This is a genomic window from Thioalkalivibrio sp. ALR17-21, assembly GCF_000420185.1.
GTDB classification, from domain to species: Bacteria; Pseudomonadota; Gammaproteobacteria; order Ectothiorhodospirales; family Ectothiorhodospiraceae; genus Thioalkalivibrio; species Thioalkalivibrio halophilus.
Genome location: NZ_ATUL01000024.1, coordinates 1 through 47937 on the forward strand (window position 1 = coordinate 1; position 47937 = coordinate 47937).

At 65.7% G+C, this 47937-nt stretch carries 46 protein-coding genes, 1 pseudogene and 1 riboswitch; of the genes and pseudogenes, 18 read left to right on the forward strand and 29 right to left on the reverse strand.

Features of this window, described 5'->3' with window-relative positions; genetic code table 11:
- On the reverse strand, positions 1-1219 hold a 1219-nt coding region (locus tag G020_RS0111620; protein WP_024329682.1), incomplete at its 3' end, for a FimV/HubP family polar landmark protein.
- Positions 1220-1381: 162 nt separating this feature from the next.
- Here G020_RS0111620 and G020_RS0111625 point away from each other — a divergent pair.
- Positions 1382-2035, forward strand: a complete 654-nt coding sequence (locus G020_RS0111625; RefSeq protein ID WP_018947884.1) for a rhodanese-like domain-containing protein — start codon at positions 1382-1384, stop codon at positions 2033-2035.
- 192 nt (positions 2036-2227) lie between these two features.
- On the opposite strand, the gene G020_RS0111630 is transcribed toward G020_RS0111625, so the two are convergent.
- On the reverse strand, positions 2228-4342 hold the full coding sequence (locus tag G020_RS0111630) for a diguanylate cyclase (protein ID WP_231363082.1): 2115 nt from the start codon (positions 4340-4342) through the stop codon (positions 2228-2230).
- A gap of 136 nt (positions 4343-4478) precedes the next feature.
- On the opposite strand from G020_RS0111630, the gene G020_RS0111635 reads away from it, so the two are divergent.
- Positions 4479-5519 (forward strand): lecithin--cholesterol acyltransferase, encoded by a 1041-nt coding sequence (locus tag G020_RS0111635; protein WP_024329685.1) that lies wholly within the window; start codon positions 4479-4481, stop codon positions 5517-5519.
- Positions 5520-5548: 29 nt separating this feature from the next.
- On the opposite strand, the gene G020_RS0111640 is transcribed toward G020_RS0111635, so the two are convergent.
- Both G020_RS0111640 and G020_RS0111645 read right to left on the reverse strand, forming a co-directional pair.
- A complete protein-coding gene (locus tag G020_RS0111640; RefSeq protein ID WP_024329686.1) occupies positions 5549-6478 on the reverse strand; it encodes a sulfurtransferase in 930 nt (309 codons plus the stop codon).
- 85 nt (positions 6479-6563) lie between these two features.
- Positions 6564-8729: a hypothetical protein gene (locus G020_RS0111645; RefSeq protein WP_024329687.1), complete on the reverse strand. Its 2166-nt coding sequence runs from the start codon at positions 8727-8729 to the stop codon at positions 6564-6566.
- Between the two features lie 129 nt (positions 8730-8858).
- Between G020_RS0111645 and G020_RS0111650 the strand changes: the two genes are divergently transcribed.
- Together G020_RS0111650 and G020_RS0111655 are read left to right on the forward strand one after the other, a co-directional pair.
- A complete protein-coding gene (locus G020_RS0111650; RefSeq protein WP_018871011.1) occupies positions 8859-9278 on the forward strand; it encodes a universal stress protein in 420 nt (139 codons plus the stop codon).
- Positions 9278-9616, forward strand: coding sequence for a DUF3634 family protein (locus G020_RS0111655; RefSeq protein WP_018871012.1), 339 nt, complete (start codon positions 9278-9280; stop codon positions 9614-9616). The genes G020_RS0111650 and G020_RS0111655 overlap by 1 nt, the downstream gene beginning before the upstream one ends.
- A 42-nt stretch (positions 9617-9658) precedes the next feature.
- On the opposite strand, the gene G020_RS0111660 is transcribed toward G020_RS0111655, so the two are convergent.
- Positions 9659-10162 carry a heme-binding protein gene (locus G020_RS0111660; protein ID WP_024329689.1) on the reverse strand — a complete coding sequence of 168 codons (504 nt, stop codon included), beginning with the start codon at positions 10160-10162 and terminating at the stop codon, positions 9659-9661.
- 134 nt (positions 10163-10296) lie between these two features.
- Complete coding sequence (locus G020_RS0111665; RefSeq protein WP_051130344.1) at positions 10297-10788, reverse strand: hypothetical protein; 492 nt, start codon at positions 10786-10788, stop codon at positions 10297-10299.
- Positions 10789-11287: 499 nt separating this feature from the next.
- Positions 11288-11542, forward strand: a riboswitch (cobalamin riboswitch).
- Between the two features lie 137 nt (positions 11543-11679).
- Here G020_RS0111665 and G020_RS0111670 point away from each other — a divergent pair.
- Positions 11680-13818: a TonB-dependent siderophore receptor gene (locus G020_RS0111670; RefSeq protein ID WP_024329691.1), complete on the forward strand. Its 2139-nt coding sequence runs from the start codon at positions 11680-11682 to the stop codon at positions 13816-13818.
- Between the two features lie 95 nt (positions 13819-13913).
- Here G020_RS0111670 and G020_RS0111675 read toward each other — a convergent pair whose 3' ends face one another.
- Entirely contained in the window at positions 13914-14285 is a 372-nt protein-coding gene (locus G020_RS0111675) for a rhodanese-like domain-containing protein (RefSeq protein ID WP_024329692.1), read from the reverse strand.
- A 98-nt stretch (positions 14286-14383) separates the two neighbouring features.
- On the opposite strand from G020_RS0111675, the gene G020_RS0111680 reads away from it, so the two are divergent.
- The 3 genes from G020_RS0111680 (at position 14384) to G020_RS0111690 (ending at position 16912) form a co-directional block, all read left to right on the forward strand.
- A complete protein-coding gene (locus G020_RS0111680; protein ID WP_024329693.1) occupies positions 14384-15622 on the forward strand; it encodes an MFS transporter in 1239 nt (412 codons plus the stop codon).
- Positions 15623-15721: 99 nt separating this feature from the next.
- On the forward strand, positions 15722-15955 hold the full coding sequence (locus G020_RS0111685; RefSeq protein ID WP_024329694.1) for a hypothetical protein: 234 nt from the start codon (positions 15722-15724) through the stop codon (positions 15953-15955).
- Positions 15956-16009: 54 nt separating this feature from the next.
- Positions 16010-16912: a complex I NDUFA9 subunit family protein gene (locus G020_RS0111690; RefSeq protein WP_024329695.1), complete on the forward strand. Its 903-nt coding sequence runs from the start codon at positions 16010-16012 to the stop codon at positions 16910-16912.
- On the opposite strand, the gene G020_RS0111695 is transcribed toward G020_RS0111690, so the two are convergent.
- From G020_RS0111695 to G020_RS0111705, 3 genes are all read right to left on the reverse strand, one after another.
- The gene (locus tag G020_RS0111695; RefSeq protein ID WP_024329696.1) at positions 16909-17463 is read right to left on the reverse strand and encodes an SPOR domain-containing protein; all 555 of its coding nucleotides are present in this window, start codon (positions 17461-17463) and stop codon (positions 16909-16911) included. The genes G020_RS0111690 and G020_RS0111695 overlap by 4 nt on opposite strands.
- Positions 17464-17610: 147 nt before the next feature.
- Positions 17611-18810, reverse strand: a complete 1200-nt coding sequence (locus G020_RS0111700; RefSeq protein ID WP_024329697.1) for a methionine adenosyltransferase — start codon at positions 18808-18810, stop codon at positions 17611-17613.
- A gap of 103 nt (positions 18811-18913) precedes the next feature.
- Entirely contained in the window at positions 18914-19867 is a 954-nt protein-coding gene (locus G020_RS0111705) for a DMT family transporter (protein ID WP_024329698.1), read from the reverse strand.
- A 414-nt stretch (positions 19868-20281) separates the two neighbouring features.
- Between G020_RS0111705 and G020_RS14685 the strand changes: the two genes are divergently transcribed.
- From G020_RS14685 to G020_RS0111720, 3 genes are all read left to right on the forward strand, one after another.
- Complete coding sequence (locus G020_RS14685) at positions 20282-20620, forward strand: hypothetical protein (protein WP_156002753.1); 339 nt, start codon at positions 20282-20284, stop codon at positions 20618-20620.
- A gap of 140 nt (positions 20621-20760) precedes the next feature.
- On the forward strand, positions 20761-21159 hold the full coding sequence (locus tag G020_RS0111715; RefSeq protein WP_024329699.1) for a globin: 399 nt from the start codon (positions 20761-20763) through the stop codon (positions 21157-21159).
- A gap of 30 nt (positions 21160-21189) precedes the next feature.
- A complete protein-coding gene (locus G020_RS0111720; protein ID WP_024329700.1) occupies positions 21190-22119 on the forward strand; it encodes a patatin-like phospholipase family protein in 930 nt (309 codons plus the stop codon).
- A 27-nt stretch (positions 22120-22146) separates the two neighbouring features.
- Here G020_RS0111720 and G020_RS0111725 read toward each other — a convergent pair whose 3' ends face one another.
- Positions 22147-22617 (reverse strand): aminoacyl-tRNA deacylase, encoded by a 471-nt coding sequence (locus G020_RS0111725; RefSeq protein ID WP_024329701.1) that lies wholly within the window; start codon positions 22615-22617, stop codon positions 22147-22149.
- A 192-nt stretch (positions 22618-22809) separates the two neighbouring features.
- Between G020_RS0111725 and G020_RS0111730 the strand changes: the two genes are divergently transcribed.
- The 3 genes from G020_RS0111730 (at position 22810) to G020_RS0111740 (ending at position 26128) form a co-directional block, all read left to right on the forward strand.
- The gene (locus G020_RS0111730) at positions 22810-23979 is read left to right on the forward strand and encodes an RNA methyltransferase (protein ID WP_024329702.1); all 1170 of its coding nucleotides are present in this window, start codon (positions 22810-22812) and stop codon (positions 23977-23979) included.
- Entirely contained in the window at positions 23976-24527 is a 552-nt protein-coding gene (locus tag G020_RS0111735; protein ID WP_024329703.1) for a hypothetical protein, read from the forward strand. Before G020_RS0111730 ends, G020_RS0111735 begins: the two co-directional genes overlap by 4 nt.
- A 95-nt stretch (positions 24528-24622) precedes the next feature.
- Positions 24623-26128, forward strand: a complete 1506-nt coding sequence (locus tag G020_RS0111740; RefSeq protein WP_024329704.1) for a hypothetical protein — start codon at positions 24623-24625, stop codon at positions 26126-26128.
- Between the two features lie 37 nt (positions 26129-26165).
- Here the strand turns inward: G020_RS0111740 and G020_RS0111745 are convergent, their stop codons facing one another.
- From G020_RS0111745 to G020_RS0111760, 4 genes are all read right to left on the reverse strand, one after another.
- Complete coding sequence (locus tag G020_RS0111745; RefSeq protein WP_018947855.1) at positions 26166-26630, reverse strand: DUF2269 domain-containing protein; 465 nt, start codon at positions 26628-26630, stop codon at positions 26166-26168.
- A complete protein-coding gene (locus tag G020_RS0111750; protein ID WP_024329705.1) occupies positions 26612-27886 on the reverse strand; it encodes an SDR family oxidoreductase in 1275 nt (424 codons plus the stop codon). Before G020_RS0111750 ends, G020_RS0111745 begins: the two co-directional genes overlap by 19 nt.
- A gap of 19 nt (positions 27887-27905) precedes the next feature.
- Positions 27906-28262 carry a hypothetical protein gene (locus tag G020_RS0111755; RefSeq protein ID WP_018947854.1) on the reverse strand — a complete coding sequence of 119 codons (357 nt, stop codon included), beginning with the start codon at positions 28260-28262 and terminating at the stop codon, positions 27906-27908.
- Between the two features lie 65 nt (positions 28263-28327).
- Positions 28328-28852 carry a GbsR/MarR family transcriptional regulator gene (locus G020_RS0111760; RefSeq protein ID WP_018947853.1) on the reverse strand — a complete coding sequence of 175 codons (525 nt, stop codon included), beginning with the start codon at positions 28850-28852 and terminating at the stop codon, positions 28328-28330.
- Between the two features lie 132 nt (positions 28853-28984).
- Between G020_RS0111760 and G020_RS0111765 the strand changes: the two genes are divergently transcribed.
- Positions 28985-29422 carry an Sbal_3080 family lipoprotein gene (locus tag G020_RS0111765; protein ID WP_024329706.1) on the forward strand — a complete coding sequence of 146 codons (438 nt, stop codon included), beginning with the start codon at positions 28985-28987 and terminating at the stop codon, positions 29420-29422.
- A 59-nt stretch (positions 29423-29481) separates the two neighbouring features.
- Here the strand turns inward: G020_RS0111765 and G020_RS0111770 are convergent, their stop codons facing one another.
- From G020_RS0111770 to G020_RS15080, 12 genes and pseudogenes are all read right to left on the reverse strand, one after another.
- Positions 29482-30198, reverse strand: coding sequence for a nuclease-related domain-containing protein (locus G020_RS0111770; RefSeq protein WP_024329707.1), 717 nt, complete (start codon positions 30196-30198; stop codon positions 29482-29484).
- A gap of 255 nt (positions 30199-30453) precedes the next feature.
- Entirely contained in the window at positions 30454-31005 is a 552-nt protein-coding gene (locus tag G020_RS0111775; RefSeq protein ID WP_024329708.1) for a hypothetical protein, read from the reverse strand.
- A gap of 296 nt (positions 31006-31301) precedes the next feature.
- Entirely contained in the window at positions 31302-31844 is a 543-nt protein-coding gene (locus tag G020_RS0111780) for a GNAT family N-acetyltransferase (protein ID WP_051130346.1), read from the reverse strand.
- Between the two features lie 106 nt (positions 31845-31950).
- A complete protein-coding gene (locus G020_RS0111785) occupies positions 31951-32730 on the reverse strand; it encodes a nuclease-related domain-containing protein (RefSeq protein WP_024329710.1) in 780 nt (259 codons plus the stop codon).
- A gap of 72 nt (positions 32731-32802) precedes the next feature.
- Positions 32803-32946 (reverse strand): annotated as a pseudogene (locus G020_RS15320) (CopG family antitoxin); the annotation flags it as partial.
- Positions 32947-33168: 222 nt separating this feature from the next.
- Positions 33169-34182, reverse strand: coding sequence for a virulence RhuM family protein (locus G020_RS0111795; RefSeq protein ID WP_024329711.1), 1014 nt, complete (start codon positions 34180-34182; stop codon positions 33169-33171).
- 412 nt (positions 34183-34594) lie between these two features.
- Entirely contained in the window at positions 34595-34897 is a 303-nt protein-coding gene (locus G020_RS15060) for a type II toxin-antitoxin system RelE/ParE family toxin (RefSeq protein WP_081647423.1), read from the reverse strand.
- Complete coding sequence (locus G020_RS15065) at positions 34894-35205, reverse strand: type II toxin-antitoxin system Phd/YefM family antitoxin (RefSeq protein ID WP_231363083.1); 312 nt, start codon at positions 35203-35205, stop codon at positions 34894-34896. The genes G020_RS15060 and G020_RS15065 overlap by 4 nt, the downstream gene beginning before the upstream one ends.
- An 80-nt stretch (positions 35206-35285) precedes the next feature.
- Positions 35286-36359: a lipase family protein gene (locus G020_RS0111810; protein WP_024329714.1), complete on the reverse strand. Its 1074-nt coding sequence runs from the start codon at positions 36357-36359 to the stop codon at positions 35286-35288.
- Between the two features lie 110 nt (positions 36360-36469).
- Positions 36470-38038, reverse strand: coding sequence for a DUF262 domain-containing protein (locus G020_RS15070; RefSeq protein ID WP_081647424.1), 1569 nt, complete (start codon positions 38036-38038; stop codon positions 36470-36472).
- A 136-nt stretch (positions 38039-38174) separates the two neighbouring features.
- Positions 38175-38639 (reverse strand): hypothetical protein, encoded by a 465-nt coding sequence (locus G020_RS15075; protein WP_081647425.1) that lies wholly within the window; start codon positions 38637-38639, stop codon positions 38175-38177.
- A gap of 93 nt (positions 38640-38732) precedes the next feature.
- Positions 38733-39143 carry a VOC family protein gene (locus G020_RS15080; RefSeq protein ID WP_081647426.1) on the reverse strand — a complete coding sequence of 137 codons (411 nt, stop codon included), beginning with the start codon at positions 39141-39143 and terminating at the stop codon, positions 38733-38735.
- Positions 39144-39419: 276 nt separating this feature from the next.
- On the opposite strand from G020_RS15080, the gene G020_RS0111820 reads away from it, so the two are divergent.
- Positions 39420-40706: an integron integrase gene (locus G020_RS0111820; RefSeq protein ID WP_024329715.1), complete on the forward strand. Its 1287-nt coding sequence runs from the start codon at positions 39420-39422 to the stop codon at positions 40704-40706.
- A 96-nt stretch (positions 40707-40802) separates the two neighbouring features.
- Here the strand turns inward: G020_RS0111820 and G020_RS0111825 are convergent, their stop codons facing one another.
- Together G020_RS0111825 and G020_RS0111830 are read right to left on the reverse strand one after the other, a co-directional pair.
- Entirely contained in the window at positions 40803-42041 is a 1239-nt protein-coding gene (locus G020_RS0111825) for a ribonucleotide-diphosphate reductase subunit beta (RefSeq protein ID WP_018947842.1), read from the reverse strand.
- Positions 42042-42104: 63 nt separating this feature from the next.
- Positions 42105-45005: a ribonucleoside-diphosphate reductase subunit alpha gene (locus tag G020_RS0111830; protein ID WP_024329716.1), complete on the reverse strand. Its 2901-nt coding sequence runs from the start codon at positions 45003-45005 to the stop codon at positions 42105-42107.
- 377 nt (positions 45006-45382) lie between these two features.
- On the opposite strand from G020_RS0111830, the gene trxB reads away from it, so the two are divergent.
- Positions 45383-46423: a thioredoxin-disulfide reductase gene (gene trxB / locus G020_RS0111835; protein WP_024329717.1), complete on the forward strand. Its 1041-nt coding sequence runs from the start codon at positions 45383-45385 to the stop codon at positions 46421-46423.
- Positions 46424-46436: 13 nt separating this feature from the next.
- Positions 46437-47726 carry a GNAT family N-acetyltransferase gene (locus tag G020_RS0111840; RefSeq protein ID WP_024329718.1) on the forward strand — a complete coding sequence of 430 codons (1290 nt, stop codon included), beginning with the start codon at positions 46437-46439 and terminating at the stop codon, positions 47724-47726.
- Positions 47727-47937 lie beyond the last annotated feature (211 nt).

The following is a 47937-nucleotide window of genomic DNA, read 5'->3' on the forward strand; positions in this document are numbered from 1 at the left end:
CGGGCTCAGGCTCAGGCTCAGGCTCCGGTTCGGGTTCGGGCTCAGGCTCAGGCTCAGGCTCAGGCTCCGGTTCGGGTTCGGGCTCCGGTTCGGGTTCGGGCTCAGGCTCAGGCTCAGGCTCAGGCTCAGGCTCAGGCTCAGGCTCAGGCTCAGGCTTGGGCTCCGGTTCGGGCTCCGGTTCGGGCTCCGGTTCGGGCTCCGGTTCGGGCTCCGGTTCGGGCTCCGGTTCGGGCTCGGGCTCGGGCTCGGCGCCCGCAGCCACACCCGCTGCAGCTGCGGCGCCGCCGGCGGCTCCGGCGGCCGCGGCGCCGGAGCCTTCTTCAGCCGGAATTTGCGGTTCGGCTTCGTCCCCGCGGGGCGACCGGCCCTTGCCGGACTTCGCCTTCGCGCCTCGCTTTTTGCTCCCGCCCCCGGTCTGACGGCGCCCCAGCATGATGCCGGCCACCAGGAACAGGCCCAGGCCCAGCGCCATGGACCCCAGCGCCACCAGCACCGGCGGACGGGTCAGCTGTTCGGTCAACGGCACCTCGTCCGGGCCCGGCCGGCTTTCCACCTCGACCAGCCGTTCCTCGACTTCGACCAGGCGGTCGCGCAGCTGATCACGCTCGGTGCGCAGGGTGTCCAGGTCCTGTTCCATCTGCTGGCGCAGTTCTTCGGCCGCGGCGTCGGTCCCCGCGTCCAGACGCTCCGACTCCAGCAGGAACCGCAGCTCTTCCACGGCCTCGCGCAGTTCCTCGATCTCGGCATCGCGCGATGCCAGACGTTCTTCGATCGCGGCACGCGACATGCCTTCGCGGCCCTCGTCCACCGCTTCGAAGCGGTCCTCCACACGCACGGCGCCCGGGTCCCAGTTCTCGATGTGACGCAGGACCTCGGCGCGGGCACTGTCTCGGTCACGCCGGGCGAACGCCGACTCCGGCGGCCGCTCCAGTACCGTCCCGGCCCGGAGCGTATTCACGTTCTGTTCGGCGAAGGCCTCGGGATTGGCCTCGAGGAAGGCGAGCATGGCTTCGTTGACCGACACGCCCGGGGGCAGATCAAAGGTCTGCACGATGCTGTACAGGGTTTCGCCGCGCTGCACCTCGTGGGTCGGTCGGTCGGGCGATTCGGCCAGCACGGGCGTCACGCCTCCGGCGACCAGACCGAGCCCCAGGCTCAGGCCGCGCGCGGTGCCCGCCAGTCGGGAACCATTGCGATTGTGTTTCGCCCGTCGATCCAAACCTGAACCCTCTATCGAAATCCGGTGGCCACGAACCGTGGCCTCGAGGAGGGTAACGGCCCGTGCAAGCCGTGCTGAAGGAAACCCCGACCGGCAGGGTGCAAGCCGGCACCGTTTGACTCACAATCCCGGCTTGCCAACACAACCACAGTGGAGGAGAAGATGAAGAAACGTTTTGCCCCCGGACTGGCCCTGGCCGGCCTGTTCACCCTGGGCCTCGCCGGGCCCGCTTCGGCGCTGGAAGTCGGCATCACCCCGGACCTGCAATCGCTGGAGGTCCCGCACGGTGACGAGACCGTCACCATCCAGCGCATCCAGGACACCGAGAACCGGCTGGACAACGAGTTCGCGAAGACCTCACGCCCCTGCCCGCCGTTCTGCGTCCAGCCCATGGATCTGGGCCGCGGCGTGGAAACCCTCGGCGAGGCGGAGTTCCTCGAGTATGTCGGCCAGCTCGGCGAGCGCGACGACCTGCTGATCATCGATTCGCGCGGTCCCGACGACTACGCCGCCGGCACCATCCCCGGGGCCATCAACATCCCCTGGCAGAAACTGGACATCGACGGCGACGCCGAGCCCGCGGACGTACGCGACATCATGCTCGACAAGTTCAGCGTGATGGATCACTGGGACCTGCTGGACTTCTCCAACGCCAAGACCCTGGTGCTGTTCTGCAACGGCCCGTGGTGCGGCCAGTCGCCCACCAACATCCGCACGCTGACCAACCTCGGGTACCCGGGCCACAAGATCAAGTGGTACCGCGGCGGCATGCAGATGTGGAACACCCTCGGCCTGACTACCGTCGAAGGCCGGTAGGAGGCCGGCCCTCCGGCCGATTCCCCGTCCGGCCCATCTCCCGCGCCAGATCGGCCAGGGGGCTGGCCTCCTACGGGGCGGGGGAACGGCAGGAGGCCGGCCCTCCGGCCGATTTGCCCCGGTGGATCGTCGGTCCCGATCGGCCAGGGGGCTGGCCTCCTACGGGGCGGGGGAACGGTGGGAGGCCGGCCCTCAGGCCGTACACCCCCGATTGCGCCCGCCACGCTTGGCGCGATAAAGCGCCTGATCGGCGCGCTCCTCGAGCCGCCGCAGGCTCTCTCCCCGCTCCGCACCGGCCACCCCGAGACTGATCGTTACCCCGCCCACAATATCGAACGGCTTGTCCTCGACCACCCGACGGATGCGTTCGGCCAGGGTCCAGGCACCCTCGGCGTCGGTATGCGTCGCCAGCACCAGGAACTCTTCCCCGCCCCAGCGCGCGAAGTGATCGGTGGAACGCAGCACCGTGCGCACCCGGTCGGCCAGCTCGCGCAGCACGCTGTCCCCGGCCAGATGCCCCCAGGTGTCGTTGACCGATTTGAAATGGTCGACATCGAACATGATCAGGGAGAACGCCGTTTCGTAGCGCTCCCGCTCGGCATGAGCCTGCTCCAGCAGCGCGTGCAGCTTGGCCCGGTTGTAGATCTCGGTCAGGCGATCGTGGGTGGCGAAGCGCTCCAGCTCCGCCTCCAGGCGTTTCTGTTCGGTGATCTCATGGAACACCGCCACGTAGTGCTCCAGCTCGCCCGCGTCGTTGTACACCGCGGTGATCGACTCCCACTGCGGATACACCTCGCCGTTGCGCCGCCGGTTCCATACCTCGCCCTGCCAGCGGCCCTCGGCCTGCAGGCGGGTCCACATCTCGCGGTAGAACTCCGCGTCGTGCCGCCCGGACGACAGGATCGCCGGCGTGGCCCCGATGACTTCTTCGGGGGTATAACCGGTGGTCTCGGTGAAGGCCGGGTTGACCCGCTCGATGCGCCCGTCCGGGTCGCAGATCAGCAGCGCATGGGTGGTGTGGAAGGCGGTGGCCAGCAGCCGCTGCTCGGCCTCCAGCGCGCGGCGCTCGGCGCGGTCGCTGATGTCGGCCAGGACCATGCTGACCATGTGCGGTGTATCCCCCGCCTCGCGGAAGACCGAGGCCGCGACCTCCACCCATTGTTCGCGATCTTTCCGGGTCGGGTGTTCCAGCCGCAGCTCCAGGCGCAGCTCCTCGTCATTGCCGGCCTGCAGTTCATCCAGCGCGCGGTACAGCGCCGGCTGCCCGGGAAGATAGTCGGCCAGCGGGCAGCCGATCAGGGCCAGCGGATCCCGTCCCAGCAGGCGGCCGACCATGGGGTTGGCATCCTGGATGACACCCGTCGAGTCGAGAATCAGCAGCCCCACCGGCGCGCGCTTGCGCACCTCCTCGAAGCGGCGTTCCTGACGCCGCGCCAGGCGCAGTTCGTCGCGGGCCTGGCGCAGAGCCTCGCCCAGCTCTTCCAGCAACCGCGACTGGGTGGACGCCAGCAGCTCGGCGAACCCCACCAGCCCCAGCACCTCGCCGGATTCCGGATCGGTGATCCCCAGGCGGCGGATGCCGTGCTCCAGCATCATCTGGCGCGCGCGGAACAGGCTTTCCTCGGTATCCACCGTAAGCAGCGGCCGACTGGCGACCTCCGCCACCGACGGATCCTCCGCCGCGCACATCAGCTGGCGGACCACGTCGCGCTCGGTCAGGATGCCCGGCGGCCCGTCGTCGGCCCAGGACACCACCGCCGCCGCCACCCCGGCCCGCGACATCGCGCGCGTCGCATCGGACAACGGCTGTGCTGCCTCCAGTCGCAGCGGGCGGCCCCCCAGCGCCGTGCCCACCTCGCGCAGGCGCAGGTAGGCCTCGGCCCCGTGGCTGAGCGCCAGATCGGTCTGCGAGATGATGCCGAAGGGCCGGCCGTCGTCGTCGATCACCAGCAGGTGGCGGATGCCCGCTTCGGTCATGATGCCGTGGGCCTCGGTCGCCGACACCGAGCCGAAAACGCTGCGCACCGGCGAGGTCATCACCGAGGCCATGGGGCGGTCGCGTTCTTCCACCCGCGCTGGATCCAGGCGCAGGGCGTCGCGCTCGGTCCAGATGCCCTGCGGGCGGTCGTCCTCGCCCACGACCACGACCGAGCTGCAGCGGGCCCGATGCATGCGCCGCGCCGCCTCCGCGACACTCTCATCCGGGGCACAGCGCACCAGATCGCGCTGTGCGATCTCGCCCACCGGCACGGACGAGGACCCGGCGAAGGTCGCGGGGAGTACGGGCTGTCGTTCTGTATCGTTCACGGCATTCGACCCCCGGCTGGCGTTCGGCGTGGCATGGCGGCACGCGGATCCCAGTATAGACACGGAAAACGCCCGCACGTTATGAGGTGACCACTACCATGAAAAGAACCGGGCCCCCGGTTTGCAGGAGACATCCATGAAGCGTCGTCTGCGGCGAACCCTTCTGATCCTCATCGCCCTGCCCCTGTTCGCTCTGGGGGTCTGGGCGCTCTGGGGCGAATTTCAGCCCGAGCAGGAGCGGGAACTGCGCGTGAAGGTCCACGACCGCCTGGAGCAGTGGTTCCCCGAGGCCATGGAACTGCCCGACGAACTGCTCGGCTTCATCCCGCGCTCGCAGCGCTATCCGGACTCCGCGGCTCCGGATGCCATCCTGCTGCACGGTCTCGACGAGCCCGGCAACATCTGGGACGAGCTGGCCACCGCCATGGACACCGCCGGCTTCAATCCCGTCGAATTCCGTTACCCCAACGACCAGGCCATTGACCGCAGCACCGACCTGCTGGCGGAGCGCTGGGAAGACCTGGACGCCGATCATCCGGTCATCCTGATCGGCCATTCCATGGGTGGACTGGTGATCCGCGATTTCATCACCCGCTGGCGGCACCCGGCCGACGGCGAGCCGCGCATCGGGGGCCCGCCGGTGGACGGCGTGATCCTGATCGCCACGCCCAACCACGGCTCGGAATGGGCCCGGCTGCGCATGTGGCTGGAGCTGCGCGAATGGTTCGCCGATATCCGCGAGGAACGCTTCTCGCTGTTCGCCGGCCTGCGCGACGGCACCGGCGCGGCCAAGATCGACCTGCGCCCGGACAGCCGGTTCCTGGCCGAGCTCAACGCCCGCCCGTGGCCCGACGACATTCCGGTACGCATCATCGGCGGCGTGCTGGCCGAACCCACGCCCGAAATGGAACGCAGCCTGCAGCAGATGGGGGAACAGCTGGACGCCCCCGAGCTGCCCCGCCGCATCGCCGACTGGCTGGACCAGACCGGCGAAGGCCTGGGCGACGGCGTGGTCCCGGTCGACTCCCTGGCCCTGGAGGGGCACCCGGAACCACTGGTCGTGGAAGGCTCGCACCGCGGCCTGCTGGTACCCACACCACTGACGGACACCCCGCCGGCGATCGAGCCCGTGCTGGAGATCCTGGAGCAGTGGCGCCGGGGGCTACACCGTCCTTGACGCCACCTGCTGCCCCCGAAGCGGAGGCCTCAGAGGCTGAAGTCGCCGCCGAGCGGCTCGTCGCCTTCGACCACGGGCAGGGACTTGGCACGTCCCCAGTGGGCCCAGCCACCGTCATACAGGCGCACGTCCTCGAACCCCAGGGCCTTGAGCTGCATGTAGGCCATGGTCTGGCGGAAACCGTCGTGGCAGTACGCGTAGACCGTCTTGTCGCGCGGCAGATCGGCGTACAGCTCCTCCAGCTCGTCCATGGTGTCCCACAGGTGCGTCTGGCCGTTGGCGCCGTCCAGCGAGACGATGTTGATCGCACCCGGGATGTGCCCGCCACGCGGGGCTCCGGTCACCGTCTCGCCGGTGTAGTGATCTTCCGGGCGGGAATCCAGCAGCACCACGTCATCGTCGCGGCGTGCGACCACGTCGTCGTAGATGTCGGTCCACTCGACCACCAGGTCGTCCCTGGCTTCTTCCAGGGTCACGTTGCCGGGCTCGATCTCGGGCGCATCGGTAGAGAGCGTGTTGAACGCGGTCCATTCGTTGGTACCGCCGTCCAGCAGTTTCACCCGGTCCATATCGTAACCGTAGAGGTCCAGCAGGAAGTACACACGGGTTGCGAGCGCGGTCACCGAATCGTCGTACAGCACGATGGTGGAGTCGTCATTGACGCCCCAGCTGCGCAGGCTTTCCTGGAACTGCTCGCGCGAAGGGAAATGCATGATGGGATTGCGGCTGTTGTCGCCGAGATCCTTGAACCGCTGTACCTGAACCGCCCCGGGGATATGCCCCACGGTGTAGTAGCGATGCGGGTGATAGCGTACTTCGAGGATCACCAGGTCCGGGGCGTCGATGTGCTGTTCCAGCCAGTCGGCATTGACCAGGAAGTCGGCCTTTTCGGCCATTGCGGGACCGGCCGCCAGGGCCAGCAGGAGAGTGAGGGTCAGGATCCGGAAGGGTGATCGCATGGTTTACCTTTTGCGCTGCAAAAAACTGAGTCGAAATGGTTGACGCCCGCGCCGGCCGGCTTATTCCCCTGCGCCCGGCATGCATTCAGCCCGGCAGGTCGGCCTGGTTGTGGCGCAGCAGGGAACGCCAGTAGCGGTTGGCGTCGGACAGGATGTGCGTCGCCGCGCCCACCAGCTCGCGCAGTTCCTCGGTGCGCATCCAGCGGGTCTGCTCGACGGCGTAGTCCTCCTGCACCTGCTTGTGCAGGGCGAAGGCCTCCTCGAGGGTACGGAGCTGGCGCCAGACCTGGCCGGACATCGCCGACATGCGCACGACCTCGTTCTGCGCGAGGATGCCATGGATGGCCGCGCCCCAGGCGGGGAAGAACGCGGTAAAGAACAGACTCCACGGAAAGTGGAAAAAGAAGTGCAGCGTGACCACCAGGAAGGTCGCGAAGAACAGCGTGAACGCAAGCCGGTGCAGGTACTTGTGGTTTATCTCCAGGTTGTGGGCCGAGCGGCGGTAATACTCGCGGTGCTCGTCCAGCACGTCGTGGATGTAATCCAGCGCCGCCTCGTTGTGCTCGCTCATCCGGTAGGGCACGCGGCCACGGCGGTCCTGCGGCATGCCCTCGGCCACCAGCAAGCGCTGCAGCACCCACAGTTCGGCGCTCTCCAGCTCCGAATGCAGTTCCAGAGGGCGGCCCTCGGGGCGGCGGTTCTCCGGCCGCCAGTACGGTGCGGAAAACGTCTTCGGGAGCACCAGTAACGGATACCCCAGACGCAGATAACGCAGCTGCTCGGCGAGGAAGCGAAAACGGATCCAGTGTCCGTGGTGATCGCGGTAGCGGGCCTTCAGCACGCGCCGCACGATGAAATGCAGCAGCACGAACTCCACCGCGATCCAGAAATAAGGCACCTCGCCGGGCGTCGCCGGCCACACCTGCAGGGCCCCGGCCACCGCGGCGAACACCGCCATCGCCGCCGCGTAGTAGATCATCCAGGTGTCGTCCTGGTGGCGCGTGGCAAAAATGCTCGCCTGCTCGTCGGACCAATTGAAGAAGTGTTCGAACGCCGGTTCGCGGATGGGGTGCTCGGCCTCGCGCTCGGGGCTCGGACGCACGGCGTTGTAGCGATTGCCCCGGGACGGCCGCGGGCGCAGGGCCCGCAGTGCTCCGGGGAGGTCGAGCATGGCCAGCGCGGAGGATGCCGCATGCAGACGGTTCACCAGCCAGTGGCGCCGCACTTCGTCGCGGGCATCGGTCTGCAGCAGTTCCACCACGCGCGAGGGCTGGCTGCGCGCCGGGGGCTCCAGCATCGCGTGCAGCCACATCCAGCTGCCGGTCACCCAGTTCCATAACCCCGGCGGACGCCGGCGACGTCGGGCCAGCCCCACCAGGCCCAGCAGCCACAGCCCCCACCAGACCACGTAGTGCCCCACCCCCACCTGGTCATCGATCCGCCGGATCAGGCGATTCTCGGTGGCGGTCTCGTCGAGGGCCGGGGTGAACGGACACAGGATGCGTTCCAGCCACTCGTCGATCCGGCGGGAGTCGAGCTCCACCGGGTCGAACAGCGACAGCAGCGCCGCCGGGGTCACTTCCATCACCTCCAGGCGGGTCAGCGCCGCGTCGGTCACCCGCGCCGCCGTCAGCATCATCAGCTGCGGGGTGTCCTGCTCCGGGTCCAGATACAGCAGCAGGACGCCCTGTCGGCGCATCACCGCGTCACGGATCATCTGCCCCGCGCCGCTGGTGACCTCGTGGGGTTCCTGCCCGTCCCACACGGCCACCAGCATGTCCGAAAACGTCAGCGCCAGGTCATCCCGCAGGCGGTGCACCGACTCGGGCGGGTCCTCCGCACCATGAACGGGCTCGGCCCCCAGCACCACGCCACGGCGGGCATGCGCTCCCGGCTCGCCGGCCGTCTCGGGGCTGGTGGACATCAGATGCAGGTCCACATCCAGGCGCGCGGCCGCGGACCGCGCCAGCTCGTTGGTCCCGGTGGCACGCCCGGTGATCAGCCGCATCACCGGCGATACGTCCGCGTACACCGCATCGGTACTGGCGAAACGTTCCGCGGCCGCGCCGTACAGCCGCCGCAGCACCCGCTCCAGGGTGGCCTGCAGACTGGCCCGGCGGGCTTCGGTATCTCCGTGCGACAGCCAGTTGCGCTCCAGCCGCTGCCCGCGGTGCCCCCCCACCAGTACGGAGAACGCCGGGGTCAGCCGGACCTTGTACGGGTCTTCCCCGCCCCCTGTTTCCGCTGCCAACGCATATCCTCCGGGACGAAAACTGTGAAACCATATCACCGTGGCCGTCAGCCGACTGCCCCGCCCCGCCGGAATCTGCTATACGGCTGGAAGGTCGGGCGGGCCGACCGAACCGTTAAGGAAACAACCATGTTTGAACGAATCATGATCCCGGTGGATCTCGAACACACCGACAAGCTGCAGAACAGCCTCGAAATCGCGGCCAGGATGGCACGGGAGTACGACGCCACGGTGTACTACGTGACGGTTTCGGGGAGCCTGGCCAACCGTGCCGCCCGGACCCCGGAGGAAATGGAAAGGCATCTGGCGGACTTCGCCCGCGAACAGGGCGAGAAATACGGCATTCGCACCGATTCGAAGCTGATGCACAGCAACGACGTGGCGGTGGAGCTGGATGACAAGCTGGCTCAGGCGCAGAAGGAACTGGATGCCAACCTGGTGGTGATGGCCTCGCACATCCCGGGCGTGGCCGACCGATTGCATCTGATCAGTTCGAATGCGGGTGAGCTCGCCCGGCGCCTCCCGGTTTCGGTCTTCGTGCTGCGCTGATGATGTTTATCGCCTTTGTGCTGATGATCGGCTTTCTGATCATCGCCGCCGTTCTGCTGGTATGGCAGGTGAGCATCCTCTTCAGCGTGGTGATCGAAGAAGACGGCAGCGTGCACACCACCCGCGGGGATCCGCCGCGCAATTTCCTGCACGCGGTGCGCGAGGTGGTCAGCCGCCACGGGCTGCAGGGCGGCAGGATCACCGCGGTGCGTGGCCGCGACGGCGTTCGCGTGCGCTGTTCGCACCGGGTGCCGGAAGAGGCCCGTGCGCATCTGCAGGCGGCGGCGGAGCGGGTCAAGGTCGGCCGCCGCCGGCGCGGGCGCAAGAAGCGCCGCTGAAACCGGCCCTCCCCGGTACGGGCAGGGCCGGGTGATGCACCGTCAGAGCAGATCGTCCTGGATGGCGTCGATCGCATCCATGGCGCACTGGTGGTCGACCTCGCCGCTGGGACTGCCCGACACCCCGATGCCCGCGACGATGCGCCCGTCGGAGGTGATCTGAGCGCCGCCGCCGAGGATGGTGACGTTGGGCAGGTGCTGGATGCCGTAGCTGACCTCGCCCGGGAAGGCATCATCGCGCAGCTCCAGCGTATCGGTACGGAAGCTGACCGCCGTCCAGGCCTTGCTCTGTGCAGTGCCGACGGTGTGCGGACCGGCGAACCGATCCCGCTTGAGAGCCTGGGTCGTCCCGAAGCGGTCGACCACCGCTGCGGTTACCTGTGCGTTGCGATCACGACAGGCATCCACCGCGGCCTCGACGGCCTTGGTCGCGATTTCGGGTGTCAGGCTGGGTGTGTTGAACGTGGCCGAATCGGCGTGAAGGGGTGCGGCGGCCAGAGTCATCAGGCCGCCGGCCAACAGTGCTGAACGCATGGATGGGGACATATCAACCTCCAGGGTTGTGTGGACTCCACCCATTCTTGTAGGCCCCGTACGGGGATTTGGCAAGCTCCGTTTCGGGACGCCCGCCACGTTCCGGTCCGGCTCAAGGTTTCCACAACCGGCGCGGCCGACCGCCATCAGGCCACCCGGCCGACCCGCTCGGACACCGCATCATCGGCCATCACCGGCGGGTACTGGCGAGCGAGCTCGCGCGCCGCCAGCACGAAGGTGTTCACCTGCGTGGCGTGCTCGCGCAGCTTGTGCGCCAGATCCGGGTCCTCGCTGACCTCGTCCACCACCACGCCGTCCGGGCGCTCTTCCACGTGCACTTCGATGCGCCCGCGCTGCTCGAAAAGGGTGCGATACAGCGGATCACGATCGCGCAGGTGGGCGCTCTCGCGCAGCCGCCGATGCAGTTCCGGCACGTGCACCCGCAGCAGCGCGGCGAGTTCCGGATCCGTTGCCGTCGTCACCGTCCGGGTACCACCCTCGATGAACTCCAGCTCCCTGCGGATTGCTTCGTGGGACTCCAGCAGGCGCTGAAAGACCACCTGCTCACGCTCGTGCTGCTTGCGGGCTTCGGCGTCCAGGTGACCGCCGCAATCGATCATTCTCAGGTGCATCGTCATGGTCTGTCGGCCTCTTGCTGATGATCCTGCCCGGAAGAAGCAATCTCCCTGCCAACTCGTATTTCCCGCCATGACGCGGCCACATGCCGATGCCGCCGATCAGCTGACCACTCAAACTGCGAATATTGGCAGTCACTAATAAATGAAAATGCCACCTGTGACACCCGAACGCTCGCAAGTCACTGTCAAAAGGGGAAAATTATCTCCAAAAAATTTTCGAATATGGATTGATTCCAATTTGCGGCCGTGTATAATTCCCATTGTCGAGTCGACGGCAGCTCAGCGTCGGTTCGCCATGCAGGGGCCCCCTGGCCCCTTCTCTCCTCCATCTCTTCTGGATTTTGCCGTCGGCTCTCGGTGCCCCCCGCACCGACCCGGCGGCCCTTTTTTAATCCACCCGAATGGATCCCTTTGCAAACCACATGCCAGGCACTGACCGCGGCCACGACCGTGGGTCACCCGGACACTGTTGGTTTGACACCACACATTAGCCATCACTAATATTCCGTCTCCCCCGGGTGCTTCGTCGCCATCCCGACGACGAGTGAAACGGGAAGTCCGGTGCGTGCCCGGCCTCGACCTGCGCACAAGTCCGGCGCTGCCCCCGCAACGGTAGGCGGGTCACGGCAGACCCTCGCGAACCACTGCGAAGAACGCGTCCGTTCAGGGCGTACTTCGCGGGAAGGTGGTCTGCCCCGGAGCCAACGGCTCCAGCCCGCAAGCCCGGAGACCGGCCCGGAGGACAACGGAGAACCGCGGGGAGCGGTATCACCGGGCGAATCGGCATCGCTGCGCATCGGTTCACGACGCGCCGACGATGGCGCACGCCCGCACCCCCGCGGTCGACACCCACGACCACGGCGCACGGGCGGTGCGCAAAGAGAGTTCGCAATGTTCCCGAAGAAGATGTTTCCCGCGGCCCTGCTAGGCGGTGCCGCGGCCGTGCCCTTGTTGCTGGCGGCACCGCCGGCCACCGGCGAAGAAGACCCCGACGATTCCGCACAGGTGCTGCCCGAGATCAGCGTAACGGCGGCGACCCGCACCGAGCGCCTGGTGGAGAACACGCCCGCCTCCACCGAAGTGATCACCGGCAAGAACATCCGTCGCAGCGGGGCGACCATGCTGGACGAGGCCCTGCAGGCCGGATCCAGCCTGTTTACCGGTGCCGACGGCAACCGGTTCTCGATCCGCGGCGGCGGCCGCGCGGACATCATCTACATGCTGGATGGCCGTCGGGTCAGCGGCACGTCCGGCCGGGGGTTCGAGCTCAACCGCATCCCGGTCAGCCACGTGGAGCGCATCGAGATCGTGAAGGGCCCCGGCAGCGTGGTGTACGGCTCGGATGCGGTGGCCGGCGTGATCAACGTGATCACCCGCCAGCCGGATGCGGGCTTCGAAGGCAGCGTGGAGCTGCAGGGCGGCATGCCCGCCAGCGCCGATGGCGGGGAGCGCATCAACGGTTCGCTGTTTCTGGGCGGCGGCACCCGCGACACCCGGTTCCGGCTGCTGGCGGATGTGCTGGACCGCGAGGCCTATTCCGAAGACGCCACGGCCGACGTGCGCATCCCCGAGCAGGGCGACCGGGTGCGGCCGTCGGAGTCCGGCGCGCTGGAGGATGACCACGCGATCCAGGACCGCTATGCCTTCGACGAGGACCGCCGCGAGAGCGCGCGGGTCTACAACCTGCGCGCCGGCGTCAGCCACTGGTTCACCGACGACTTCAACGTGGAGCTGGAGGCCGGCCTGCTGCGCGAAGAGCGCGAGCGGCGCTTCCTGCACGAGCGCCCGCCGGTGGCCACCGGCTACACGAACAACAATGGCGATCCGGTGCGCGCCCTGCAGTTCCCGGCACAGCGCAGCGAGGACAGCGACCGGCGCGATCTGGCCGTGGCCGCCGAATGGTTCGTGAGCGACACCCTGGAGCTGAATTACCAGGTCTACGAAAGCAAGTTCGAGATGGACCGCTCCAACACCTTCCTCGAGGCCGCGGACTTCGGCTTTGATGCCACCGGGGACAGCGAATTTGGCCCGCGCGAGGTCACCTTCACCGACCGCGTCCACGACTTCGCCGCCACCTGGCGGCCCGACGCCCGCCACACGGTACTGACCGGCTTCGAACACAAGCATCAGACCTACCGCGACCGCGAACCGGCGCACGAGCCGGAAGACGACCAGTGGGTCGGCGGGGTGTTCCTGCAGCACGAATGGGCGATCAGCGACCGCCTGGATCTGGTCTACGGTGCCCGCCACGACGAGACCTCCACCGAGGTCGACAACACCTCGCTGCAGGCCGGTGCGGTCTATCGCCTGGCCCCCGAGGCCCGGCTGCGCGTGCAGTATGCCGAGGGGTTCAAGCTGCCGGAACTGCGTTCGTTCCACGTGGACACCCTGAACCCGCGCGGACAGCGGGTGCTGGGCGCCCATGTCGTCGATCCGGCTGTCGGCAAGACGCGCCATGAACTCGACCCCGAGACCAGCCGCAATGCCGAGCTCGGCATCGCCGGCGACCTGCGCCTGAGCGACACCACCACGGGGCATTACGACGTGGGCCTGTTCTATACCGAGTTCGATGACCGGATCGCGCAGACTCAGGGCGATGGCGACTACCGCACGTTCCGCAACGTGAGCAACGCCCGCGCCCGCGGCGTGGAGACCCGCCTGGGCGCGGACTTCAACTCGCAGGTGGAGCTGCGCCTGGGGGGCACCTGGATGGATGCGATCGATCGGGACAGCGGCGAGACCCTGACCGACACGCCGGAACTCACCATGGTGGCGAGCGCGCTATGGACGCCCACGGAAGAACTGCGCCTGCAGCTGCGCAGCCGCTACGTGGATGAGGTACGCGTGGCCGGGGACGAATGGGATCGCTCGTTCACCCTGACCAGTCTGAACGTGGAGTACGCGCCGGCGGCCTGGGAAGACGTGACCCTGCGCGGCGGGATCGACAACCTGTTCGATGCCGACAATGAAAGTTCGCTGGCAGCGGATCCCGGCCGCTTCCTCCACGCCGGGGTCCGGTACGACTTCTAGGACGTCCGGTCCGGGGACCGGGAGGGCTGCCTTGAAGGGCAGTCCTTCCCCCGGTTTTCATGTCATTTCTGTCACCACATTGCTCATACGGAGGACTACCCCGGGTGCGGACTGGAACCGGACTCCGCGCAGTATTCCTGCCAGGCTGCCGATCCGCCGCGCAGCACGCGGGCGTCGATGTCCATCGCGCGCAGGCTCTCGGCCACCAGATGAGAGCGCCCGCGCCCGCCACAGAACACCACCACGGGCTGCGCCGGATCTTCCAGATGGGACTCGATGCTGGCCTCCAGCTTGGGCCGGGGGATGTTCACGGCCCCCTCAATGGACGCTCCCTGCGCCTCTTCCGGCTGGCGCACGTCCACCAGCAGCAGCGGTTCGCCGGCCTCCCGCCAGCGCGCCAGCTCCGCCGGCTCCACGTGCGGCAGGGTCTGTTCCAGGCGGGTGATGCGTTCTTCGAAACGGCTCATGACGATTCCTCGGATATGGGTGGTTCGAGCTTGCGGGGAGATCGGCGGTGCCTGCAATCTGCAACGATACGCGTGCGCGAAACCTCCGGGATGCACCCATGGCCGACACCTCCGACGTCCGCAGGCCGGGCTTCGTCGCCCACATGGCGACGGTCTTCATCAATGCCCTCAACGACAACTTCTTCCGCCTGGTCGTCATCTTCATCGCCCTGCGCGAGTTCGTCGCCGAGGGCGAAGGCACGTTCTACTACAGCCTGGTCGGGTTCGTGTTCCTGCTGCCGTTCGTGCTGTTCTCGCCATGGGCCGGCTACATCGCCGACCGCTACAGCAAGAAGGCGGTGATCGTCGCCACCCGCTCGGCCGAGGCCGTGGTGCTGCTGACCGCCGCGCTCATGCTGATCATCGACTACTTCCCCGGACTGCTGGTGACGGTGTTCCTGATGGGCCTGCAGAGCACCTTCTTCAGCCCGGTGAAGTTCGGCATCCTCCCGGAGATCGTGCGCTACGCGCAGCTGTCGCGCGCGAACGGGCACATCCAGCTGTGGACCTTCCTGGCGATCATCCTCGGTACCGCGCTGGCCGGCTTCGTGATGGAGTTCGCCGGCGAGGCGCTGTGGATCCCGGCGGTCGTGATCGTGGCGCTGTCACTCACGGGCCTGGTCACCAGCTTTTTCGTCACCCCCACCCGTGCGCTCAACAACCCGGCACCGTTCCGGCTGAACCCGTTCGCCACCGTCGTGCAGTCGATCGCCGAGATCCGGCCGCAGCGGGTGCTGTTCCTGGTGGTCGTCGGCATCGCGTGGTTCTGGGCCCTGGGCACGCTGTACCAGCTCAACGTCCCGCTGTTCGCCGAGCTGCACCTGGGCCTGGGCGAGCTGGCCACCGGGATCATCCTGACGACCCTGGCCCTGGGCATCGGCACCGGCAGCATCCTCGCCGGCTATCTGTCGCGCGGCGGCATCGCCATGCACCATGCCCCGGCCGGCATGATCGCGGCCGCCCTGATCAGCGCGTTGCTGTATTTCACCGTCGACAGCTACCCGGCCACCCTGGTGCTGATGGCCCTGCTCGGCGTTGCCTCCGGGTTCTTCATCGTGCCGATCACCGCCTACCTGCAGGGCCACAGCCCGGCGGAGCGGCGCGGACGTTTCATCGCCGCCAGCAATTTCCTGTCATTCTCCGCCATGCTGGTCGCGCCGGTATTGTTCTGGGTGCTCACCGGCCCGGCCGGCGCCACCCCCGCGCATGTGTTCGTGATCGGCGGGCTGGCCTCGGCACTGGTCGGCCTGACGGCCCTGCGCCTGTACCGCCGCCACCGCGCGGAGGCGGATGCCTGACCCCCGAAGCCCACGGCCGCGAGGCCGGACCACAGCATCCGGGGCGAACGTCTATCCTTCAGGGAAAGACATCCGCAGGATTGAACCCGGGAGGCCATCATGAGCAACAACATGGTCGATGTAACCATTCACATCGACGAGACCATCAACGCCGAGGCCCGCGAACGTATCCAGGACGAGCTGCGCGAGATGAGCGGCGTGATGGCGGCATCCAGCCACGAGGAGAAACCACACCTGATCGTTGTCGAATACGACCCGGAGCGGATCAACAGCCATCGCCTGCTCGACACGGTCACCGCCAGCGGCGTGCACGCCCAGCTGATCGGCCTGTAGCCGGCGGCGAGCCTTTCAGCCTCAAGAGGCTCACGGACGGTGAAGGAGGCCCCCATGGACCAGGACCAGGTCACGGTATTCGGCGGCACCGGCTTCCTCGGCCGCACGATCGTGTACCAGCTGCTCGATGCCGGACACGCCGTGCGCATCGCGTCTCGCCGCCCGGCGCTACCGGCCGACCTGCAACGGCACGAGCGGGTGGAACACTGCAGCGCCGACATCCGCAACGATGACGACGTGGCCAGGGCCGTGGCGGGTTCGCGTGGTGCGGTGAATACCGTCAGCCTGTACGTGGAGCAGCGCGACCTGCGCTTCACCACCATCCACGTGGAGGGCGCCGCCCGGCTCGCCCGGGTGGCGAGCGAGGCCGGTGTGGAGCACCTGGTGCACATCTCCGGCATCGGCGCCGACGCCGGGTCGCGTTCCGCCTACATCCGTGCGCGGGGCGAAGGCGAGGCCGCGGTGACCACCGAATTCCGCGACGCCCTGATGGTGCGGCCCAGCGTGCTGTTCGGCCCGGGCGATGCGTTCCTGCGCAACCTCGCGACCCTCGCGCGGCTGCCGATGGTGCCGCTGTTCGGCCGCGGCGACACCCGCCTGCAACCGGTGCACGTGGCCGATGTCGCGCAGGCCGTGGCCACCCTGTTCAACGAGCCGCCGGCCGGACACCGGGTGTTCGAGCTCGGCGGCCCGGACATCCTGGAGTACCGCCAGATCGTGAACCGGGTGCTGGAGCACCTGGGGCAGCCCCGGGTGCTCGTGCCGGTGCCGTTTTTCCTCTGGCACCTCGCCGCCGGTCTGGCCTCGTGGCTGCCCCGCGCGCCCCTGACCCGGGACCAGGTCTACCTCATGCAGCAGGACACGATCACCAGCGGCACCTGCGCGACCTTCGCCGACCTCGGCATCACGCCGCGCTCGCTGGAGGCCTCCCTGCCCGAGTGCCTGCCGACGAATTAGGAGCGGTCCGGCGCCCGGGACACGAGGAAGGCATCCGCCTGTTGGTCGTCCCGGTAGGCCTCCATGGCTTCCTCCGCGGCTGCGCGGCTGTCGAAGGAGCCGATCCGGACCCGGAAGTGCTCGCTGTCGTGTTCCGGTACGTCCACGACCTCCAGCTGGCTGTCATAGCCGCGCGTCCCCAGTTCCCTGCTCAGCTGCCTTGCATTCGCCCGTTCGGAGAACACGCCCGCCTGGATCGAGTATCGCTCGCTAACATCGGCTTCATCATGCGCCTCCGCCGATTTCTCGACGTTCATCGGGGTTACCGGCTCGGCGGGCCCGGCATCATGTTCCAGGCGCGCGGCCAGAGCGGCGGGCGAGAACGCGCGAACATCGGCCTCGTCCCTGGTGTCATCCGCCACCGATGGCGTCGGATCCTCGACACTGGTGTGGTTCGGCGCACCGATCGCGGCGCCCGAATAAACGCCGAGGACGAACAGCAGCACCGTTGCAATCGGCGTCCCGAAGACCGCCAGGAACAGTTGCCGACGGGTGATTAGCAGGTTGATCATCTCGTTACCCTCCTCCATGGCGTCAGGACCGCCATTTTGTGATCGCGGGGTCTGGCATGCGCGAACGACAAAAATTCGACGCGTCCGCTCCCCTCAGCCTGTATCATGCAAGGACAATGCCAGGCTGTTGAGCGATCGATTCGAGGGTTACAGGCTCTGGGTGGCGAGGTTCTGCGAAAGCAGGCCTTCCCACAGGGAACCGACCCGGGCGAGATGATGGCGCGCGATCGCCTCGGCGCGGGGCGCCAGGGCCGCCGCCTGTTCCGCGGATTCGGCGCGCAGGCGGATATCGGCGATCTGCGGCTGGTCCACCGGCATGCCGATCTGGCTGACCAGCACCACCTGCGCATCCGACACTTCGTCGATCTCCGCCACGATCGCCTCGGCGATATGGGTGGCCGTCACGTTGTACAGCTTGCCGACATGGGTAACCGGATTCTTGCCGGCGAAGGACTCGATGGTCATCGGGCGCGACGGGGTAATCAGGCCGTTCGCCCGATTGCCGCGACCGGTCTGCCCGTCGTCACCGGCCTCGGCCGAGGTGCCGGTCACGGTCAGGTACAGGCTGTCCGCGTCGGGATCGTCGGCGGTATTCACCGCCACGTCCGGCTCGCGGCCGAGGGCCTCGGTGGCCACGCGCCGCACCTGCCCGGTCGCATCCGAACGCGCGGCCAGATAGGCGTCCCGGTCCGCCAGGTGCGCCCCGATGAAGGCGCAGGCCACCGTCAGGGACACGTCCTCGCCGCTGCGCACCCCCATCACCTTGACGTCCTGTCCACGCGCCGGCGGCGCCTCCGACCACAGGCTCATGTCGGCCGCGAACACTGCTCGCTCCAGCGGGCTCAGGGGCGCGTAGCCCACTCCCAGCGAGGTGTCGTTCGCCAGCTGCGGCACGCCATCCCGCCGCTGACGCTCGAACAGCTCCACCAGGTCCTGCGATCCGGGACGGATCAGCGAGTGCACCCGCACGTGGCGCTCGACATCCAGCGCCGGCATGTGGACGGCCAGCCATGCACGGCAGGCCTCCACCGCCAGCTCGTCCACCGCCACGGTCACGCCGCGATACTCGCGCGTGGCCCGCCCGGCGATGTACAGCTCGATCGGCTCGTCCACCTCGCCCCCGCCGAAGGCCGGGCGGGCGGCACCGCCGCGCAGCAGCACCTTGTCCACGTTGTGGTGCAGCACGAAGCCGAAGCGCTCGCGGTATTCGCGCGACAGCGCCAGGCTTACCTCCTCCGCCAGCGCATCGCACAGCGTGTCCGGATGCCCCAGTCCCTTGCGCTCCACCACCTCGACAGGCTGCAGGCCCGCGGGCCGGCCCTCGAGTTCACTGACCATGATCTTCACGCTTGCCCCCTCCGGCGACGGTCGTGACGGCGATCTTCTCACTGGTGGCCGGCCGTCGCCACATGCAGGCCACAGCCGACCTGCCCCGCGATCCTGCGCGGTTTCAGTCGCTGCGCGGCTGCGGCGGAACGGCTTTCGCCTGCAGACTCGAATGGAGGCTCAGCCCCGTCACGGTCAGCAGGATCAGCGCCATCCCGAAGATCTGGACCGCCGCCAGGGATTCATCCAGGAACACCACACCGAACAGCGACGCGGTCACCGGCTCGACCATGGCCACGATGGAGGCCACCGCCGGCGCCGTGTAGTTCAGACCGACGATGTAGAAGATGAACGACAGACCGGCGCCCAGCACGCCGAGGACCAGGAACAGGGGCCAGCTCGAGGTGCTCAGCACGTCCACCATCTGCCCCGGATCACCCAGCGAGAAAAGGATGAGGACCAGGACCGCGAACGCGATCACCAGGATCGCCTGCGGGCTGCCATGGGGCGCGGCAAACTTGAAACCGAAGATGAACACCGCGTAGGACAGGCCGGAGGCCAGACCGGCACCCGCGGCGATCAGGGTCACGTCCCCGGCGCCGATGTCGTAGATCCCGGTCAGCAGCACCACGCCCAGCAGGACCATGACGATCGCCACCCACTTGAACAGCGTGGGCCGCTCAAGCCCCAGCGCAAACGAAACCAGGTACACGAACACCGGAGCGCAGTACATCAGCGTCGCGGCCACGGCCACGCTGCCTTCCGCGATACTCAGGAAATAGAAGGTGAAGTTGCCGGCCACGCCCAGGCCGGCCACCGCCGACCAGAGCCACATGCGACCGCTGGCCAGTCCGCTGCCCTGCGGACGCAATGCCAGCCAGGCGAGCACGAACAGCAGCCCGATCGCACCGCGATAAAACGACACAACCACGGGATCCCAGCCCTGCCCCGTCAGAATGCCGCCGATTCCGCCGGATAGCCCCCATGAAAACGCCGCCAGCACGACGAGCAGGGTACTCAGCCCGGCCAGTTTTTCGTTGGTAAGGGATTTCAGCGGGTTCGGTGAGGCATGGGGCATTCACTGTCCTTTCATCGCTCGATGATGCGGGAAAACAAGGGACGAAAGTATACCAGCCCCTCGCAAACTGCCCCGGCACATCCATTCGGTTTGGGAGAATACCCGGGAGCTGCCTCTACCCTTGCTCCCCTCACATTCCCTGGCGCCACCTGCGCGGGACGCAGGGGTGTGTGACCTGCGTCGATTGCCGTACCCGAGGGGAGGGTCTACCGTCACAGGTGAGCACCCATCCCCCTGTGTGCTCGGCGCCCCGTCCTCCCCCGGAGGTCGGGGCGTTTTTGGTTTCGAGCGTCCGGACCGTAAAAAGGCCGCAATTCCGGGCCGCACATGGCGAACTCGGACATTCGGCTGATGGAAAGGTCTCGCCGCTCCGCTATCTTCTGAAGTACACGCATGATATTCGGGAAGTTCGCCATGAACACCACCACCGAACACAAGATCATCGCCGCAACCTCGGCGGTGGCCCGGCTTACCACCCTGCACCACTGGCTGGGCGACCCCGCCGATGCACCCGAGCATATCCTGCCGGCGCCCGTGGTCCATGCCTGGGCCAAACGCGGCGAGCCAGGGAGCCAGCACGAAGCCCTGGCGGGGGCGGTCGGACGCGGCTGGATTCGGGTGACCCCGGAGGGCTATTGCCTCACGAGGGATGGTCTCGCAGCGCTGCAAAGCAACGTGCCGCATTTTCGCCGCCTGGCCCGCCGGGACACGCCGAAGACCGCCGCCCTGGGCACCGCACCCACCCGCTTCTGAGCGGCGACGCAACGGCGTGAGCGCAACCTTGAACATGAAGCAATGCGAATCGCGTCAAATTTTCTTCCGCAGGCGGTTTTTCGAAGACGCGCCTTGCCGTAGGTTACTGCGCTTTTTCCAACACGGAGGCAGTGAACACGGTGAGCTATTCGGACGTTCAACAGAGTTACGGGCGTTGTCGCCGCGAAGGGGATTTCGCCGAGCGTTTCTACGAACGGTTCCTTCAGGCCGACCCCCGAGTGGCCGAAGTCTTTGCCAACACGGACTGGACCCGGCAGAAGCGGGCGCTGGGGCAAGCCATCTCCGCTGCTCTGAGTTATGCTGAGGGGGAGACATTCATGCGCTCGACCCTCGAGCGCATGGCCCAGGTGCACAGTCGCCGCGGGTCCGTCCCGATCGAGCCGGCGCTGTACGGTCTGTGGCTGAACTGCATGGTCCGGACCGCCAGCGAGACCGATCCCAAATGGACGGATGAACTCGCCTCGCGCTGGTACGGGGCGCTGAGCCCCGCCATCGATCTGTTCATCGAGCACTACTGAGCGGAGCTGCCCGAACCACCGGAGCCGCCCATGACGAGCCGCCTGATTATCGCCGCCCTGACGATTGCCACGCTGCTCGCCGCACCGGCCCTGCAGGGCGCGGAGAAGCAGTCCGAGCGGCCGAGCATCGGTCTCGCACTCGGCTCCGGTGGCGCCGGGGGGCTGGCCCATATCGCCATCCTGCAGGTCTTCGACGACCTAGGCATCGAACCCGACCACATCAGCGGTACCAGTATCGGGGCGGTGATTGGCGGGCTGTACGCGGCCGGCCTCAGCGCCGAGGAGATCCTGGACGTCTTCGACGACTTCGGTGGCTCGCGCACGGATGCCCTTTCCGGGCTGGTCGAGTCCGATGTGCAACTCACCGAGCTGATCCCACTGCGCCTCGGGCGCAACGCCGTGCTCGACTCAAGCGAATTCCTTGAATTCCTCGCCAAACACACCGATGCCCGGACTTTTGACGATCTGCGCATCCCCCTGTCGGTGGTAGCCACCGACTACTGGAGCGGCGAACCGGTGGTCCTCCACGAGGGCGAACTGTTCACCGCGATCGAGGCGAGCATGGCCGTCCCCGGCCTGTTCGAACCGGTGCCGCAGGGCGACGACCGGCTGCTGATCGACGGCGGCACGTCCAACCCGCTCCCCTGGAATCTGCTGCAGGAAGAGCACGACTTCGTGATCGCCGTCGACGTCTCCGCCAGCCGCAAACAGACCCCCAACGATCCACCGGGCCTGACCGATCTGCTGTTCACCACCTTCAGCATCATGCAGCACTCGCAGATCCGCCACATGCGCGAACACGACCCGCCCGATCTCTTCCTCGAGGCCGGCAGCGCGGGCATCCGCCTGCTCGACTTCAACCGGGTCGAGGAGATCGTGGAAAAGGCGCATCCCAGTGCCGAAAAGCTGCGCGAGGCACTCGAGACCCGGCTCGATCCACCCGCGCAGACCGACCCGTAGGCCTGCCCGACCGCAGCGCGGCCGGGCTCAGATATGCCGTGAGAAATCTCCGTGGCGGCAATGACCGAGCAGGTTGCGAAACGCCGGACCGTCCAGCCGAATCAGCGAGACGTGGTCGCCCCCCTCCACATACACCCTGTCTTGCGCCGCGAGCGATTCATCCAGAAGGACCTCCAGCCCCCATGCGCTACCCAGGGCCGGCACCGCCCCGTATTCGCAGTCCGGGAACACCGACCGCACCTCCTCTTCGGTCGCCAGCCCCACATGCTCCCCGAGCATGTAGTGCAGCTTGCCGAACTGCAGCCGGCGCGTGGCCGGCAGGACCGCCAGCATGTAATGGCCGCCATCCTCCACCAGCACACCCTTGGTCAGTTCATCGCCGGGTACGTGGGCGGCTTCGGCCGTCCGGCTGGCGGAAACCGCACGGGGATGGCCCACAACGTCATAATTCACGTCCCGCTCGTCGAGAAATTCCTGCAATGTAGTGCTGATCGTCATCGTTCTGCCCCTCTCGCCGCGGCCGGGTCACGCAAACGCGGATCCATGCCTTCAACCCGAGGATAGACAGCCAGAAGGCCACGAGCTCGCCGCTTTCCGCCACCGGGGCCCGCTGGGGCCCTTCGACGGGCGGCCACCCGTTGATTGCCCCATACTCCCGAGGCAGCAAGTCCGGAATGACGGGGGAAGAGCATGCTTCGCATCGCGGCTGTGCTGTTGCTGGGCCTGGTGATGTTCGCCGGCTGGATCGCCGCGCAGAGCTGGGAGGCCATGCGCGTACTCCAGGACATCGAGGCCGGCGCGGGGCCGAGCGCGCTGAAGGAGCGAACCCCCAAGCCCGCGCGCGAAACGCTGTCGCTCACGACAGACGAAGGAGACATCGCGGCCGACCTGTACCATCCCGGGCAGGAGGTGGGCGCGCGCATCGTCCTGGTACCGGGCTTTACGCCACAGGGCAAGGACGACCCGCGGCTGGTGCAGCTCGCCCGTACGCTGGCGCGGGCGCGGTTTCTGGTGCTGGTGCCCGACCTGCAGGGCTCACGGGTGCTCAGCGTGCGCAGCGAGGATGCCGCGGCCATCGGTGATGCCGCCGCCCTGCTCGCCCGCCTGGAACCGGAGCGCGCTCCCGACGACCAGAACGTGGGAGTCGCCGCCATCTCCTACGGCGTGGGCCTGGCCGTGCTGGCCACACTCAAGCCGGAGGGGCAGGAAGCCATCGACTTCCTGGTCGGGATCGGCGGCTACTACGACACCGGGAACGTCATCACCTTCGCCACCACCGGGGCCTACCGGGAACCCGGCTCGAACCGGTGGCAGACGCGCACGCCCGACCCGCTGGCAAAATGGCTCTTTCTGTGGGGCAACCTGCATGTGCTCGATGACCGCGCGGACCGCGCGCTACTCGACGAAATCGCCCGCCGGCGCGCCGCCGACCCCGAGGCCCCCATCGACGAGCTGAGCGACCCACTCGGCGCGGAGGGCCGAAGCCTGCTGACGCTGATCCTGAACGATGACCGCGAGCGGGTACCGCAGCTGCTGGATGACCTGCCGGCCAGCGCGCGGGAAGCCATCGAGGCTCACTCCCTCGCCGAACGTGACCTCTCGCATCTTTCCGGCCGCGCCCTCCTCATCCACGGCCGGGACGACACGATGATCCCGCACACCGAGAGCACGCACCTCGCCCGTGCCATCGGCGAAACCGACCTGCACCGGATCGACGGCTTCTCCCACATCGACCCGCACGGCGTCGGACTCATCGGCCAGTGGCAGCTCCTGCGCGCGATGACGGACCTGCTGGCATGGCGCAACGATGGCGCCGTACACTCCGAAAACCGAACCCCGCGAACCGAGGACTTGCCATGAAGGGCTTCACGAAACCATTGCTGATGCTCGCGCTGTTCCTGCCGCTGCTGGCCGCGCCCGCGCACGCGCTGGACGGCGACACGATCGACCGCTGGCTGGCGGCGACCGAGGAACTCAACGAGTGGAGCGCGCAGCAGCCCGACGTGCAGGAACCGGAGATGGACGCGCAGGATGACGAGGTTTCGATGGCGGAGGTCCGTCAGGCCATCGAAGAGGTGGCGCGCATGGAGCAGGAGGTGGAGGAGATCGCCGCGCGTCACGGCTTCGACAGCAGCCACGAGCTGACCGAGATTGGCTCGCAGATCTTCAACGCCCGGCATGCGCTGGAGATGGAACGCCGGCTCCCGGAGATGGAGCGTGAGCTGGACGAGAGCCTGCAGCGCATCGAGGACGATCCGGACATGCCGGCGGAACAGAAGGCGACCATGCGCGACGCCCTGGAGCAGCAGCGCGAGATGCTGCACAACCTCGCGCCCGACGTGCCCGAGCAGGACATGGAGGCGGTGCGCAGCCGCGAGGACGAGCTGGAGGCCCTCTTCAGCAACTGATACCCCCTCGTTTGGAGGGGGCACATCTCCGCGGACGGTGCCATATTGAGCCTGTTGAGCATGCAACAGGACCGTCCCGAGCCAGGAGATGTTCGATGCCCGCGAAGACCCGTTTCCGCAGCCGTTCGCTGGTGCTGGCCCTCGGCCTGCCCGCACTGGCGATCACCGCGTTCACCGCTTCGGCGGATGAGTCGCCGATCCAGCTCGAACCCCTCGCCCTCGATGGCGGGGGCGATCACTACCGCTACGGCGTGCTGACCGACATCCAGGGCGACGAGATCCGCTGGACGGTGACCCAGGGCCCGGAGATCACCCGCATCCATCCCGACGAGGACTACCGTTCCGGCCTCGGCGGGCGCGAGGACCTGTTCACCGGACCGGCCCTGGATGGCGAGTTGTATCGCAAGGAGCAGGAGCTGGGGGTTCTGCTGCCGGTGTTCCAGAGCGAACAGATCGAACCGCCGCACACGTTCCAGGACATGTTCGACAACCAGCGGCGAGTGGAAGAATATCGCGTACATGTGGCCGCAACCGGCGAGACGCGCGAGATCGCCGGGGAGACGGCACAGGGCTACCGCCTGGCCGCGGTCACCGAGATGACCAACCTCGACAGCGACGATGAAGAGGCCCTGTTCTCGGTGAACCACGGAACGGTGTGGGTGTACGAGGACGTGCCCTTCTCGTCGGCGCTGCTGCAGCTGAGCCCCGGCATGTTCCGCATGGCCATCGGGCCCAACGTCCCGGACGGCCTCGAGACCCATTACCTCCACACCCTCGGCGAGGCCCTGGAACCGCTCGGCATGCCGGCCGGCCTGCAGCTTCAGGGCTTCCACACCTCCGCCGACACCCTGGAAACCATGGAGGCCCAGGACTGGGCACTGGAAGAAGACCAGTCACCCGGCCAGGCCTCGGGCATCGCCTACCGGATCGAGGTCACCGAATTCAGCGACGACGCCGACGCACCGGATTACGCCGCCCTGCAGGAGTACCCGCGCGCCGGCGCGGCCGCCTTCGAATACCTCCGCACCCCGCCCGTGCTGGCCGACATGCTGGATGTCTGCCTCCCCCTGCCCTCTGACATGCCGCGCGACGAGCTGGCGGCGATGCTGGACGAGCAGGCGACCTTCGACGGGGCCCTGGAAGGGGCCCACTCGGGTGCACTGCTCGGACAGGCGGCCTGGGGCGGCCAGGAAGATCCGCAGCGAGGCGACGGCTTCGCCCTGGTCGTGGAGGCCTTCCTGCCGGGGCTGGAAACCACCGCCTGCATGATCTTCACCCGGGTGGGTGCGGGCGTTCCCGATGACACCGGTACCCTCGAGATCGCCGACCCGCGCAGCACCGAGGCCGAAGGCCGGCTGGCCGCGCACCTGCTGGTGGGGGATGTCAGCAAACCCGGCGACATCTCCTTCCTGACCGTCGGCCAGGGCCTGAGCGGAGAGGTCCGGCTGGATACCGCCGAACCGGACGACACGTTCCACGGCCACCTGGACGTGGAAGGCATCGCCACCCCGCTGGACGACCTGGGTGCCAGCGACGGGTTCCGGCTCGAGGGCGAGTTCTCGGCGATGCAGTACTGGGACCGCGTACCCGTCGCCCGCTGATTCGCGTGCGTGACGTCCCCGCCCCGGTGCGGGGCCGTCACACCGGGCGGAACACCATCAGGGCCACCACGACGAGCATCGCCGAGAAGGCCGGGACGCCCAGCCAGAACCACAGCCGCATGCGGCGGGCGTAGGCGGGTGGCAGATCGACGCCCTCGCGGATCGCGCGGGCCGAGGTCTCGCGCATCCGCAACTGGAGCCAGACCACCGGCAGCCAGCAGGCCCCGGCCAGCAGGTACAGCGCACCGGTCCACAACAGCCATGCGCTGTCGAGCGGCCAGCCGGCCAGCCACACCATCGCGAACCCGGTCAGCGGCTGCAGGATCACCGCCGGGGTGGTGAACCACCAGTCCGCACGGACCACCAGACGGTCGGTGACCGCAATGGCCGCCGCGCTGCCACTGCGCCACACCATGTACTTGTAGAACGCACTGCCCAGACCGGTCCCGAACAGCAGGATCGCCCCCAGCACGTGCAGCGTCTTCAGTCCGAGGTAGAGCATCGCCGGGGCCCCTCCATTGCGATCAGCATCAGCGTGGCCACGATCAGGGGCAGGTTCTTGCTGAGCGGCCCGAACGGGTCGATCCACAGCTGCGGAAGCAGCAGCCCCGCGCCCAGGGTGTAACCGGCCATCATTACGACCTGGATCCACGCCACCTCGCGCACCCGCCAGCCCGCGAGCAGTGCCAGGCCCAGCAGCACGTCCACCAGCGCCAGACCATACAGAGCGGTAACGGCCGGGGCGGCCGTCAGACCGGCCGACGCCAGCAAGTCCAGACTGGCCTGAGGCGGATGCAGCAACGCCGACACCAGCCCGGTCCAGATCCAGACGAAGGCCAGCGCGAAGCGCAGCAGCGGGCGCAGACCGTACAGCCGCGCATGCCACAACTCCGCCTCGCTGGACGGCCGGGCCGCCAGCGCCCCGGCAAAACCGCGCGGGCGCCACCCGAACCCGCGCTCGAATGGCTCCACCGGGGCCGTGCTGCCCCGCCGCAACAGGTCCACCATCGACCCGTTCACCGGAGCCACGTGCAGCCGGCCCGCCAGCGCCGCCCCCGCGCGCGCAAGCCGCGGCGCCACCGGCAGGGCTCTCCAGCGCCCCGCCCCCAGCCAGGCGCGCCAGCGGGCCAGCACCCGCGCCAGCGTCACCGGCTCGGCCCCCACACAGTCCAGCACCTGGCAGCGCGGCTCGCCGCACTCGACCGCCTGCACCACCGCGCGCACCAGGTCATCGACATGGACGGGCTGAAGCATCTGCCCGCCGTCGCCCACCAGGGGCACCCACGGCAAAGCCGCCAGGGCCCGCAGAAAGCCGGTACTGGCCCCGCCTTCGCCATGCACAATGGACGGCCGCAGGATCAGCCAGTCCAGCGGCCTGGCGGCCAGATCCGCATCCGAGCGCCCCCGGCTGCGCAGCCAGGGGTCGTCGGCGGCCGGGTCCGCCCCCAGTACCGATATCTGGATCACGCGGCCGACCCCGGCCTGCTCGCAGGCCGTGAACAGGGCGGCCGGAGCGCGCTCATGCAAGGCCGCGAACGACTGTGCACCCTGCTCACGGGCAATGCCGGCAGCATTGATCACGACATCCATGCCCGTCACACGTCCGAGCCAGTCCTCCGGCCGATGATCCCGAGTGAAATCGCAGTGGACCGGTGCGGCGCCACGCGCGCATCCGACCACCTCGTGGCCGCGCTCGCGCAGCGCCCGCTCCAGATGGCGCCCCACAAAACCCGTGCTGCCGGTCAGCAGAATGCGCATCCCGTTACCCCCGGCGCGCTCATTCGCCGCCGGCCGCGCCGCGGGCGCGGTCGACCAGCGCGACCTTCCAGATCACCAGGCCGATCACCGACAGGGCCAGGAACACACCTCCCAGGGCGTGGAACAGGGTCCCGCGGATCAGCTCGACGGAGCCCATGCCGCCATGTTCGGCCGCCAGCAGGATCACCTGCAGCAGCGGTGCGATCAGCACCATCAGCCGCGTGAAGTTGACCCAGAAGCGCGCCGCGGCCTCGCTGCCGCACACCTCCCCGAGCAATGGCTCAAGGGCCGGCTGAATCAGATGAATGACGACCAGACTGATGCCCAGTGCAGTGGCCAGCTGGACTCCGAGAATGACAAGCGGCTGGATTTCCATGGCATGACTCCTTTTCCTTGGTTTCGGTTGTTTCTGTCTATACAGAAACTACCGGGCAAATTTTTTTACTTGCCCAGCAGGCTCTGGATCCGCGCCCCCATCTTCATCAGCTTCACCAGGGTCTCGCGGTCCAGTCCCCGCATCTGCTCGTACCAGCCAAGCAGCTGCTCGAGGAACTCGAGGGTATCGTTCATGCGCGCCTTCGCCTCGGGGGTGGTTTGCGCATCGGATTCGCTGTCCAGCACGCACTGGCGCAGGGTCGTAAGGGTCGGGTCCAGCTCGCGTTCCTTGCGCCCTTCGAGGATGGTCATGAAGATGTCCCAGACATCCTTCTGCGACACGAAGTGATCGCGCCGGTCACCCAGTTCGTGCACCACCTTCACCAGCCCCCAGGACTGCAGCTCGCGCAGGCTGGTGCTCACGTTGGAACGGGCCACGCCCAGGGTCTCGGCGATGGTCTCCGCGGTCAGCGGGTGCTCGCTCAGGTACAGCAGCGCATGGATCTGCGCCACCGTGCGGTTCACGCCCCAGCGCGATCCCATCTCGCCCCAGTGCAGGACGAACTTTTCCATGGTCGGGCTCAGCTGCATCAGTCCGTTCTCGAATTTCTGTTAAAACTGAAATTAGCGAACACATCGAAGACCGTCAAGCGAGCCGACCTTCCTCCAGCCCCGCGCGAGCGTGATAGCCTTCACGCTTTTTCAACAGGGGAAAACCACGCCATGCTCCGACTGCCCGCCGCCATCCTTGCCGCCCTGTTCGCCTCCGGCTGCGCCATTTCCCAGCATGTCGAGCCCGTGCCGGAGCGCCAGGCCATCGAAAAGGTCTACGTGGAGCACAACCCGGACGTGCACATGGAGGAGCTGAACGACTCGCTGGTGGGCATGTTCGAGGACATGGGCATCGAGTCCGAGCTGTACCGGGGTACGCGGCCGGCGGACGCCGAACACCACCTGGAGTTCACCGCCAACTGGACCTGGGACCTGGCCATGTACCTCACCTACTTCGACGCCCGGCTGTACGAGCAGGAGCAGCTGATCGGCACCGCCGAATACGATGCCCGTCGCGGCGGCGGGCGCCCCGACAAGTTCGGCCCCACCGAAGAGAAGATCCGGCCCCTCATGCAGGAACTCGTCACCGGCGAGCCGGCCGAGGAGTAACCCATCGCGCGGGACCGCCCGGCCCTGCCCGGACCCCGGTCCCGCCCGGCTTCGGCCCTTCAGCCCTTCAGCGCCGCGATGGCCCGGACCGTGTTCTCCTTCACCGGGCGCGGGCGCTCCGGGCGGAAGCGGCGGATGTAGTCCACCAGCTCCGGCCCCGTCAGCACCGGTACCGACAGCTCGCCCGAACGCCCCAGCGACACCTCCGGGTGCGTGAACAGCACGATCGGCTGGATCCAGCGCTTGGCCTTGCGGCCCTTCAGGTACTCGCTCAGCAGCCACACCTGCTTCTTCACCTGCCGCACCGGGTTGCGCATCTGCTTGGTATAACGACTGCCGCGCCGCCCGGTCTTGCTCACCGTCCACTGCGAGGCCTGCTCGTCGCAGTCGATGGCCCCGCTGTTGTGCTTCACCTCGATCACGAACAGCGCCTCCGGCCCCGCCACCACCAGATCCGCCTCGGTCACGCCCGTGCGCGAACGCTCATCCGGCAGATCCACCTGGTTGAAGACCGTGAACGAGTCGGGCAGCTCCGCCAGGTACTCCAGCGCCGCATCCTCGCCGCGCGCCCCCGCCTCGATGACCGCGCTGCCGCCCACCAGGCCCACCAGCGCGACCACCCCCGCCAGCGTCACCAGCCCCACCAGCGGATGCACGAAGAACGCCCCGAGTGCCACCGGCAACCCCAGGAGCAGCACCAGGTTGCGCCCGCGCCTCTGGATCGCCTGCGACTCTTCGGTCAGACGGTTGGCGGTGATGTAGCGGGTATCAGCCATGGATGCCTAGCATCTACTCCAAAACAGCGTCTACTCAAGGTTCCGGATGGGTCTCCCCGTCATAATGCAGCCTGAATTCGCAGAATAAGCACAACGCCTGATACACCCGGCAACGGCACTGCTTTCGATCCCGACGGAGCTTCAGCAGGGACCCTTCCAGTGAAATCGATGCGTGACATGCCGGACGTGCTCCGAGAAATGATGGCGATTCACCCGTGCCATGCCCCGCGCTATCTCCTGAGGAGTTTCCGTGGGTTACCCTGGCCCGACCCCGTCATGCCATGAAGCAGGCCGAGGCGGCTCCCTGCTGTCCTCGCCGTAGCGTTCGTGGAATGCCCGGCAGGCCTCCACGATGCGGTCCTGGTCCCACGGACTGAACATTTCTAACGGGCACTCGACGCGCCCGGGCCGCCGCAGGAACCCGCGAAAACGAAGGGAAGAACAAAACTCTCCGGGGCGCAGATATAGAAAGACGATCACCGTGCCCGTCTGCTTCACGGTAAGGCTTCCGACTTCCTCGACCTCCGACCATGGCACAAACGTGGTGCCAAAACGGGACATGCGGTCGAATGAGACCCCGCGCGGTTCTAGTTTCAGGGTCCGGCGAGGATTGCGCAGGACACGAACAAGGGGAGGCACCCACACCAGAAGACCGAGCGCCAGCGGACCGAACATGACCCACCCCGCCGGCGCGGCCTTGTGGGCGAGGTCGATCAACGACACGGCCGGAACAACCAGCATGGCCACTAGGCTCGCGGGCACCCAACGGGTCTCCCGGAAAACGACAATCTCGTCCGAGTCTTCCATCTTCAATCATCCTCCGTGACACCATCTCCATCCGCCCGGCCTTTCCAGCCGAGCGAGCAGCCGAAGGCTAATACCTTCCTTTAACCGCGAATCCTGTTAGCGATGCAACCCCGACAGCTTGTTCCCATTCAGGCCGAGGGTACTGACCTGCGGTTTGTAATGCCCCCGGGTTTACACGCTCTACACGGTTAACGTGGGCTGTACCCGTGGTGCCGTATAGCCCGGTGCCAGGTGCGACCGCCAGGCGGCGGTACCCCGCCGTGACCTGCGCCACCAACCACTCGTTGTTCCGGGGTTCAGGCCCCGGGGAGCCCCGGGACCGGCTTCGTCATCAGGACCCAGTCGCCGGAATGCCGACAACCGGACCAGGGCAACAGCGGCCTGCGCGCTAAGTCGGCAAAACCGAGCCGGTCGTAAAGCCACCGGGCACCCCGGTTTTCTTCCGCCACGATCAGACTGAGACTATCCGCACCGCTCCCGGCCGCCGCCTCCTCCGCGCGCTGCATCAGCGCGCTTCCAACGCCGCGGCCGCGCCAGGCCGGATCGGCCGCCACGGCGTTCACGTACCAGTACCCCGGGGCCAGCGCCTCCAGCTCGAGCAGCGGACGCACCACGGCCGGGGCCTCGCTCAAGGGCTCGACGTCATGCGGATCGGGCAGGCGGTACCCGAGCAGCATCCCGACGACCTCATCCCCGATCTCGGCCACATGAGCATTCACGTAACTGAAACCGCCCTCCGTCCCGCTTACGGCGCCCGCACCAAACTCCAGAGGATCCCCATCCCGCCCGGCGGATTCCCGCCACAGATACATCGGAATCCCCTCGCCCGCGATGTCCATGAGCTCCGCCAGTCGCCGCGCATCCCCGATCTCTGCCGCACGTACCTCAGATCCATCTCGCACCCCCACCTGCCCGGGATCCACCACGCCCGCTAACCCGTCGGCCCTATTGCAGGGCCCTGATCCCCCGGCACGCGGGATATTGCGAACAGCCCCAGAACTGCTGGCCGGCGCTGGCACCCTTGCGCGCTTTTCGTTTCACCATCGCACTGCCGCATTTCGGACAACCGGGTGCCGCGGGCGCCGCGTGGCGCTCGCGCAAACCCTCCACGTGCGCCCGGCGGGTGTGGCGCGAACGCTCGAGGCCGCCATGCTCCAGCGTGGTCACCATCTCCTCGACCTCGCCTTCGCTCCACGCCTCTTCCCGGAACGAGCGGATGTAACTCAGGAGCCCCAGGCCACGGACCACGTTGTCCGGCATCGGCGTCTTGAACGTGCTGCCGCCGACGAAAACCACCACCGAGTGAATCTTTTCCGGGTCCACACCCAGCACCTCGGCCACCGCCCGTTCGTGGCGATAGTTCTGGCGCAACGGGTTCTGAAACCGGAAGGACCGCCGGTAGATCTTCTGGGTCCACTGGGCCTGACGCTCACTGCCGAAGATCCAGCCCCGCATGTTCTTCGTCTCGATGACGAAGATCCCGAACCGCGACACCAGCACATGATCGATCTGCGTGGTGCCGTCCGCGGTCGGCAGCGTCAGGTCATGCACCACCCGGCCGGACTTGCCGTCCAGGCCAACCGCCAGAACCAGTCGTATCCACAGCTCGCCGAGCCAGCCCTTCACCTGCGGAAGCCGGGCGATCGCCACCAGCGCCAGCAACAGCCACGCCCACCAGAACTGCGACGCGGCCGCCAGAAACATCTCAACCAGGTTGATCTCCATTACGTCTTCCTTGTCGTTCCCCGGAACAGGCATCCCCTGCCCCAGAGGTTGAACATCAAGCCGACTTTACGTCGTGTCGCCGGAGGGCTCGAGGTCCGGAAGCTCGACGGCAGCAGCGCGCTCCCAATCAACATAATCGCTGGAATCATGGCTTTCCCGGAACGCCCGCTCTTCCTCCGCGTCCTGAAACCCGGGGATCTTCCTGTCTTCGCTCATCGTTCGCTCCCTTCCGGGGTCCACCCGGAACATCACAGGGCCACGCGCGGCAGCCACCGCCCGAACCGCTGCACGCCCTGCACGGTACCGTCGTCGTCTCGATCCCTGAATTCACAGAATAACTGCAACGCCTGAACCCGGAAGGAGCGGGCCAGCCATCGGGACAAGGCAGTGAGTTACAAAGGCCCATGGCCTCCAGCCGCATGGCAGAGGAGGCAGCATTCATGACTTGCCCTCCTTCCTGATCCGCTCCTCCAGCGCCTCCAGCTCCTGCAAGTCCTCGGCATCGGCCTCCAGTGCCTCGTCTCTGCGCCGCCGGGTGTCGAACTGTTCGTACCGCTCATGGGCGATCTGTTCCATGCGGTCCCGGCTGATGCTGCCGGCCCCGTCGAGAACCGGCCGCTCGTTGAATTCCAGCAGCCGATCCACGTTGTTGCGCCAGTAGTCGAGGGTCAGGTCCTGGCGCCCCCTGGCGCGCAGCTCGGCCTGATCCAGGAAGATCACGACCAGGCGGTTGAGGGTGTCGATCTCGTCGCCGGTGAGATAGTTCTTGGCGACGGTGACATCCTGCTTGCGTACCCGTTTGCCCTTCCAGCTGGTCAGCGCCATGTTGGGGGAATCGGGATCGGCACGCTGGACGATGGTCTCGGCGGCGGTGTGGCCGGTGACGGCGTAGAGCAACTTGTTCTGCACCTCGGCGAAGAACAGGTTGGCGTCGCTGTCGTCCGGCCGGTAGTCGCTGGACAGGGCGAACAGGTCGCGCACCTTCTGGTAGAAGCGCTTCTCCGAGGCGCGGATATCGCGGATGCGTTCGAGCAGCTCGTCGAAGTAGTCCGCGCCGCCGGGATCCTTGAGGCGCTGGTCGTCCATGACGAAGCCCTTGACCAGGTACTCCTCCAGATGGGCAGTGGCCCACTGGCGGAACTGGGTGCCACGGGGGGAACGCACCCGGTAGCCGACGGCCAGGATCATCGGCAGGCTGTAGACACTCACCTTGCGCCGCACCTGGCGCGTCCCTTCCTGACGAACTATTAAGTTTTCCTTAATAGTTGCCTCGGCGGACAGCTCGCCGCTCTCCAGGATGTTCCTGACGTGGGTGTTGATGTTGGGCACCGAGGTCTGGAACAGCTCCGCCATCTCCGCCTGGGTCAGCCACACGGTGTCGCCCTCGACGCGAAGCTGGATCTCCGCCTTCCCATCCTCGCTGCGGTAGAGGATCAGCTCTCCCCCGCTCATGCGGTCACCTTCTTCAGCATCTCGTAGTCCTCCAGCACCTGCTCCCTGGTGCGCGCCAGCACACAATCCAGACGGCGCAGCGCCAGCTGGGCCGACCTGCCCTTTCCCCTCATCCGCCACGCCCCGAGCCAGGAACAGCTCCGCACCATCCCGCACCCGAACGCCAACTGGTGGAAGACCTTCTGCGTGCTGGAATCCGAACAGGCCCATGGCGGCCCCGTGGTGACCTGGCTGGCCAACCAGCTGGAGGCCTACCTGACACCTATGCCCATGGTACGCGCGAACCTTCCCTTGCCGGACTGATGCAGGGCAGGACCCACACCCTCTTCACCGTAGCCAGCGCCCGGCTCACACGCCGGTTTGGAGCCAAGAAGCGGCGGAAAATCGGTCGCTGGGTAGCCGGAGCCGGTGGTTATGTTTCGTCATCATCAAGATCGGACATACGCAATAGCTGACTACTGCGACGCACAGTCAGAATATCAATCTGATCCTTGATGCTATAAATTACCCGGTACGCTCCGAATATCAGCTCCCTTATGCGAGGTGATCCCACCTCGGGAACCATGCATCCACTTTTGGGGAAATCAGCTAACCGCTCTACTGCAGTAAATAAATCATCAACCCACCGTACCGCAGCATCCGGACTGTCTTCTGAAATATACCGCGCTATGTCCTCGACACGCTCCAGCGCAAGCGGGGACCAGACGATCTTCATTGGGTCAGCCCACTCAAAACCCGGCTCTTCGCATCTTCATGCCCTGTACCATCCCCGGAAGCTATTTGTTCTTCCGCCTTGTACACCTCTTCGAGTATTTCCAGACGTTCCTGCATCTTCTCGTACTCGTGAACATCCACCAGTACTGCAACGCCCCGACCTCTTTGTGTCAGCACCATAGGACGACGGGTTTCATGGAGCTGCTTTACGAATGTGGCTACCCCTGCACGAAATTCAGACAGAGGACGGATATCTTCATCGACTCGAACCCTTGACATGGAAACCACCCAGTACGCTTTGGCGTACATTTAAGAGTACAACCTTGCCTGAAGGCAAACAAGGTATCCGACGGAAGGAACAGCCGGGCTCAAGAGTCCCCGCAATAGAACTACCCAATCACCCGCCCCTCCCGCACCCCACGCGCATACGCCTCCATGAAATGGTCGCTGACAAGGCGCCAGCGGGCGCGGATCTTGCCGGGGAACAGGCGCAGCAGCTTCGGCAGCAGTTGCACCGCGGCGATGGCGAGCACGGCCATGACGATGCCCTTCGCGTACCATGGCAGGGTCACCATGCCGAGCGACTCCAGTCCGGTGAGGCCGCCCCAGACCAGCAGCAGCGTGAGGCCGACCAGCACGGCCTGGCGCCAGCCGACATCCTTGAAGACGCGCCACCAGGACGGATCCTTGCGGACATCGCCGTTGCGCTCGATGTAGACGTTGCGGCCGGTGTGTCGGAACCCGAGCGCCACCGGCGGCACCCGGGGCACCAGGTCGGCGCCGTTGACGATCCGGAAATGGGGATAAGGCGACGCGCCCTCCAGGTGCCTGGCCTGCTCGATGCCGAACACTCTGGGAGAGCCGAAGGTGTAGACGGCCGCGGGTTGGCCGCCCTCGCCGAACAGGTCGCGGTGGAGGTAGAAAGCGGCGAGCTGGGCCAACGCGCCGCCGAGACTGTGGCCGGTAACCACGAGTCGGTCCTGTTCGCCGACCTCGCGCGCGATGATCTCCGTGACCCCCTCCGAGCCGACGCGCGTCACCCTGGCGTCCTCCGCCTCGTCCGGCAGCTCCGGATTCCACCAGGAGCCCCAGACGGCCTGCATGGCGGTGAGGAAGCCGCCGTGAACGCGCCACTTGTTGCGGTAATCGGAGGTCCGCTTAGTAAAGTTGATGTCCGCGATGATGTCCTGATAGTCGGCCTCGGTGCCCCGCCACGCCAGCACCCAGCGGCGGCCGCCCTCCTCCGGGGTTGAACCGAAGCGCGCCAGATAGGCGTTGGTGCCGCCGTCGCGGAAGATGACGACCCGGTCGTACCCGGCGGCGGTGAGAGTTGTTGCGATCTCGCGGTGGCCCTTGTAGACCAGTGTGGAGTGGTCGGCCAGGCAGGAGGCCAGCTCGGCGTCGTACCGCCTGTGATCGGTGGCCTCGGGAAATGGCAGACGGGTGGTGTCCATGTAGTTCATACCTCCTGTAAATCCGCGGGATATGACGGGCAGCAGGGTCTATGCGAGATAACGCCTGTGTTCATGTGCGCGCATGACCTGCGCGTCACATGGAACACTTTGTTCGGCGCCTACAACTCACCATCGCAGGCCAGCCTCTCTGCTATTTCATTTAACTTGGCCTCACGCTTTTGAACAAACTCCTCAAACGGCAGATCGCCACCACGAGCATCCTCTGGGATTGCCGCCGCTTCAAATATCTTTTGTGCTTGAGCCTCCGGAATACGCTTAAAATAGGACTTCGGATCATCATCTCCAATATCCTTGTTCTCGCTTGCAGCGAGGAAACATATATTGGCAATTACATTTGCTTCGTGGAAGCCTATGCCGTTCCTCTTCAGGTGTGCCTTGGGATATATGTGATGGAACTCCCTAGCGTTATACGCCGATAGAACCGTACCCAAATCAACCTCTGATCCAGTCAAAAACGATCGTGGCCGTAACTGCGCCATCAAGCATAATGCGCATTTTGCCGCTGTAGAGTTGATTCGCCAGGTACTTGCGAACAAGCCCGAGTGGATGGTAATCGCTTTATCGAAAGGAGCCTCGCCGCTTTTTATCTTATCCATTCTTCGCAAATCTTCTAGCACCAATCGATTAGTTCCGGCCTTATATCTAAGCGTGAGCGCGCACTGCCAAAACCACTTCTTGAGCTGCTTTAGCTGCTTGGCATTAGGTCTGGGTATCTTGGCATAGAAATTCACAATAGGAATTATCATTATTGGAAAGGGAAGGAATATTAGATTACGAATTTTTAGTTGCCCTTCTAGAAAATCCACCGAAGCCATTAGGGCTGATCTCAAAGATTGCATGTTCGAAGTCAGAGAATCCGGATCTACCTCCACTAAATCGTCGGCATTAATTGTATTATTTGTCAGCGACGCTAGGATCCTCATAAGGAGATTCTGATCAATTTCGCCGTAACCTTTATCAGACAACTTGTCAAGAAGCTCGCTAATCTCTTTTCGTAGGTCAAAGTTTTCTGACCATGTCCACGCCGTCAGCAACTCAAGGTTACTTAGCGGTGTGCCTGATGAGTTGATCCTTTGAAAAATACTGCAAACCTCTTTATTACTCCTATCGCGTATCGTTACAACAGGGAACTCATAATCCTTGAATGCTTCAGTGACTTTAGCAATTCTGCTTTTCTCTTCATCATTAAACCTCGGCAGCTCTGCTAGAAGTTTTGTTGTATCTAAAATCGAATGAAGGTGGATTTTCTCTTTCCCTTCGACTGCGAGGTGATGCACAAATGAATCTTCTTCCGGGATATAGCAAATGTTGAACCGATCAGCGAGCTCTGCGTCTGAGGTGGTATCACCTGAATGAAACACCCCATAAAGTGTGGTTAGTCGCTGCTGACCGTCCAAGACATAGTTCACCGGGTAATCTTCTGGGGTGTCAGGAAGCTTAAAGCCCCCAACATTTCTTTCATGATTCAATTCCTCGTGAGTAGACCAAATCAACAAAGAACCAACTGGATAGCCCCGGTAGATTGAATCTAGCAGGCTAATGATTTGCTCATCATTCCAGATAAACTGCCTTTGAAATACCGGTATCTTTATATTTCCTCTCTGGACATCGGCCAGAAGGGATGCAAGGCGCGGACTTGAAGGTGTGATCTGACTCGTAGAACTCATTCTTACTCCATTGCTTTTTTTGTGCTTCTGATTGAAAGTCGCTTTTCGGTCTCGTCCGCCGAACGTCTAAGCTAAGCGGCGCGGCGTTAGGCGCGTCCGGTGGAGCGCGAAGCGCGGAACGAACTTGAGCGCCGTGTTATACACCAACCTGCGACCGCCATGAAGCTATAAGGCTATAAGACAAACTGGATTCATCTCTGAGTATCGAGATGGTGTCTGTCATAGTTGTCTGCTGCCATTGCGCTGGATTGGTGACACAGTCTGCATAATATGCTATTAGCTCTATCCTTCGGAAATGGCGGAACCAAACCCCAAGCTCCCCTTCCGGGTCCCGAATGTAGTTGTAGGGTCCTACAACCTTAACCAGCGCACATGGGTAGTGATGTGCGACGATAAGTACAAAATCGCCCACCTCCATCACATGGGCAAAATCCCAATAGTCCCTTTGGCTCTTCGGGATGTCTTGTGCTTGCACGTCGGTAAGATCGCCTGGCGGTTGGGCAAAATCAAGGCCAATGTATCCCAGCCCGAGTGATCGCATAGTGTGACGAACCGCACTTGCCGCATCATCTGGATGGAGCTGCATACGCCAGTAATTCATGAATTACTCCTTGGTGTATAACGCCCAGCGTAACCGGCTGGCTTTGGAGCGTCAGCGGAAAAGCCAGTCCGCGTTGACGCTATGGTTAGGCTCTTATTCATGAAGCCATGGCGCATAACTCAGACCAACCAACACTCCCTCGGGGCTAATAAACCTTGCGACTGTCTGCCCCCAGGGTTCAGTCCGGGTTTCATGAACGAACTCCTGACCCCTTTCCTTCATTTCTTGTACTGCCGCCTCCACAGCAGCCGCATCCGCCAACTCAAATTCAATTGTAGCTGTCGGCTCAGGAACATGGTCCGGCCATTCCTCTTGGCCAAAACAAGACTGGGCTGCCATAGAGAGGGGCCATACCCCGAAATGATTCGCTCCGGGGAATTTATCCATAAAACGATAATCTTCCATCTTCTCCAGCGGCAGACCTAGTGCATCCTGATACAGGGACGCACTTGCCGCGGGATCTTTGGTAATTGACGCAAAACCCGCAATACACTTGATTTCCATTCACTCCCTCCGTGACTGATGGAGCCTAACAGTAGATTAGACAGAATCTGTCATATTGGTGATATGCAGAATCTGTATAGCACCTGATTCTCGCAGCGCCGTCCCTTGCTCTGGCCGCCGCTGTTCCTGCAGCATACCCATGACCGAATCATGGATAAACAAGGAGGTCGGCTGATGGCGACAGGAAGTCGTGCCGAAAGGGAACGCCGTTTCTGGGAGCGATACCGGAATGTGGCGATTTTTCAAGGGGTTAAGACAAAGGCGGTACGCTGGTACGTGGTCCGGGCGGAACGGTTTATCGCGGCGTATCCCGGTCGTCGCCTGGCGGAACTCGGGGCGGAGGACATCGCTCAGTATCTGACCAGCGAAGGGAAGAACTCGTCGATTCAGGACTGGCAATTCCGGCAGACCGTCGATGCTATACGGATTCTGTATAGCATCGTGAAGCCAGAATGGACGGCACCGCCGGACTGGGAGTTCTGGCGGGATTCGGCGCGCACGCTGGAGGCGCAACATGCCACGACGGCACGGGAGTTTGCGCCGGTTTCGCCGGAAGATTACGCACAACGGGTTGGCGAGACGCGCTTTACTCCGCTCATCCGCAAGCACCTTGATCTCTTTGCACGGCTGGCCTCGGCCATTCGCACACGGGGTATGGCGTTCCGCACGGAGAAGGCCTATCTCGGCTGGGTCTGTCGCTTTCTTTGGCATTTCGAGGAGCGGTCCCCGGATGAGCTTGGCGGTGCGGAAGTGGCCGCGTTTCTGGAACATTTGGTAGTGGAACGGAATGTCGCGGCCAGCACCCAGAACCAGGCGCTCAATGCGCTGGTGTTCCTTTACGAGAAGGTGCTGGAGAAACCCCTGGGTGATCTGGGGGCGTTCAGGCGGTCTCGTCGGCCAAAACGGTTGCCGGTGGTTCTTTCGCGCGACGAGGTCAACCGTCTGCTGGTGGAGCTCGATGGCATGCACTGGCTCATCGCTTCCCTGCTCTACGGTTCGGGCATGCGGCTGATGGAGGCACTTCGTCTGCGCGTTCAGGATGTGGAATTCGATCAGGGGCTGATCGTGGTGCGGCGAGGCAAGGGGGACAAGGACCGCATCGTCCCGTTGCCGCAGTCGCTGGCCGGTCGGCTTGCCACACATCTCGAGGAGGTCCGGGCACTGCATCAACGAGACCTGGATGCCGGTTTCGGGGAGGCCCAGCTTCCGGACGCCCTGGCCCGCAAGTACCCCGCGGCAGCGCGGGAGTGGCGCTGGCAGTTCGTGTTTCCGAGCGGGCGGCTTTCCGTGGACCCGCGAAGCGGTGCAACGCGTCGGCATCACCTGCACGAGACGGCCGTGCAAAAGGCGGTGACGTCTGCGGCCCGACGGGCGGGTATCGCAAAGAAGGCGAGCTGCCACACCTTGCGCCACAGTTTTGCCACACACCTGCTTGAGGGCGGTTACGACATCCGCACGGTGCAGGAATTGCTGGGCCACAGCGATGTGTCCACGACCCAGATTTACACGCACGTGCTGAACCGGGGCGGACTGGCGGTACGCAGCCCGCTGGGCCTGGCGTAAAGCTCCACAAAAAAGGGCGCCGACTTGCGGCGCCCTCTTCTGTTGCTGCATGGCCATTTCCCTGGCTCCGCGTCTTTGGGTCTCGGCCTCGCCGGGTCAGTCCCAGCTCAGCGCGCCCCCGGTCTGGTATTCCGTTACCCGGGTCTCGAAGAAGTTCTTCTCCTTCTTCAGGTCGAGCACTTCGCTCATCCAGGGGAACGGGTTTTCGGCGCCGGGGTACAGCTCGGCCAGGCCGATCTGGGCGCAGCGGCGGTTGGCGATGAAGTGCAGGTATTCCTCGAACATGGGGGCGTTCATGCCGAGCACGCCGCGGGGCATGGTGTCGCGGGCGTACTGGGCTTCCAGTTCCACCGCCTCGGCGATCATGTCACGCATCTCGTTCTTGAAGTCTTCGGTCCACAGGTGCGGGTTCTCGACCTTGATCTGGTTGATCACGTCGATGCCGAAGTTCATGTGCATGGATTCGTCGCGCAGTATGTACTGGAACTGCTCGGCGACGCCGGTCATCTTGTTGCGCCGGCCCATGGAGAGGATCTGCACGAAGCCGACGTAGAAGAAGATGCCCTCGAAGATCACGTAGAAGGCGATCAGTTCGCGCAGCAGCTTCTGGTCCGCATCGGGCGTGCCGGTGCGGAAGTTCGGATCGGCCAGGTGCTTGGTGAACGGCAGGGCCCACTCCGCCTTGGTGGCCACCGAGGGGACCTCGCGGTACATGTTGAAGATCTCGCCTTCATCCAGGCCCAGGCTTTCCACGCAGTACTGGTAGGCGTGGGTGTGCAGCGCCTCCTCGAAGGCCTGGCGCAGCAGGTACTGGCGGCACTCGGGGTTGGTGATGTGGCGGTACACGGCCAGTACGAGGTTGTTGGCCACCAGCGAGTCGGCGGTGGAGAAGAAGCCGAGGTTGCGCTTGACGATGGTGCGCTCGTCCTCAGTTAATCCATTCGGGTCCTTCCACAGGGCGATGTCCGCGTTCATGTTGACTTCCTGCGGCATCCAGTGGTTCGCGCAGCCGTCCAGGTACTTCTGCCACGCCCACTGGTACTTGAACGGCACCAGCTGGTTGAGGTCGGCGTTGCAGTTGATGATCTTCTTGTCGTCCACGCGGATGCGCTCGGCGCCGCGCTCGATGTCCTCGAGGCCGGTGCCGGTCAGGGCTTCTTCGTTGTAATCGGGCGCGGGGTCGCCGGCGTTCTCGGGCTCGGGCGAGACGCTGGGGGCGGCGCCGGCGGTGGTCATCAGGTCTTCGTTTTCCTGGAAGCCCATGCCCGGACGGACCTTGGGTTCCTGCTGGTTTTCGCCTTTGATCGCGGCGATCGGATCGTCCCAGGACAGCATGTGCGTTCTCCTTGTCGATTCGGTGTTACGTGTTCGGTGTTCGGTTGAGGTCGGGGGCCTGCCTTACTGGCAGGCCTCGCAGTCGGGGTCGAGTACGGAGCAGGCGGCCGCGGAGTCGGAGCCCGCGGTGCTGTCGCCGGGGCCGCCGCTCACGGCGTTGAGCTTGTTGGCCCGGCTGCTGTCGGCCACGGTGCTCTTTTCCACGTGGGTCGCACCCATGGAGCGCAGGTAGTAGGTGGTCTTGAGACCGCGCACCCAGGCCAGCTTGTACAGGGCATCCAGCTTGGGCCCGGAAGGCTCGGCCATGTACAGGTTCAGGCTCTGCGCCTGGTCGATCCACTTCTGCCGGCGCGAGGCGGCCTCGACCAGCCAGCGGGTATCCAGCTCGAAGGCGGTGGCGTACAGCGCCTTGAGGTCCTCGGGCACGCGGTCCAGGGGCTGCAGCGAGCCGTCGTAGTACTTGAGGTCGTTGACCATCACCTCGTCCCACAGGCCGCGGTCCTTCAGATCGTGGACCAGGTAGGGGTTGATGACGGTGAACTCGCCCGACAGGTTCGATTTGACGAACAGGTTCTGGTAGGTCGGCTCGATCGACTGGCTGACCCCGCAGATGTTGGAGATGGTCGCGGTGGGCGCGATGGCCATGGTGTTGGAGTTGCGCATGCCCGTGGTCTTCACGCGCTCGCGCAGGCTGTCCCAGTCCATGCGCTGGGTGCGGTCCATCTGCAGGTAGTCACCGCGCGACTCGGCCAGCTTGTCGATCGAGTCGATCGGCAGGATGCCCTGACTCCACAGGCTGCCGGGGAAGCTCTCGTAGCGGCCGCGTTCTTCGGCCAGATCGGTGGAGGCCTTGATGGCGTGCCAGGAGATGGCCTCCATGGACACGTCGGCGAACTCCACGGCCTCCTCGGAGGCGTACGGCAGGCGCAGCTTGTACAGGGCATCCTGGAAGCCCATGATCCCGAGCCCGACCGGGCGATGGCGCAGGTTGGCGCGCCGCGCCTGGGGCACGGAGTAGTAGTTGTAGTCGATCACGTTGTCGAGCATGCGCATGGCCGTGTTCACGGTCTTCTCGAGCTTGGCGTGATCGAACTCGCCGTTCTCGTCCACGTGCGCGGCCAGGTTGATCGAGCCCAGGTTGCACACCGCGATCTCGTCATCCGAGGTGTTCAGGGTGATCTCGGTGCACAGGTTGGAGCTGTGGACCACGCCGGCGTGCTGCTGCGGGCTGCGCAGGTTGCACGGGTCCTTGAAGGTCATCCACGGATGGCCGGTCTCGAACAGCATGCCGAGCATCTTGCGCCACAGGTCGACCGCGTTGAGGGTCTTGTACACCTTGATCTCGCCGCGCGCGGCCTTCTCTTCGTACTCGCAGTAGCGCTTCTCGAATTCCTCGCCGACCAGATCATGCAGGTCGGGGGTCTCGTTGGGCGAGAACAGGGTCCACTGGCCGTCCTCGGCCACGCGCTTCATGAACAGGTCGGGGATCCAGTTGGCGCTGTTCATGTCGTGGGTGCGGCGGCGGTCGTCGCCGGTGTTCTTGCGCAGCTCGATGAACTCCTCGATATCCATGTGCCAGGTCTCGAGGTAGGCGCACACCGCGCCCTTGCGCTTGCCGCCCTGGTTCACCGCAACGGCGGTGTCGTTGGCCACCTTGAGGAACGGGACCACGCCCTGCGACTTGCCGTTGGTGCCCTTGATGTGGGCGCCCATGCCGCGCACGCGGGTCCAGTCGTTGCCCAGCCCGCCGGCAAACTTGGACAGCAGGGCGTTGTCCTTGATCGCGCCGTAGATGCCGTCGAGGTCGTCCGGCACGCTGGTCAGATAGCAGCTGGAGAGCTGCGGACGCAGGGTGCCGGAGTTGAACAGGGTCGGCGTGGAGCTCATGAAGTCGAAGCTGGACAGCAGCTCGTAGAACTCGATGGCGCGCGCCTCGCGATCGATCTCGTTGATCGCCAGACCCATGGCCACGCGCATGAAGAACGCCTGCGGCAGTTCGAAGCGCACCTCGTCGCTGTGGATGAAGTAGCGGTCGTACAGGGTCTGCAGGCCGAGATAGGTGAACTGCAGGTCGCGCTCGGGCTTGAGCGCGGCGCCCAGCTTGTCGAGGTCGTAGCGGGTCAGTTCGTCGTCCACCAGCTCGAGCTCGGCGGCGCGGCGGATGTAGGCGCCGAAGTATTCCGGATAGCGCTGGGCGAGTTCGGCGTGGGTAGCCTCCTCGCGGCGCCCGGAGACGAAGCTCAGGGCCTCGCGCCGCAGGTTGTCCATCAGCAGCCGGGCGGTGACCTCGGAGTAGTTCGGCTCCTGTTCGATCATCACGCGCGCGGCCATCACCAGCGCGGTGCCCACGTCCTTCTCGGCCACGCCGTCGAACAGGTTGCGGCGCGCTTCCTTGAGGATGCGCTCGCCTTCCACGTGCTCGATGCCCTCGCAGGCCTCGGCGACCACGGCCTGCAGGCGCGCCTCGTCCAGCGGCGCGCGAGTGCCGTCGGCACGGGTCACGTGCAGGGTGGGCTCCTCGGCGGCTTCCGCGGGGCCGTGTTCGGCGGCCTCGGCGGCGCGCTTCTGCGCCTGCTGTTCGCGATACAGCACGTAGGCCCGCGCGACCTTGTGGTGGCCGCCGCGCATCATCACCAGTTCCACCTGGTCCTGGATGTCCTCAATGTGGACGGTGGTGCCCTGAGTGCCGGCGCGGCGGAACAGGTTGTCGCAGACCTGGGCGCTGAGATCCTTGACGATGTCGTGGATGCGCCGGCTGGCCGCGGCGTTGCCGCCCTCCACCGCGAGGAAGGCCTTGGTGATGGCGACCTCGATCTTGGCCGGGTCGAAGCTGGTGACCTTGCCGTTACGGCGGATCACCTGGTGCTGACCGGGGGTGGTGGCCATCATTTCCGCCGAGGGCTCGGACTGCGGCGGATAGGTGGTGTCCTGTACGGATTCGGCAGTCTGGGTGTCGCTGTACATGGGGGCAGGCCTCGCGCTCTACGGTCGTTCCGGGAAATTCGGGTGTCATCGGTGGCGATGACGCTGGATACTATAGATCGGGGATGCGGCTCTTGCCAGCCACAACATATAGTACTCTATCCAGGAACAACGGCTGAACAACCTGTGGACAAGACAGGGGATTTCGCGTCCTGTCGCGGCTGTGGACACTCCCCGAGTTGTCCACCGCCCGCTCCATGTAGTGATGCCCCGGCCCCGGTTCGGGTTGCGAAGGCGTTCATGAAATTCGCTTATCGCGAGGCCGCCCCGACTTCGGCGGTGAGGATGTTGGACAAGCCCGCCCCGCGCCCCAATAATCCCGCCCATACGAACGTTTCCCGACTTCAAGGAGAGAGTACATGAGCGACGAGAAGCAGCCCGCGGGCATCGCGGCCGCCACCGGTGCGGTACAGGTTTCCACCGGCACCGATGACTCGAAGAAGTCCGATGGCGGCGAACGCCATTGCCCGCTGCTGATCCTGGGCTCCGGCCCGGCCGGCTGGACCGCCGCGGTGTACGCCGCGCGCGCCAACCTCAATCCGGTCGTGGTGACCGGGCTGGAACAGGGCGGCCAGCTCATGACCACCACCGACGTGGACAACTGGCCGGGCGACCCCGACGGCGTGCAGGGCCCCGAGCTGATGGAGCGCATGAAGAAGCACGCCGAGCGTTTCGACACCACGGTGATCAACGATCACATCCATACCGTGGACGTGAACCAGCGCCCGTTCCGCCTGACCGGTGACCAGGCGACCTACACCGCGGATGCGCTGATCATCTCCACCGGCGCCTCGGCGCAGTACCTGGGGCTGGAGTCGGAGACGACCTTCGCCGGCAAGGGCGTGTCCGCCTGCGCGACCTGCGACGGCTTCTTCTACCGCAACCAGAAGGTGGCGGTGATCGGCGGCGGCAACACCGCCGTGGAAGAGGCGCTGTACCTGTCCAACATCGCCTCCGAGGTGACCCTGGTCCACCGGCGCGATTCGCTGCGCGCGGAGAAGATCCTGCAGGACAAGCTGTTCGAGAAGGAAAAGAACGGCAACGTGAACATCGAGTGGAACCACAACCTCGACGAGATCCTGGGCGACCAGACCGGCGTGACCGGCATGCGCATCAAGCACGCGCAGACCGGCGAGACGAAGGACGTCGAGCTGATGGGCGTGTTCATCGCCATCGGCCACAAGCCCAACACCGACATCTTCCAGGGCCAGCTGGACATGGAGAACGGCTACATCAAGGTGAAGGGCGGCCAGGACGGCGGCGCCACCGCCACCAGCGTGCCGGGCGTGTTTGCCGCGGGCGACGTGATGGACCACATCTACCGCCAGGCGGTGACCTCCGCCGGCACCGGCTGCATGGCCGCCCTGGACGCCGAGAAATACCTCGACGAGCAGCTGTGACGCGGACACGGCGGTGAGCGAGGAGCACTCGTCCGGCGGCGATTCCGGGACCCCGGGCACGGAAGCCCGCGCGGCGACCGGTGAAGACGCCCCGCCCGCCGGGGTGAACGAGCGCATCGAACTGCGCGACGGGCTGGGCGAACTCGACCCCGCCGCGTGGGATGCCCTCACCGGCGGGCGCGAGCCGTTTCTGCGCCATGCGTTCCTCGAGGGGCTGGAACGGCACGAGTGTCTGGGGCGTCAGTTCGGCTGGTTCCCCCAGCACGTGCTGATCTTCCACGACGACGCGCTGGTGGCCGCCGCCCCCGCCTACGCCAAGACCAACAACTACGGCGAGTTCGTCTTCGACTTCGCCTGGGAAGGGGCCTGGCAGCGCCAGGGCCTGCAGTATTACCCCAAGCTGGTGGTCGCGGTGCCCTACACCCCGGCCACCGGTCCCCGTCTGCTGGTGCACCCCGAAGCCCCCGACGCGGACCGCCTGCGCCGCCAGCTGCTGCGTGCGCTGGTGACCCGCGGGCGCGAACTGGAGGCCTCCGGGGTTCACGTGCTGTTCCCCGAGTCCGCCGACCGCGAGGCGCTGGCCCCGCTGGGGCTGCCCGAGCGCATGGGCTGCCAGTACCACTGGACCAACGCCGCGGACGGGGGCTATGCGGATTTCGATGCCTTTCTCTCCGCGCTGTCGTCGAAAAAACGCAAGAACATCAAGCGCGAACGCCGCCGCGTGGCGGAAGCCGGCATCACCTTCCGTACTGTCACCGGGGCCACCGGCTCGCCGGAGGACTGGGCGCGCTTCCATCGCTTCTACGTCGACACCTTCGAGAAGCACATGGGCATCCCCACCCTCACCGAGGCGTTCTTCGTGGAGACGGCCGCCGCGCTGGGCGATCAGGTGGTGCTGTTCGAGGCGCGGCGCCCGGGTGCCGGCAATGGTGAAGACGGCGACGGCGAGACCATCGCCGCCGCGCTGTGCTACCGCAGCCACGACACCCTGTACGGGCGCTTCTGGGGCGCCACCGAGGAGCTGGACGCCCTGCACTTCGAGACCTGCTACTACCAGGGCATCGAGTTCTGCATCCGCGAGGGCCTCGCGCGCTTCGAGCCCGGCGCCCAGGGCGAGCACAAGATCCCGCGCGGCTTCCTGCCCACGCCCACCTGGTCGATCCACGCAATCCTGACCTCCGGCTTCGAGGCGCCGGTGCGCGATTTCTGCGAACGCGAGGCGGACATGATGCGCAGCCACTGCGAGCGCCTGCACGAGCATTCGCCTTATCGCCAGGGAGAACCCGGCCATGCCCCCGATTAACCCCGCGACCCATCCCGTATCCGCAGGAGGCCAGCCCCTGGCCGATCCGGCGCAGGAGACAACCCGGACGCACAATCGGCCGGAGGGCCGGCCTCCCACCGTCGTAGGAGGCCAGCCCTCTGGCCGATCCGATTCCGGCCGATCCGGCACCGCCCGACCAACCCCGGTAGGAGGCCAGCCCTCTGGCCGATCCGGCGCTGGCCGATCCGGC

What these genes read in the sequence shown, in the direction of transcription:
- G020_RS0111675 (WP_024329692.1), bottom strand. Translation starts at nt 14,285, where the DNA reads ATGAGCCGTTTCGAAGAACGCATCACCCGCCTGGAACAGACCCTGCCG.
- G020_RS0111665 (WP_051130344.1), bottom strand. Translation starts at nt 10,788, where the DNA reads ATGACGATGCACCTGAGAATGATCGATTGCGGCGGTCACCTGGACGCC.
- G020_RS0111745 (WP_018947855.1), bottom strand. Translation starts at nt 26,630, where the DNA reads ATGCTCTACCTCGGACTGAAGACGCTGCACGTGCTGGGGGCGATCCTG.
- G020_RS0111730 (WP_024329702.1), top strand. Translation starts at nt 22,810, where the DNA reads ATGCTTCGCATCGCGGCTGTGCTGTTGCTGGGCCTGGTGATGTTCGCC.
- G020_RS0111825 (WP_018947842.1), bottom strand. Translation starts at nt 42,041, where the DNA reads ATGCTGTCCTGGGACGATCCGATCGCCGCGATCAAAGGCGAAAACCAG.
- G020_RS0111695 (WP_024329696.1), bottom strand. Translation starts at nt 17,463, where the DNA reads ATGATCAACCTGCTAATCACCCGTCGGCAACTGTTCCTGGCGGTCTTC.
- G020_RS15070 (WP_081647424.1), bottom strand. Translation starts at nt 38,038, where the DNA reads ATGAGTTCTACGAGTCAGATCACACCTTCAAGTCCGCGCCTTGCATCC.
- G020_RS0111810 (WP_024329714.1), bottom strand. Translation starts at nt 36,359, where the DNA reads ATGAACTACATGGACACCACCCGTCTGCCATTTCCCGAGGCCACCGAT.
- G020_RS0111755 (WP_018947854.1), bottom strand. Translation starts at nt 28,262, where the DNA reads ATGGAAATCCAGCCGCTTGTCATTCTCGGAGTCCAGCTGGCCACTGCA.
- G020_RS0111685 (WP_024329694.1), top strand. Translation starts at nt 15,722, where the DNA reads ATGAGCAACAACATGGTCGATGTAACCATTCACATCGACGAGACCATC.
- G020_RS15075 (WP_081647425.1), bottom strand. Translation starts at nt 38,639, where the DNA reads ATGAATTACTGGCGTATGCAGCTCCATCCAGATGATGCGGCAAGTGCG.
- G020_RS0111770 (WP_024329707.1), bottom strand. Translation starts at nt 30,198, where the DNA reads ATGGCTGATACCCGCTACATCACCGCCAACCGTCTGACCGAAGAGTCG.
- G020_RS0111760 (WP_018947853.1), bottom strand. Translation starts at nt 28,852, where the DNA reads ATGCAGCTGAGCCCGACCATGGAAAAGTTCGTCCTGCACTGGGGCGAG.
- G020_RS0111750 (WP_024329705.1), bottom strand. Translation starts at nt 27,886, where the DNA reads ATGCGCATTCTGCTGACCGGCAGCACGGGTTTTGTGGGGCGCCATCTG.
- G020_RS0111795 (WP_024329711.1), bottom strand. Translation starts at nt 34,182, where the DNA reads ATGAGCGGGGGAGAGCTGATCCTCTACCGCAGCGAGGATGGGAAGGCG.
- trxB (WP_024329717.1), top strand. Translation starts at nt 45,383, where the DNA reads ATGAGCGACGAGAAGCAGCCCGCGGGCATCGCGGCCGCCACCGGTGCG.
- G020_RS0111765 (WP_024329706.1), top strand. Translation starts at nt 28,985, where the DNA reads ATGCTCCGACTGCCCGCCGCCATCCTTGCCGCCCTGTTCGCCTCCGGC.
- G020_RS15060 (WP_081647423.1), bottom strand. Translation starts at nt 34,897, where the DNA reads ATGAAGATCGTCTGGTCCCCGCTTGCGCTGGAGCGTGTCGAGGACATA.
- G020_RS0111740 (WP_024329704.1), top strand. Translation starts at nt 24,623, where the DNA reads ATGCCCGCGAAGACCCGTTTCCGCAGCCGTTCGCTGGTGCTGGCCCTC.
- G020_RS0111625 (WP_018947884.1), top strand. Translation starts at nt 1,382, where the DNA reads ATGAAGAAACGTTTTGCCCCCGGACTGGCCCTGGCCGGCCTGTTCACC.
- G020_RS0111650 (WP_018871011.1), top strand. Translation starts at nt 8,859, where the DNA reads ATGTTTGAACGAATCATGATCCCGGTGGATCTCGAACACACCGACAAG.
- G020_RS0111725 (WP_024329701.1), bottom strand. Translation starts at nt 22,617, where the DNA reads ATGACGATCAGCACTACATTGCAGGAATTTCTCGACGAGCGGGACGTG.
- G020_RS0111735 (WP_024329703.1), top strand. Translation starts at nt 23,976, where the DNA reads ATGAAGGGCTTCACGAAACCATTGCTGATGCTCGCGCTGTTCCTGCCG.
- G020_RS0111785 (WP_024329710.1), bottom strand. Translation starts at nt 32,730, where the DNA reads ATGGAGATCAACCTGGTTGAGATGTTTCTGGCGGCCGCGTCGCAGTTC.
- G020_RS0111660 (WP_024329689.1), bottom strand. Translation starts at nt 10,162, where the DNA reads ATGTCCCCATCCATGCGTTCAGCACTGTTGGCCGGCGGCCTGATGACT.
- G020_RS0111720 (WP_024329700.1), top strand. Translation starts at nt 21,190, where the DNA reads ATGACGAGCCGCCTGATTATCGCCGCCCTGACGATTGCCACGCTGCTC.
- G020_RS0111705 (WP_024329698.1), bottom strand. Translation starts at nt 19,867, where the DNA reads ATGCCCCATGCCTCACCGAACCCGCTGAAATCCCTTACCAACGAAAAA.
- G020_RS0111670 (WP_024329691.1), top strand. Translation starts at nt 11,680, where the DNA reads ATGTTCCCGAAGAAGATGTTTCCCGCGGCCCTGCTAGGCGGTGCCGCG.
- G020_RS0111680 (WP_024329693.1), top strand. Translation starts at nt 14,384, where the DNA reads ATGGCCGACACCTCCGACGTCCGCAGGCCGGGCTTCGTCGCCCACATG.
- G020_RS0111780 (WP_051130346.1), bottom strand. Translation starts at nt 31,844, where the DNA reads ATGGACATCGCGGGCGAGGGGATTCCGATGTATCTGTGGCGGGAATCC.
- G020_RS14685 (WP_156002753.1), top strand. Translation starts at nt 20,282, where the DNA reads ATGAACACCACCACCGAACACAAGATCATCGCCGCAACCTCGGCGGTG.
- G020_RS15065 (WP_231363083.1), bottom strand. Translation starts at nt 35,205, where the DNA reads ATGTACGCCAAAGCGTACTGGGTGGTTTCCATGTCAAGGGTTCGAGTC.
- G020_RS0111655 (WP_018871012.1), top strand. Translation starts at nt 9,278, where the DNA reads ATGATGTTTATCGCCTTTGTGCTGATGATCGGCTTTCTGATCATCGCC.
- G020_RS0111635 (WP_024329685.1), top strand. Translation starts at nt 4,479, where the DNA reads ATGAAGCGTCGTCTGCGGCGAACCCTTCTGATCCTCATCGCCCTGCCC.
- G020_RS0111690 (WP_024329695.1), top strand. Translation starts at nt 16,010, where the DNA reads ATGGACCAGGACCAGGTCACGGTATTCGGCGGCACCGGCTTCCTCGGC.
- G020_RS0111830 (WP_024329716.1), bottom strand. Translation starts at nt 45,005, where the DNA reads ATGTACAGCGACACCCAGACTGCCGAATCCGTACAGGACACCACCTAT.
- G020_RS0111775 (WP_024329708.1), bottom strand. Translation starts at nt 31,005, where the DNA reads ATGGAAGACTCGGACGAGATTGTCGTTTTCCGGGAGACCCGTTGGGTG.
- G020_RS15080 (WP_081647426.1), bottom strand. Translation starts at nt 39,143, where the DNA reads ATGGAAATCAAGTGTATTGCGGGTTTTGCGTCAATTACCAAAGATCCC.
- G020_RS0111640 (WP_024329686.1), bottom strand. Translation starts at nt 6,478, where the DNA reads ATGCGATCACCCTTCCGGATCCTGACCCTCACTCTCCTGCTGGCCCTG.